Genomic DNA, 52,279 nt, shown 5'->3' with positions numbered 1-52,279 from the left:
GCGCTGCTGCCCACGACGAACAACCACGATCGTGCAGGCCATCCTCGCGCTGCACCACATCGAAGCCAACCCCCACGCAGGATGAAAATGGCTCAGAGTAGGAGGAGCGGCTGATTCATGCAGACCTGTCACTCTTTCGGGTTGTATGGACGGCATCCGGCCGAGTGGCTGACGGGCAGCGTCTGGGCAAGGTATGTCGGCTAGCCTGGCTGCTCGTTGATGAGGGTGCGCCGGGGCGGCGCAGCGTGACAACATAGCTCTCGTTCTGTGCGCCCACGCGTACCTCGCCGTCACCGCCGCCCACGCCAAAAAGGGGGCACCGAATCCGATGACGGCCTCATCCCACTTGCCCTCGGCGAGGTCCGCCGTCTGCTGGCACACCTGACCACCACGATCCGACCGTTCGACTACATACATCGATGGTCACGATGGCGACGCCGACACCAGTGCCGCGCCAGGACCGCCCACTACCAGCGAGGACTCCGACTTCATCAGGTGCGGCTGGAGTACTAGGCCCGAAGCTATGGAATCTCGGTGATGCCGTAGAGGAAACGTAGGCGATGTCCAGTGGTGTCGCTGTAGTGCCATGGCAGGTTGGCCCGTGATGGATTGTCTAGGGCTGCACTGCAACCAGGAGCACGGCTCATAGGTGTCAATCTCATTATCTGATCGAGGCATTGCAGGCTCGCCGGAAACACCCTGTTCACGAAATCACGAACGTCGACGACCAGCTGCCCGTCAAGCGGATCTGCGAGCTTGGGTGCGTTGGCGTTGCGGACGGTATAGCTGGCGCGGCCCGTGCCCTCTAGCCACTTCCCAGCAGTTGCGCCGCCCGGCGGTTGCACCCGTATTCCGAGATCCGCAACCGTCCATCTCGTGTGTCTCGCATGCAGGAACTCTCGCAACGCATCCTGTGTGTGCGCGTCCAGCGTGACATAGAACTGTCGGTTGTCCCTGGTGAGGTTGAGTGCCTCGTTGTGGACGCTGTTGCGTAGCCAGCGCAGAACCTGAAACACGTGCTGCATCTCGGTTCCAGGGGCGGTGTAGTCATAAAGATCCTTCGCAACCGGCTCCAACTTTTTTTGCCACTCCTTGTTGCCAGTCTTCTGCCAGCCGATGCGTTGCGGCTTGCTGCCCAAGCCGAGCACAAGGTCAGCAATGATGGCAGCGATATCGAACGCGCCCACGAGCGAGAACAACAACGAATCCAGATCGCATAGCATCTCCTCCGGCTCGGCATCGACCATGCTTGCCGATAGGGCGAAGACGCTGTCGCGAAACTGAAAGGCGCGCGAGATTCGGGTCAGCATCGTCTGGTTGAGCCGCTCCAAGGACAGGTCACGGCCAGGCGTGTTGTCATGCCAGGCCCGGCCCGCCTGATTCCAGCGCTCGAAGGCCGGCATCGCTGTGAAGGCAATGCTGCGACGCATTGACGTGGGATCCCACCGAATTTCGGAGCCACCAATGATGACTGGGTGGCGGTGCCAGCGCAGAAATAGCCCGATAAGCGCAAGCGCCTCATCCGGTGAAAACAGGTTGGCGAGGTGCTTGCCGTAAGGTCGGCTGCGCTCCGAAAGGAGCCACCGCCGGTCGGTTACGGTCACATCGGCCTCAAGTTCGTTGCCGAGGCGATAGAGCACAGCGCCATCGTGAGAATCGGCAGCGTCGATGCCATATCTGGTTGTGAGTTCGACTGCCTCCGCCTGGGCCCCGCTGTAGCAGTCGACCCCGCTGTAGTAGCCCCCGTCTGCGGTCTTCCGCTCGAAGGCCAACGTGTCATACATGCCGGGCTCACCGAAAACCACGTCCCCGACTTCGCGAAGCTCGTCGGATACCCTCAGGATCTCCAGCGCGGGGTGAACCAGGTAGCTGCGGAGCACCACCAACGCATCCGGAAAGCCCGTGCTGCCACCGCCGATAAACGGATAGCCGTGGTAATCGCCTTGGCCATCGACCGGCCCGCTGACGAGCGGTTGGTCGACAAGGACGCGGAGGCGCGGTGACAGCGTCTGGGCGAACGGGTTCGGCCCGTCGGCCCTGCGCAAGTACGGGAACACGTACCGGGGAATCGGCATAGGTCAACTAGACATCAGACTTCGGATGGGAGCGATCAGGAGACTGGCTGAAGGGGTGCACCGATCATCGCGCCACATGTGCGGCGCTGGCCACCCTGTCCCCGGTCAAGGAGCTGATCCTCGGCCGTCGCAGCGCACTCGCCGAAGCACTGATGCAGGGGGCACGGCAGACTACGGAGCGTGATGGACAACTGCAGGTGAGCAATCAGCGGCAGATGAGGGCGCTCAGGGGCTCGAATTCGGTCGGTGCCGGCAGAACAAATCACTGCCCCCTACGCCCGTCAATGCACTCCCGAAGAAGGTCCGCGTGGCCAAGGTGACGTGCATACTCTTCGATCATGTGGACCATGACTTCACGAAGCTCCACATCATTGTCTCCGCGGACGTCCAGCTCCGTTCGCGTGACGTAGTCGTCGGCGGAATCACATTGCCGTTGCCAATCCTCGAATGCCGTCTTGACCTCGGAGTCGGTGGGCGTCGGGAAGGTGAACTCCTCGCTGTGCAAGCCGTTGGGGCGAAACGGTCGAGGACCCCTGTTACCTTGCATCACGCGCTGAAACCATCCGTGCTCGACTGCAGCCATGTGTCGGACCAGCCCTAGAAGCGTCAGCTCCGACGGAGGAACAGCTCGTTTTGCGAGTTGCTCCGGCGTCAAACCGGCGCATTTGAGCTGCAGCGTTTGCCGCTGTATGCGCAGGTAATCGATCAACACGTCTCGCTCACCGTGGACGGCACCTTGGTCCCGCGGGTCCTCCGCTGGCGGGACGAACATGTTCTGCCAGCCGAAGCCTTTGCCAGCCCATTGATCAGTCATGGTTGGATCTTGCCCGCGACCTAGGAGGCGACGCAACGCGAAATGTCAAGGTCAAAGCCGTCGTTCGAGACGATCAAATGCACTCAACTCGGCAAATGCGCGCGTCGAGGAACGACCGGGCTTAGTAACAGCATCACGCAACGTCACCGGATCGGATCGCAGTCAGGCCAGACGGCGAACCGCCGGACGTAGACCGAACTCTTCGCCGGTGTGCACTCGAAGCGTACCTACCTCTGCACTCGGACCTGTACGTCGACAGGCCCTGACCCCGGAAGCGGGCAGGACCGCATGTGTCAGTCCTGCATCGCTGCGACGAGCCGGCGGAGGCCGGCGCGTTCTCGGCGGTTTTCGTGGGTGATCCACTCTTTGCCTTCGGCGGCGATGCCTTCCAGTACATGCAGGGTGCGATCGAGGCCCGAGGCGTCGAGGGAGACCTGGGAGGCGATGCGGTCGTCGTCGCCGAGTTCCGGCATGCCTGGCCACTCGCCGGTGATCGTCAGCTCGTCCCGGGGGTTGTTCGTCAGGGTTAGGGAGAGTTTCTTCTCGCCGTTGCGGGCATCGACGACGTGCGCCGCCACGACTGAGTTGTACTGGTAGGTGAGGCGCTGCTGGTCGCCGAATTCCGTGGTCTCGAAGTCGAGGGTGACCGTGACCTGCCGGACGCCGTCCTTGGTGAGCAGGAAGAGGAGAAGTTTGTATCGCGAGTAGCGCCAGGGTCCTTTGCTGACTCGGGCACGCTTGCACCCGGGCACGGGCGCCTCGATGAAGGCGTGCGCTATCACGTCCTGCGCGGTCACGCGGTAGTGCCGCAGTGTGTCCTGGACGAGGATCTTGCGATCGCAGTCGAGCCAGTGCGCCATCTCTGCGTCGTTCGGCTTCGATTCCAACTTGCGCACCCACCTGTCGTACGCCGCGCGCCGGTCCTCATAGTCGTGCCGGACCCGGACCAAGTCGTCTCGGTAGCGGTGGCCCTCGAGAAGGATCGCATACCAGCCCTGGATGGCGAGCCGAGCCCCGGCCACGACGCCGGCCGTCGCGATCGCCGTCGTGAACGGTGCTTCGACGAGGGCCTGCCACAGGAGTAGCGGCCCGGCCATCACCAGGGCGAACACGGCGGCGCCGAAGGCGGTCCGCGTCGAGGATGGCACTCGGGAGTTCTCGGGGTCCGCCGTGAGCTCACCGCTGAGCCACAGCCGCTTGACGTCGCTGGCGAGGAATCTCACTAGCCAGGCGACCCGCTTGGCGTCGACCGCTTGCTCCCGGTACAGCTCGACCAGCTCGTTGCGGAGGGACTGCCGGATGCCCGCCGTCTCCGCCAGCCACGTCTCGCGGGCCATGCCCTGCGGCAGGTAACGTCCGAAGTAGCGGTCGAACAGGGAGTCCATCGCTGAGGCGAACCGGTCAGACTGTGCGGGAACACGCTGAGGTGTGAAGGTGAGACGTTGGCGGGCCATCCGCCGTCGATGCTGAGCCAGCCTGATCGTGAATCCCGCCCGGATCGCCACGACGGCGGCTCCAAGAGCCACCATCAGGTAGCCGGCCGAGCGAAGCCACGAGTGCGCCCAAGCGTAGTTGACCACCAGTAGGCCCGTGATGAGGAGCAGCGCCGAGCCGCCTGAGGCACGCAGGTAGTCCGCCGCGTCGGTGCGGATCGGGGGCGGCGGAACCTGCCGGGGAGGTATCGGCTTGGACTGGAAGAACTTCCAGACGCGCTCTGCCCGGTCGTTGGCCGTCCTGTCCCGCCGGGCGGCCGCGAACGTCTTCTGCCAGGTCCAGTCCTGGTGCGGGCCGGCCAGGAAGACCTCGAGGTGGTTGAGGATGCTTTCCTGTAGGGGCGGGTTGAGCGATTCGAACTCCTTGACCACCGCACCGATCGCGGCCGGGTCGGGAGTCTCCGCCGTAGTCTGCGGCAGCGAGTCCAGCAGCGAGCCGACGACATTGATGCCCCGGGCCCAGGGATCTTCGGAGCGTTGCGTCGCCCAGCGGCGCACATGTGCCAACTGCGCGAGTTCCTGGTCCGTCAGGCTCTGCACGGTACGGCCGCTCAACAGTGCGAGCGCCAGATAGAAGTAGGCGCGGGAGTTCGTGTAGCCCCGGGCGACCGCTTTCATGATTAGCTCCCTCGCCTCGGAGGGGGCGCTGATCTCCAGGTAGCGGAGGCCGACCTCGAACTGCCGCTCAGGTGGGTCGTCCTCGCTGACGTGGTATCCGCCTTCGATATGGACCTCCTGGGCCTGGAAACCCACCCAGGCATCGCCGTCCGCAACGTTGGTGAACGATCTCTCCTGCGGTCCGGCACTCATGACAAAGCCCGCAGAGCCGCCATCAGCCCCGCGACCCGCGTGGCGAGGTCCGTCCAGTCCAGCAGCAGACCGCGCAACTTCCGCAGGGCCGTGGTCGCACGACTCCGTGCCTCGTCGTCGGCCGGAGGCACGTCGGCGGCGGCGGCATCCATCTCCTGCTCCGCCGCGCGGTACGTAACCGTGTCCACCTCACCCGCCTCATGGCATTTGCGGAGCGAGGCGCGCAAGTCTGCCAGCTGGTCCTGGAATGTCTCCCGGCCGGGACCGCCCGGCGCGCCGTAGACGGTCGCGTGGTGAACGGTATGTGCCTGAAATCCGACGTGCGCGTTGCCCTTGGCGACGTTTCTGACAGAGCCGGACATCAACGCATCACCTGCTTCTTTCCGAGGACGGCGAGGGGAGGAGGCATACTGCGCCCCGAGCTCCTGAGCGAGCGCGAGGGCGAAGGCCGCGGCGTTGGCGGCGGCACGCGGCTGCCAGTTCTCGCCGTCAGTGTGGACCTTGGTCCCGTCGGCACGGTCGCTGATGCCGCGGACGACGACGGCCGGCAGAGAGCGGTTCAGGTGGGCGGCCTGGGCCACCCCGGCCGACTCCATCTCCACCGCTAACGCGTCGTTGTAGTGATCACGAATGCGCGTCGCCTCGGGCGAGGACGCCGAGTCGAGGACGACCTCCCCAGCGGCGATTGGGCCGAACCGCACCTGGGGCACTACTCCGGCGAGGCCCCGCGCCCAGCCCCGCTCCCGCTCAAGATGCCGGGCGAGCTGATCACAGGCATGGGGGATCTCCCACACGCGAGGTCGGGTGCGGAACGCGTCGCTCTCGCTAGTGCCGCCGTGATAGGCGTACACGTGGGTGGCCACGACGACGTCGCCAAGGCCGACGGAGGGCCAGAGCGCCCCGGCCACGCCAGCGAAGATGACCGCTTCCGGATCGAACTCGGTCATGGCGCGCTCGGCGATGACGGCGGAGGGGTGGTTGCCCTTGCCGACAAGGCCGAGAATGATCTCACAGGAGCCTCCGGTCACGGTGCCACGCTCGAAGCGCGTGCCCATCGGATGTAGGTGCGGTTCGACTTTCGTGAGACGTTCGCGGACTGCGCTGTACTCGAGGTCCAGTGCGGTGAGCACGACCACAGGTCTGGTCATCTCTCGTCTCCTCCGGCTGCGACGGCCGAAGCCGTGCGGATCATGGGCGGGTAGAGGTTCCGGCACGGACCGGCGCGGTAGACGCGGGCCGGGCGGCCGGTGCCCGTGGCCCGGGGCGGGCCGGCGGGGACCACGAAGCCCTTCGTGCCCTGGACCTTGCGGTAGAAGTTGCGGGGGTCGAGCGGCGTGCCCCAGACGGCCTCGTAGACCTGCTGCAGCTCTGTGAGAGTGAAGACCTCGGGGCAGAAAGCGGTCGCGAGCCCCGTGTGCTCCAACTTGGAACGGGCACGCTCCACCCCGTCGACGACGATGCGTAGGTGGTCGAAGGCGAGCGGTACCCGCGCGTCGAGTACATCGTCGGCCGGCGTCCACTCGGCGGCTGCGGCGTCGGTTCCGGCGATGGGCTCGGGAAGGCGCGGCACGACGGCGAGGTGAGCGACGGAGACTACGCGTCCACGAGGGTCACGGTCAGGGTCGCCGTATGTACCGAGCTGCTCCAGGTGCGGGATGTCGGTGAGCCCCGCCTCCTCCCGCAGCTCCCGGCGGGCGGCGCTGAGGATGTCCTCGCGCTCATCGGCGAGGAACCCACCAGGCAGCGCCGCACGCCCAGCGAATGGCTCGACGCCGCGCCGCACGAGAAGCAGGTGCAGACGGCCACCGCGCAGGGTGAGGATCACGAGATCGACGGTGAGCAGGATCCGGGGTGGTTCCCAAGTGTCATCGGGCACCGCTCGACCATAGCTTTTTGTCGAGCTGACAAGAAGCCGTCCGAGCTGTCATGTCGCCGACACTTGAAGTAGCGTCCAGATCACCAAGAGTGAGTTCGGCGGTGACGTGGTCTCGCGGGGTGGTAGCGCGCATACGCCGCCGGGTGACGCTCTGGCCTCGGGCGTCCTTCGACGAGCCAGAGGGGGCCCGCGATGGGATCAGGCGGCGGGACCAGCGCCGGCACGGAGAATCGCAGCCATCATCACTTCGGTACGGAGCGTCGCCGAGTACGCCCCGTGGGGCACCAGCTCCGAGGTCAACGCTCTCGATGGCCCTCGGGCCTGGGTATGAACACAGGGGAGCGTCGAACTTCGCTGCGTACCGTCATTGACCCGGCTGGTTGCCGCCACCTACCCTCCGACGCATGCATACCTGTTTCCAGCAGGTATGCGGGATGTACGTGTCCGAGTCCCCCCTCGGACACAAAAACGCGGCGTTTGCGCCCAGTTCTACGTGCTGGTGGTCAAGCATGCTTGACCACGCGAATCTTCTCTTCTTCACGGTCGCTACTCGGTTGTTTCCGGGTGGTGGTGGCCGTGGTTGACACCTCGACAGGCCCGGTGATTCCACCGGCGGTCCTGTCTGACCTGGGGCCGGCGGCCGAGCGCTCGATGAGCGGTGGGTTGCGTCGTGGTCCGTTGCCGATGTCGTTGCTGCCGGAGCCGCGTACGAGTGCCCGCGTCTACGGTGTGGCCGCGTTGGAGGGCAGTGGCCGGCTGCGGGACCGGTTCGTGGTGGGTGCCCTGGGGTGGCGGCCGGGTACCCGGTTGGACATTCGGGAGCGCGCTGGGATCGTCGTGGTGCGTGGTGATGATCAGGGTGTGTTCCGGCTGACCGGTCAGGGGCATGTGCGTCTTCCCGCGGCGGTGCGGCATTGGTGCGCTCTACGGTCGGGCGATCGGCTCCTTCTGGTGGCGGATCCAGCGGTGGGGCTGCTGCTGGTGTGTCCGATGGCGACGCTGGACGAGATCGTCACTCAGGCCCATGCCGGTGTGTTGGCTGGTGGTGTGTCGTGAGTGGTGCGAGTCGAGCTGAGTTGGACGCGGCGCGGTTGTTGTTGGCGCGGATGGGCATCTCGGCGGCGGACCTGGTGGAAGCACCGGCGGACCGTCCATTGGTGCCGACGTTCGCGGAGTATGTGCCGGTGGTGTCGGCGGCGGTCAGTGTGGGGATGCGGCGGGCGCATGGCTCGTACTGGAAGCGGGTGGTGCAGCAGTGGGGGCAGCGTCGGCTTGATGAGCCGACGCCGTCGGAGATCGAGCAGCTCGGCGAGTACGTCAAGGCGCACGTGGTGGCTCGCCGTAATGCGCGGGGTGGGCGTAGTGCGGTGGAGCATCTGATCGCGGCGTTGCGGTGCCTGTACAAGCGGGCGGTGGCCGACGGCTACATCGCGGCGGGGGATGATCCGGCGGCGAAGGTGGCCAAGCCGCGTCGGTTGCCGAGTACGCGGCGGGCGGTGGCGGACAGCCGGTTGGCGGAGATCAACGAGGTCGCGGCCAGTACCGGGGATGATCCGGTGTTGGACAGTCTGCTGTTGCGGTTGCATACGGAGACGGCGTGTCGGCGGGGTGGGGCGTTGGCGTTGCGGCCGGTGGACCTGGATCCGGAGCAGTGCCTGATCCTGCTGCGGGAGAAAGGCGACACGGCGCGGTGGCAGCCGGTGTCGCCGACGCTGATGCGTCACCTGCAACGGCACGTCACCGACCGACACGCCCCGCCTGCGGGGCAGTTGTTGCGGTACCGCGACGGGCGACCGATCACCCGACGGCGTTACGACCATCTGTGGGTGCGGATCGGTGAGCACCTGCCGTGGGTGTATGTGCAGCAGATCAGCACCCACTGGCTGCGCCACACCACGTTGACGTGGGTAGAGCGGAACTTCGGCTACGCGGTAGCCCGCGAGTACGCCGGCCACTCCGACAGCGGCAGCAGCGCCGGTACGACGGCCACCTACGTGCGGGCAACGCTGCACGAGGTGGCGCGCGCCCTGGCGGCGTTGACCAACGAGCCACACCCTCTCGCCTGACCGATCAGACGAACGAAGGATGGTCACGCTGCTGGCGGCAGAGATTGCTGGTTAGAGCTGTGCCGCTAGCAGGGCCAGCCGAATTTAGGATGAGGTTGCCGAACGTTGCGGTCGGGGGCGGTAGTGGATCAGGGTGCCATCCCGTCGGCCTCCGACCCAGGCAAGCCGAGCGGGCCAGGGTCAGGGTGACGAGGCGGAGCGCCTAAGGGCGGTAAGCCGGCGGTACCTTGGAGTTGGCGATCGGTTGAAGAGGCGGAGAAGATCATGGTGAAGGAAGTGAACGAAACCGGCGTTGATGATCTCTAGCGGCCCAGGTCAGCTAGTCTGCTCCCCGCGCACGCGGGGGTGATCCCAACGTGGTGGTGGTCGACGTCCCGCCCGGTCACTGCTCCCCGCGCACGCGGGGGTGATCCATGGGTAAGCGCCGGTTTCGTCAAGGGCTCATGCGCCGCGGCGAGGCTGGCACGGCCGCAGGCCCGCTCGGAAGCAGATCCGGCCGTCCAGATCCGCCGCTGGTGGGGCAGGCCGTCACACCACCTGGGCAACACCTCCGCAGGCGGTAACTGCCCGGACATCTGGCAGTTGAGCAACGGGGACATGACGATGATCGAAGCGGATCTCAACGCCACCTGTCTCGGTCGACTGCCCGAAGAAGGGCTCTGTCGACCCGGGTGGGCGGCATATCATCATCCCCCGATCGACATGATCGCGGCGAAGGTGGACATCTCTGATGCGTGAACTCCTCGTGGGAGACCCAGGTGAGTTGCTGGACCTCGACGACCACAGCAATGTCCCGTCATGCGCTTCTCGGATAAGCCATCCGCAGGCATCGATGGTCTCGACAGGTGTGCTGCTCGCTGGAACGGTTCGTGGGGTGGTGCCATCGCGGCCGTGATCGAGAGAATCGAGCCCTTCGTCCGTCGGTGAGCGTGACGACCGAACCTGGACTGCTCGGACCCCAGATGATCCTCTCCATGCTCGTCTTTGAGTCTGGGGATCAGGGATCCAGGTGATCTAGGAACCCCCAGTGGGCACGGAAACCCCAGGGGGTTCCGAACCGCAAAATGCGAGCTAGATCGGCAAAACGGACAGTGAGTTGGGTGACAAGCATCAACGCATCACTATCTTCCCTGTTCGGGAACCGCTGCGCCCGGCCACTGCGCCGGGCGAGGATCGCAACGACTGGGGGGCGCGCGGGCGAGCGCGAACCGGCGCCGGGGCTGCGCCCGGCCACTGCGCCGGGCGAGGATCGCAACCATGCGGGCAAGACGCAAATGCACGCGGCCGTGTTGCAGCTGCGCCCGGCCACTGCGCCGGGCGAGGATCGCAACTCGTGCTGTGTCCGATCGCCACGGCGAACGTCTCCCTGGCTGCGCCCGGCCACTGCGCCGGGCGAGGATCGCAACATCGGCCGGCACGATCAACGTGCTGGACGCCTGCGCGCGCAGCGCTGCGCCCGGCCACTGCGCCGGGCGAGGATCGCAACATCGGCCGGTCCGCTGGGTCGCGTCGGTGGCGAGGAGCTGCGCCCGGCCACTGCGCCGGGCGAGGATCGCAACTGCACTCGGCAATGGCGGACTTCGCTCCCGCCGACGTGGCTGCGCCCGGCCGCTGCGCCGGGCGAGGATCGCAACCGCACCGGGTGCGCAACGTGGTGCACCCCGCCTCACCGGGTGCTGCGCCCGACCACTGCGCCGGGCGAGGATCGCAACACCGATGCCTCGCTGACCGGCGGCGGCGCGGTCGTGCTGCGCCCGGCCACTGCGCCGGGCGAGGATCGCAACACGAATCGCGGGTCATGGGTGACGCGGTCCTGGTCGAGCTGCGCCCGGCCGCTGCGCCGGGCGAGGATCGCAACTCCACCGCGAGGACGGCCTGCTGCCGCAGGGCGAGGTCGGCGCTGCGCCCGGCCGCTGCGCCGGGCGAGGATCGCAACGGCATCTGCACGCCGACGTTGAGCTGCCCGCCAACCTGCCGCGTCCAGCGAGTGGCTGTGTCTCGTTGCCATTCTCTGCTTGTCGCATCCGGTCCCACTCCGCTCCTGGTCGAGGTAGTAGACGTCGTGCCACTCAGCGTGAGCTGGCCTCGCTTGGAACACGCTCACCGTGAAACGTCTGCGACGGTCGCTGGGCAGCCTGAGCTAGGGGTTGCCCCCGAAGGAGACGCCGCCATGGATGTCGCGCGCCTGCACTGTCGAGCCGCTGACGTCGCCGGAGACGGTGTTCGTGACATCGCCCGGACCGGCGGCGATGACAGCCTGGGTGTGGGCGAAGCGAGTTCGGAACTGATCGTTAAATGTGGGATCCTGCCGGGCTGCGTGCGCGAGTAATGCGGCGAGGTGCCGGGCCGTGTGCAGGTCAGGGCGCCTCACGGCGACCTCGAGCGTCTCGCGGGAGGCGCGGTCGTGGCGAAATCGGTGCCGTAGGAACTCGGTGAGGTCGACGACGGCCGTTCGGGCGCTCTCGGCAAGGTTGGTGGTGGTCCAGGCGACCAGTGTGGTCGCTGCTGTCAGCATGAACGGGTCGTCCATCAGCACTCCCTGATCGCTGCACCGTCCGCTACAGGTTGGTCGAGCCACACTGTCATTCAATCCCCTGAATGTTACTATGAGTATTCAGCTCCGCACGCCTTCGGGGAGGTTGGTGTGACCGCACACCGCTGGGAAGCAGACCCGTCCGCCCAGCTCCACCGCCGGTGGGGCAAGTCGTCTCACGAGCTGGGTAACACCTCCGGCGACGGTAGCTGCCCGGACGTCTGGGAACTGAGCAACGGGGACGTGGCAGTGATCGGATACGACCTCACTGACAGCTACCTCGATCGACTGCCCGAAGGGGTCTCCGTCGACCCGGGAGAGCGGCTTATCATCATCCCCCGGTCGACCATGCTTGCGGCGAAGGTGGACATCCCTGATGCGTGAACTCCTCGGCGGAGACCCCGGCGAGTTGCTGGACCTCGACGACTACTGGGCCGACTTCGACCAGCGGTTCTGGAAGACCGGTCCGCCGGGCTTCTGGAAACTCGAGCGACAGCAGTCGTTCAAGGAGCCCCACGACGAGAGCTGGCAGGCATTCACCCAAGGCCGGTGGGAGGAATCGCTGAGGATCCTGAACGCCCGGCGCCCCGAATTCGAGGATTACTACCGGCGCATCACCGGCAGCGAATTCGCCACCCGCCGGGTGCGGGTGGTCCAGGAACCACTGACGCCGTACCTGCAATGGGAACTACACGTGCTGCGTCTCCGCCACGAGTACGGCGGCCTGACCCGGGTCATCGACAGCGCCCGGGCCACCGACGTGGAGACCGACGGACCGCTGCCGGAGATCTACACCCTCGGCACGGACGTCATGTATGAAGCCGTCTACGACGCCGACGGAGTCTTGGAAGCAGCCCGACGCTGGCGCAACCCCGCCATTGTGACGCGGTGCCAGCAACTCATCGAATCGCTCTACCACGACGGCGAGCCGCTGGACGACTACTTCACGCGGGCCGTGGCGCCGTTGGAACCCCCGCGCTTGGACTGAACCATGGCCGGCACAGGCGCGGATGGGCGACACCCCGAACACGTTAACCAGTCCGCGCTGTCCGGGCCCGCCGACCTCGTGCAGGCCCGCGACGTGTACGGCGGGGTGCATTTCCACTCCGGTGACCCGCAAGCTGTGCACCCGACTCCCCGCCAATTGCCCGGCGACGTTCGCGGCTTCGTCAACCGCGTCGAGGAACTGGGCTCACTGAACCGGATGCTCACCGACGACGCCGTCACCACCACCCTCGTCGTCCTCTGCGGCACCGCCGGCGTGGGCAAGACCGCCCTGGCCCTGCGCTGGGCACACGAGGTGCAGCACCGCTTTCCCGACGGCCAGCTCTACGCCAACCTCCGGGGACACGATCCCGGCGAACCGAGCCGACCCGACCAGGTGCTCGACCGTTTCCTCCGGGCGCTGGGCGTGCCACCGTCAGCCGTACCGACCGACGCGGAGGACCGCGAGGCGTTGTACCGCTCCCAACTCGCCGACCGACGCATGCTGATCCTGCTGGACAATGCCGCCACCGTGCGGCAGATACGCCCGCTGCTGCCCGGCACCAGCGGCTGCCTGGTGATCGTCACGAGCCGCACCATGCTCTCCGGCCTCGTCAGCCGTGACGGAGGCCGACGCTTGAGTCTGCGCATCCTGTCCGAGGACGACGCGGTGACGCTACTGCAGGACGTGACCGCCGGATACCGCGCCGACGACGACCCCGGGGAGATGGCCGAACTCGCCCGGCTGTGCGCCAGGTTGCCACTGGCGCTGCGCATCGCCGCCGAACGGGCAGCGAGCAGGCCCCACATGCCCCTCGCCGAACTCATCCAGGACCTCCGCGACGAATCAGCACTGTGGGACGCCCTCACCGCGGAAGAAGGCGACGAAGCCGACGCCGTCCGCTGCGTCTTCGCCTGGTCCTACCGGGCACTCGACACATCAGCAGCGCGACTGTTTCGCCTGATCGGCCTCCACCCCGGCACGGACTTCGGTGTACCGGCCGCCGCCGCGCTCGCCGACATGCCCCTGCCGCAGGTCCGCCAGCCACTCGACGCGCTCGTCGGCGCCCACCTGCTCGAACAGAGCGCACCCGGCCGCTACCAACTACACGACCTCCTGCGTGCCTACGCCGTCGACCAGGTCAAACACCTCGAAAGCCAGGAGAGTCGCCACGCGGCACTCATCCGCATCCTCACCTGGTACCTCCACACGGCCGACGCCGCACTGGCCCGCTCACTCCCGTTCTACCGGACGGTACCGCTGGAACCACCGACCGACGTCACACCGCTGCACTTCACCACACCCGACCAGGCCGACGCGTGGTTCACCGCCGAGCAGGACAACCTCGTCGCCGCCACCCGCACCGCCGCCGAAGCCGGCCAACCACAGATCGCCTGGCACCTGTCCATCCTGCTCCGCAGCATCTTCATGCACCGCAACGCCTTCGATGCCTGGTTCACCACTGCGCACACCGGCCTGGCAGCGGCCCGGTCGATGGCCGACCGCCGCGCCGAAGCGGACGCGCAGGAAAGCCTGGGAAAGGCACACTTCCAGGCCCGCCACCTGACCGAGGCAGCCGAGCACCACCAGGCGGCGCTGGCGATCCGCCGGGACATCGGCGACGAACACGGCATCGCCGTATCGATTAACGCACTGGGCCTGCTGGCGCTGCGGCATCGCCGCCTCGACGAGGCACTGGCCCACTTCGGAGAAAGCCTCGACATCGTCACCCGACGCGATGACCGGCGATGGCAGGCCCTCATGCTCAGCAACCTCGCCGAGACCCGATACGAACTCGGTGACCTCACCGAGGCCATGCACCTGCTGGAACAAGCACTCACCGTGCAACGGGACATCGACGACCGAGGCCAGGAAGGCAACTCGCTGTTCTTCCTCAGCATGACGTTGCGGGAACTCGGCCGCACCGACGAAGCCCTCACCGCCATCACCGCAGCGCTCGCCATCGCCGAACGCGGCACCACCCTCTGGCTGGCACACTGGCTGGTCGAATACGCCCGCGTCCGGCGGGCCACCGACCAACCCGCCCAAGCGCTGGAAGCAGCACACCGCGCCGCCACAATCCAACGTCAACTCGGTGACCTCAGCCGAGAGGCAATGGCGCTCGACGGCGCCGGCGAGGCGTACCGCGACATGGGGCAGCCGGAGCAGGCCGTCGCCTTCCACCGTCGTGTGGCAGCCGTGCACCGCCGGCTCGGCGACCACTGGCAACTCGCCCAGACATTGGACCATCTCGCGGCGGCACTGACCGACGCCGGAAATCCCGAGGAAGCACACCGGTGGCGACGGGAGACAGTCGCACTGCTCGAAGGCTTCCCAGACCTCCGAGCGACACGACTACGGCGCCGAATCGAGGCAGAACTGCGAGGCCTTGGTAGGTGAGAAGCCTCGCGGCGGAACCTGAATCAACGCCCGCTAGAGGCGGCCCCACCTTCTTCACCTACTCCCTACCCGACGACAGCGGTCGCAGTGAACTTGATCCGGTGGTCACTGCATCTACCGTGCACGTGACGGGCTGCCGGTAGTCGGCCAGTTAAAGGGCGCGCTAGGGCCTCGCCACCCGGATACCGTGATCAGTCCCGACACCGCGCCGAGGATGCTGGAGCGACTGTGGGTCGGGAAAGGGGCCAAGCTACTGTCGAAGCTGGGGCCGCCATGGTCATGTTCCTCTTCGTTGGTCGGGCGGGGTTGATCTAGGATCCCCCAGTAAACACGGAAACCCCAGGGGGTTCCGAGCCGCAAAATACGAGCTAGATCGGCAAAACGGACAGCGGGCAGGGCCAGCAAGCATCAATGCATCGCTATTTTTCCTGCTCGCGAACCGCTGCGCCCGGCCACTGCGCCGGGCGAGGATCGCAACTCGTACAGGGCGCGCCGCGCCACCAGCGAGAAGATGCGCTGCGCCCGGCCACTGCGCCGGGCGAGGATCGCAACATTGCGAGTGCCGCTCAGCTTCTCCCAGTGCGCCAGGTCGCTGCGCCCGGCCACTGCGCCGGGCGAGGATCGCAACGTGCCCGGTTGTGGGCGGGTGGTGCGCCGGGATGTCGAGCTGCGCCCGGCCACTGCGCCGGGCGAGGATCGCAACTCAGTCCATCCGTTCCCACAGCGGAAATCCGCCGGTCGCTGCGCCCGGCCACTGCGCCGGGCGAGGATCGCAACTCTGCCTCCTTGTCGCAACTCGGGCAGGAGTCGGTGAGCTGCGCCCGGCCACTGCGCCGGGCGAGGATCGCAACGCCACCTCGCCGGAGCAGAGGCCGACCTCGTCGACCCGGCTGCGCCCGGCCACTGCGCCGGGCGAGGATCGCAACTCAGACGAACCGGATCCGGCCGGCCACGTCGGCGCGCCGCTGCGCCCGGCCACTGCGCCGGGCGAGGATCGCAACCCGGCCATGGACCATGCCTGGCAGGGCGGGGAGGCGATGGCTGCGCCCGGCCACTGCGCCGGGCGAGGATCGCAACATCTCTGGGGTGTCTCCTTTGCTCCGGTGTCCCAGTGCTGCTGCGCCCGGCCACTGCGCCGGGCGAGGATCGCAACTGGACGTTCAACGAGTAAGCCGCGATGGTCCCTGCGGCTGCGCCCGGCCACCGCGCTAGGCGAGGATCGCAACGAGTCGAAGTTTGGCCGAGCCCCGAACGAGCTGGAGGTGCTGCGCCCGGCCACTGCGCCGGGCGAGGATCGCAACGCGTACGCGGGGATCGAGCTGGCGCGCGTCGACATTGCTTCGCCCCGGGGCAAAACGCGCTGGGCGGAGATCGGAACGAGACTTCGGCGTGGCAAATGCAGCGTTGCCGGGTATGGCTACCTTGCCGGGTGGAGATCGCATCGACAATCGAGTTACCTGTGCCAGCAGCTGTGCGACAGCCGGCAAAGGGTGGCGGCTGCGTCACGTCTACCTGCGACACGCCGAAGGGTAGCGTCCGTCGATTATGTAGGAACCCGGTGTTCAATACCTGACTCGTTGGCGTGTATCGGTTGAGGTGGGGCGCTTATGGTGGAATCGAACGACCTCTGGGCACATAGTCCTGCTCCAGGCAGCAGTCAGTGGCATTCTCTTGCTGATCATCTTCGGGGTACCGGTGAGTTGGCGCGACGGTTTGCGGCGCCGTTCGGTGGGGGTGAGGTGGCGTACTGGCTTGGTGCGCTGCATGACGTGGGTAAAGCCGCGTGCGCGTGGCAGGACAAGCTTGCTGTTGCCGCGTCTACCGGCGGGCCCGTCGGTATCGACCACAAGGCGTTGGGTACCCGGATCGCGTTCGACCGAGGGCTGGGCTCGTTCGCTGGTGCGATCTACGGTCATCACAACGGATTGGTCGATGCGCCGAGTCTACGGCGAGCGTTTGAGAGCAGGCTTAGCGGTGCGCCGGCCCACGTCGCGTCTGCTGAGCGTGAACTGCCGGGTTTGCTGCCGGATCTGCCGGAACGGCTGGATCATGCCGTGCCCCTGGAATGGCGGGCAGATCCGTTGGTGGGTGAGATGGCGCAGCGGTTGTGCTACAGCGCGCTGGTGGACGCGGACAGCTTGGATACCGGTGCGCATTTCCAGGGACTGGCCAGCCCGAGGGTGCGTGCGGACGCGGACTTCGGTCACCTGTTCAAGGTGTTCGAGCAGCGGCGGCGTGTCGAGATCGGCGGGCGTGGTGGTACGGAGATCGGTGTTTTGCGGGAGCGGGTGTACGGGGACTGTCTGGCGGCGGCTGAGGCTGATCGTGGTGTGTTCCGCCTGGGTGCGCCGACCGGCGCGGGTAAGACCTTCGCGAGCGGCGGCTTTGCGCTACGGCATGCGGAGAAGCACGGCTTGCGGCGGGTGATCGTGGCGGTACCGTTTCTCACGATCACCGAGCAGAACGCGGCCGCCTACGGCCGGCTTCTGAATGAGGATGGTGCGGAGCCGGTCGTCCTCGAGCATCACAGCCAGGCGGATTTTGATGACCCGGCGGCGGGGCGGTGGGCGCGGCTGGCGGCCGAGAACTGGGACGCCCCGTTTGTCGTCACCACCTTCGTGCGGCTGTTCGAGTCCCTGTACGCGCGGAAACCGTCGGCGATGCGTCGGGTGCACCGGCTGGCGAACTCGGTGATCGTGCTGGACGAGGTGCAGGCGTTGCCGCACGCGATGCTCGCGCCGATCCTCGACGGCATCCGACTGCTGGTGCGGCATTTCGGTGCGACCGTGTTGCTGTCCTCGGCGACCCAACCGAGCTTCTGGGCACTGGACGAGATCAAGGACGTGCCCTGCACCGACCTGATCCAGGACACACCGAAGCTGGTCAGCGATCTGCGGAGAGTGCGGTACGAGTGGCAACTCGACCCGAAGCCGACCTTGGCCGACATCGCTGATGAGGCTGCGTCGGTGCCTGCGGCACTGGTGGTCGTCAACACGACCGCCGACGCGAAGGCGGTGTTCGACCGGTGGCGTGCCCAGTCGATCGGTACGGCGTGGCACCTGTCCACCCGGATGTGCCCGGCGCACCGGAAGTGGGTGCTGGAAGAGGTGCGGGCGCGGCTCCACCGAGAAGAGCGGGTCCTGCTCGTGGCGACCCAGCTCATCGAAGCTGGTGTGGACGTCGACTTCCCGGTGGTGTTCCGCGCGATGGCCCCGGCCGACTCGCTGCTGCAAGCCGCCGGGCGCGCCAACCGCGAAGGGCGGATGTCCGATGGCGGTCGCGTGATCGTGTTCGCGCCCGAGGACGGCGGGCAGCCGCCCACCTACAAGACTCTGGTCGGCTGCACCGCACGTCAGTTCGGACCGGAGACCGCCGACCCGGACGACCTCGCCGCGCTCGAACGGTACTACCGCAACGTTTATGACCTGCTCAACCTGGCGGACAGCCAACACGTCGGGCAACGTATTCAGCAGGCCCGTCGTCGCTGGGAGTTCGAGGCCGTGACCGACGGCCCCATGGACGCGGGTACCCGACGACGGGACCGGAAGCTGGCGTTCCGTATGATCGACGACGATGGCATCAGCGTCGTGACACCGCAAGCAGGCAAAGCGACTGGACTGCAGTCCCACCTGGAGAGCCTGATAGAGGACCTACGCCAAGCGCCGGTTCCGGACCTGACCGCACTTCGCGAGCTCCAGGCATACACGACAAACCTGCACCCCAGCGTCCTACGCCAGCCCGGGGTGATGGCGCTTCTGCGGCCGATCCTCGGCAGTGAGGTGCGGCGGGGCGCGCTGGTCGAATGGGTCGGCGAGTACGACGACGACACCGGTATTAATCTTGACCCATGTTTAGAACGGTTTCTTTTGTAACGTGAGTGCGGGCTTGCCGAGCGAGCGCGCTTGCTATTGCGCTCGCTCGGCATCCCCTTCACCTCAAGATTTTATGCAAGCCGCCAGCCGTGACCACGCCAGCGAGCACGCCAGCCGGAATACCTTCGGCCGCGCCGACTAGGATGCCAACGGCAGCGCTCAAACCTATGATGACTGCCCAGCGAAGCGGCAGGGGGGCGGGGCGCGGAGGCTCTCGGCCGGGGCTGGGTAGCCCGAGACCACGTGTTTGCCTTACTGTCATCTAGTTCCCTTCCGATACTTGCACATCGCTGGGGGATCTTGACGGTCCGCTGTTCCCGCAGCGGGCCGTCCCTTTTGGGGTGGTTGCCCGACTCGGAGCCCTGGCTCGGTCCGGCCGAGTCAGTCTTAGTCCACAATGGCTCGTTGTCAAGTCCCATTCGTACTCCTTCGGTTTCAACATCCAAGGAAGCTGTATCGGGCACCGTCCACTCAACAGCCAAGGAAGTCAGCTACACTGGGGTAGCTCTGGAACTGGAGAGCTGTCTGCAGCGCCGCATGGCGCTGAGGGTCGCAACCTTGGCTGTTGGTCGGAGGGCGTTCGGCATGTCCGGCGTGGACCAAGCGTTATCGGTTCCACGCCGGGCAAGCTCCCGGATGACGGTAAGCGCGCATTTGGCTGATTGATCAATCACTTTGTCATACGGCTCGTGGATGCTCGCACCTGTTGTGCGACGGCCTTGCCGATCGCATGGTTCAGTGGCGTCTCGATCGTGTGTTCGATTGCCTGTGGGAGGGGTTTGTGCGGTGACGACGGATGTGGTCAACGGCCTGACTCTGCGGCGGAGCGCAGAGGGTGATCTTCCGGTTGTGGTGCAGGTCAGTGGTGAGGCGGCGTTGTTCTCGCGGCCGGAGTTGAAAGTGGAGCGGGTCAGTTATCCGGTGATGACGCCGTCGGCGGCGGTGGGGGTTCTTGAGTCGATCTTCTGGAAGCCGGAGATGCGGTACCAGGTGGTCGCGATCGAGGTGCTCAAGCCGGTGCGGCAGTTCACGGTGCGGCGCAACGAGACGTCGGATGTGGCACCGCTGGCGGAAGCCATCAAGGGCAGCCGTCGGGTCGACACTGCCGCGCACCGGGATCAGCGCAACGCGGTGTGTCTGCGGGACGTGGCGTACCGGATCCACGCGCACATCGAGTTGACGGCGCGGGCGGACAAACCGGTGGCGGCGTATCGGGACCAGTTGCGGCGGAGGGTCCGTAAGGGTGCCTGTTTCCAGCAGCCGTACCTGGGCACCCGCGAGTTCACTGCCACGTTCGGTTGGCCGGATGACACTGCCCGGGCGGACGTCAACGAGGAGATCGGCATCATGCTGCACTCCATCCACCGGGACGGGAAGCCGGGGCAGCCGCGGATGGAGTGGTTCGCGGCCCGGGTGACCGCCGGGGTGCTGGCCGTGCCGGAGCGGGGGATCGAGCTGGCCCTGCCGGAAGGCGTGGTGGTCTAGTGCTGCTGCAGAGGCTGGTGGAGTTCGCCGACACCAGCGAAGACGTCGTCCCTGCGTTCTACGCCCGTAAACCGGTGCGGTGGAGCCTGGAGATCGACGGTAACGGCGTACCCCGAGGCGAGCTCGTCAGTACCGCGGACAGTGCCGACCCGACACGGCGGTTCGGCGCGACGCGCCTGGTGCCGGCGGTGACCCGCACCGTCGGGATCTCGCCCGCTCTCGCGGTCGACAACGGCGAGTACGTCTTCGGGTGGCTGTCCGACGGAGCCAAGCCGGAGCGGGTCGCGAAGCAGTACGACGCCTTCCGCACGCTGATCGCCGACTGGGCGGTCGCCGAACCCGACGGGCCGGCATCTGCCATCGTGGCCTTCTACCGCGATGGTCACGCCGACGCGCTGCGACCGCCAGCGGATTGGGGCAGGGGCGACCTAATCGGCTTCTGGGTCGACGGGGTCTACGCAGCCGACACCGGCCCGGCGCGACGGTTCTGGGCGGCCGTGGCCGGTGACCGCAAGGGTTCGGGACGATCCGGGTTGTGTCTGGTCTGCGGGCGGGTTCAGCCGCTGCTGAAGACGGTGCCGCAGCAGATTCCTCGACGTTGGGTGCCCGGCGCTACCCAGAGCGCGTCGTTGGTGAGCATGAACGAGGCGGTGCACGGCTACGAGCTGCAGAAGTTCCTCACCAACACGCCGATCTGCGCCGACTGCGGCCTCAAGTTCATGACGGCGCTGACCGACCTGCTCTCGAACCCGGCCCACAGCACCGCCCTGTCCGGGCAGAACGCCCGACTCGCCTGGTGGGTGCTGGGCGGCTCCACGTTCGACCCGTGGGCGACCGTCGAGCAACTGGACCCGACCCAGATACACAGCCTGATCGCCGGCCCCGCCAGCGGCAGCGAAGCAACGGCCGATGACCTGTCCCGGTACTGCTCGGTGACCGTGGGCGGCAACGTCGCCCGAGTGGTCGTACGGGACTGGGTCGAGCAGCCGATCCCGCAGGTGAAGGACAACATCCGGGCCTGGTTCGACGACCACCGGATCGTCGACGCCTGGACCGGCGAGTTGGCGCAGATCAAAGTCTCCCAGCTCGCCCGAGCAGCGGGACGGTTCGAAGCCGGACGCAACGGCGGTCCAGGGACCTGGACCAAATTCGGCGCGTCCGGCGAACACCGCCCACCCGACCTGTTCCATCGGCTGCTCGGCTCCGCGCTACTCACACGGCCGCTGCCGCCGAAGCTGCTCCACCACGTCGTCAACCGGATCCGCATCGACGGCCGACTCGACGCGGCCCGCGCCGCACTGATCCGGCTCGCCCTGCGCCGCCACCCCACCCTGCCCGCACATGAACGAGAGAGGCTGACGCCGACCTTGAACACGGAGCACAAGCAGCCGGCCTACGTGTCCGGCCGCATCTTCGCCGTCATGGACGACCTGCAACGAACCGTGTTCCGGGTCGCCGACCAGAAGCTGAACACCACCTTCGCCGAACGCTACTTCGGCCGCGCCATCGACAACCCCCAGGTCGTCATCGTCTCCGGCCGCCGCAACGTGCAGGCCTGGCTCAAGCGGCTACGCGGACCACTGCACCGCCCCAACTGGTCCGAGGCATACGAACGGCGGCTCGACGACCTGTTCGTCCAACTCGACGCGATCCCCACCGGCGCGGTGCTGACCGACAAGGCCCAGTTCATCCTCGGCTACCACCAACAGCGGGCCGAGATGCGTACCGAACGACTCGCGGCAGCCGCGAACAAGAAGAAGACCGACCTGCCCCCGCAGCCCGACGACGTGGCCCCCCGCACCGACGACGAAGGAGACGACGCATGACCGCCGCGCACCTGGACCCGACCCGCCGCCACGACGCCGTTCTGCTGTTCGACGTCATCGACGGCAACCCCAACGGCGACCCGGACGCCGGCAACCAGCCGCGAACCGACGACGAGAGCGGCCAGGGCCTGGTCACCGACGTGGCGATCAAGCGCAAGATCCGCGACACCGTCTCGCTGCTGCGCGGCGACGACCCCCGCTACGGCATCTTCGTCGAAGCCGGCCACGCCCTGAACACCCGCATCGAAGCCGCGCTGAAAGCCAACCCCGGCAAGGCCGACGAGGCACAGAAGTGGATGTGCGAACACTACTTCGACATCCGCATGTTCGGCGGCGTCCTCTCCACCGGCAAGGGCGGCGGCGCCGGCCAGGTCCGCGGCCCGCTGCAACTCACCTTCGCCCGCAGCATCGACGCCATCCTGCCCACCGACCACACCATCACCCGGGTCACCCAGACCCGGCAGGAGGACATCGACAAGGGAGAGCGCACCGAGATCGGCTCCAAGTGGACCGTCCCATACGGCCTCTACCGCGCGCACCTGTTCTACTCCGCACCCCGCGCCACGAAGACCGGCGTGACCAGCGACGACCTGGCCGCACTCTGGCAGGCCATCACCGTCATGTTCGACCACGACCGCGCCGCCACCCGCGGCGAGATGAAACTGTGCGGCCTCTACGTGTTCAGCCACCCCGACGCCCTCGGAGTGGCCCCCGCCGCCGCCCTCACCCAACGCATCACGCTCGACCGCGACAACCGGGACAAGGCACCACGCGCCCACACCGACTACACCCGCACCATCAACGACACGGACCTACCGGACGGAGTCGAACTGACCAAGCTGGTCGACCTCTGGCTGTGACCCACGAACACCCGACGGACAGCGGCACCGACCTACGGGAGGTGCCGCTGTCCGCGTTGGAGCACTACGCCTACTGCCACCGTCAGACCGCCCTGATCCACGTCGAAGGCGTCTGGACGGAAAACGTCGAAACGGTACGCGGCGACCTCAGCCACACCACCGTCGACCTCCCCGGCATCCACCGCCGCCGCGGCCTCACCGTGATCCGATCCCTGCCCGTATGGAGCCACACCCACGGACTACGCGGCATCTGCGACATCGTCGAGTTCGAGAACCAGACGGCCACCCCGGTCGAGTACAAGGTCGGACGCTACACACCCGGCGGACCCGCCGAACTACAACTCGGCGGACAAGCACTCTGCCTCATCGAAGCAGGCTTCACCGTGCCCACCGGCTACATCTACTCCGTCGCCGAACGACGCCGACACCCCGTACCCATCGACACCGACCTCCTCGACCGCGTCATCACCGCCACCACAGCCGTACGCCGACTACTCGACACCCCAGCACTGCCACCCGCACGCAACGACACCAGATGCCGACGATGCTCCCTACGCGAAGACTGCCTACCCGAACTGACCGACGGCCGCCCGCACCGCACCCCGAACCTGTTGACCCCACGACCATTGGGACAGTGGCGTGACTGAACTACTCAACACCCTCTACGTACAAACCCCCGGCACCAGCCTGCACCTCGACGGCGACACCGTCCGCATCCACCATGCCGACCACCCCGGACGCCGCCTTCTCCCACTCGTACGCCTCGACCACCTCGTCCTGTTCGCCGGCGTGACACCCACCGACGACCTCCTACTGCGATGCGCCGACGACGGACGCTCCGTCAGCTGGCTCACCGGAAACGGACGCTTCCGCGCCGGCCTGATCGGCCCCACCCACGGCAACCCACTCCTGCGCCAAGCCCAACACCGCGCCGCCGACGCACCGCAACGGCAACTACCCATCGCCACCGCCATCGTCGCCGGCAAAATCCACAACGCCCGACAAGTACTCCTGCGCACCGCCCGAGACACCAGCGGACACCGACAAACCGCCCTACGGGCCAGCGCCGAACTCCTCGCCGCCCGGCTCGAACTCCTCGCCACCGCCGCCACCACCAACGAGGTACTCGGCGTCGAAGGCATCGCCGCCCGCGACTACTTCGCCGCCATGCCCTACCTCCTCGGCGACAACAAGGACTGGAAGGCATCCGGCCGCAACAAACGACCCCCCACCGACCCGCTGAACTGCCTCCTCTCCTTCCTCTACGGCATGCTGCGCGTCGCCGTACACGGCGCTCTCGACCACGTCGGACTCGACCCCTACATCGGCTACCTACACGCCGTCCGACCAGGTAAACCCGCACTCGCCCTCGACCTCATGGAAGAATTCCGCCCCCTCCTGGCCGACAGGCTCGCACTCACCCTGCTCAACAGACGCGAACTCACCCCCACCGACTTCGAGGAACTACCGAACGGGGCATACCGCCTCACCGACAACGGACGCAGAACCGTCCTCGCAGCCTGGCAGCACAGCAGGCAACGCGAATGGCCACACGCCTACCTCAGCCGACAAGTACCCGCCGCCCTACTACCCCTCGTCCAAGCCCGACTCCTCGCACGCCACCTCCGCGGCGACCTCACCGCCTACCAGCCATGGACGGTGAACTGAACCATGGACCTCCTCGTCACCTACGACGTCGAAACCGTCACCCCCGAAGGACAACGCCGACTCCGCAAAGTCGCCAAAATCTGCGAGGCATACGGCCACCGCGTCCAAAAGTCAGTCTTCGAAGTCGTCTGCCGCGAAACAGACAAAGTCCGCTTCGTCGCCGCGCTCCACGACGTCATCGACCCCACCCACGACACCATCCGCATATACCGCCTACCCGCCAACGCCCTCGACGACGTCGAACACCTCGGCAAACCCCGACCAATCGACCCGCGAGGCGCACTGGTGATCTAGGAACCCCCAGTGAACACGGAAACCCCAGGAGGTTCCGAACCACAAAATGCCCACTAGACCGGCAAAACGGACTGCGAGGCAGGCGGACAAGCATCAACGCCTGACTATTTTCCCTGCTCGCGAACCGCTGCGCCCGGCCACCGCGCCGGGCGAGGATCGCAACTCCTGGCACACGAAGACGACCGTCGGGTTCGGGTGCACGCTGCGCCCGGCCACCGCGCCGGGCGAGGATCGCAACCTCCAGATCGGCGAGGTCGTCCTGGGCGCGGGTCACGCTGCGCCCGGCCACCGCGCCGGGCGAGGATCGCAACACGCTCTGCTAAGTCAGGTTGACGCCCTGGCGTCGGCAGCTGCGCCCGGCCACCGCGCCGGGCGAGGATCGCAACGGCGAGACGGCGGCGGAGAACATGGACGCCGTCCAGGCGCTGCGCCCGGCCACCGCGCCGGGCGAGGATCGCAACCAGATGCGCGCCAACAGGAGGAGCCCGTGATCACCGGCTGCGCCCGGCCACCGCGCCGGGCGAGGATCGCAACCGGCACAGGGCCAGGAGTCCCGGCAGCGGGTCACCGCGCTGCGCCCGGCCACCGCGCCGGGCGAGGATCGCAACTCCCGTGGGCTGGTGGTTGTCGGCCGGTGTGTTGTTCGGGCTGCGCCCGGCCACCGCGCCGGGCGAGGATCGCAACTACGTGTGGAAGGCGGGTCTGACCGACCAGCCGGACGCTGCGCCCGGCCACCGCGCCGGGCGAGGATCGCAACTTCGGTGGTGAGGCGTTTGGCGAGGTTGTCGATCATGCTGCGCCCGGCCACCGCGCCGGGCGAGGATCGCAACCGGTCTCCGCCGACGGGGACGCGCTGGTCGGCCGGTGGGCTGCGCCCGGCCACCGCGCCGGGCGAGGATCGCAACCTCACCGGTGAGCCGCTGAACTTCCACCGTGACCCGGTGGCTGCGCCCGGCCACCGCGCCGGGCGAGGATCGCAACTCGGTGAGGCCGAGCTCGATCAGGCGCCGCTTGACGGCTGCGCCCGGCCACCGCGCCGGGCGAGGATCGCAACCCTCAGCGGGACGGCAGTCTTTCTTGATCGTCACGTCGGCGGCTGCGCCCGGCCACCGCGCCGGGCGAGGATCGCAACGATCTCGTCGGCCATCGGCCCCACCATGGCGGCCATGTGCTGCGCCCGGCCACCGCGCCGGGCGAGGATCGCAACACCCCGTGACCCCCGCAGACTGGACCACCGTCGCACTGCTGCGCCCGGCCACCGCGCCGGGCGAGGATCGCAACTTCTGGAAGGCGACCACCGCGCGCCGGGTGGCCGGACCGCTGCGCCCGGCCACCGCGCCGGGCGAGGATCGCAACCCGTACATCCGGGCCAGCTCGGCACCCTTGATCGGGGCGGCTGCGCCCGGCCACCGCGCCGGGCGAGGATCGCAACCGCAAGATCGTAGACGCGGCGCTGCGCGGGGTGGGCGCGCTGCGCCCGGCCACCGCGCCGGGCGAGGATCGCAACACGGCGGTCGGTCCGGTCACCTCGAAACTGGCGTAGCGCTGCGCCCGGCCACCGCGCCGGGCGAGGATCGCAACGTCCAGTGGTCCGGCATCCGGGTGTACGTCAACGGCGAGCTGCGCCCGGCCACCGCGCCGGGCGAGGATCGCAACACGCATATAGCGGCGTGAAGGCTCCACTAAGCCATTAGCTGCGCCCGGCCACCGCGCCGGGCGAGGATCGCAACCGGTGGTGACATCTCCGGCCTGGTGGCGGTCACCGCTGGCTGCGCCCTGCCACCGCGCCGGGCGAGGATCGCAACAACGGCGGCCCGCAACGCGGCGGCGTCGGCGATCGCGGGCTGCGCCCGGCCACCGCGCCGGGCGAGGATCGCAACATGGCCCTCTTGAGCGCCTCGGCGGTGATGCCGGAAGCTGCGCCCGGCCACCGCGCCGGGCGAGGATCGCAACCCCATGTCTCTCCCTTCGGTTGCCGACCTGGTCTGGTCGCTGCGCCCGGCCACCGCGCCGGGCGAGGATCGCAACCCGTTGGTGCCTGCACTCCAGGCGGACAGGAAGACCCCGCTGCGCCCGGCCACCGCGCCGGGCGAGGATCGCAACAACTGGTTCCCGACGCTCGGCGTCCACCTGGCCGCAGGCTGCGCCCGGCCACCGCGCCGGGCGAGGATCGCAACACCTGGCGCGTGCTGCGCGCCCGTGACGAGGTGCTCCAGGCTGCGCCCGGCCACCGCGCCGGGCGAGGATCGCAACCACGCCTTCGAGAACCAGTCTGTCTTCGTTGCGATCAGGCTGCGCCCGGCCACCGCGCCGGGCGAGGATCGCAACGCCACGGTCGCCAGAGCGAACGCACAGAGCCAGTGCGGCTGCGCCCGGCCACCGCGCCGGGCGAGGATCGCAACGCCAGGTCCATCGGCGCGCGGGCACGCTGCCACCACGGGCTGCGCCCGGCCACCGCGCCGGGCGAGGATCGCAACTCGCGTACGTCCTCTACACCCGGCACACCGGGGGAGGGGCTGCGCCCGGCCACCGCGCCGGGCGAGGATCGCAACTCCACGTCGACGAGGTGTACGCGCTCGCCCGCCCCTACGCTGCGCCCGGCCACCGCGCCGGGCGAGGATCGCAACGCCGTGTCCCACGACGACGGGGGCGCCAACCACCACCAGCTGCGCCCGGCCACCGCGCCGGGCGAGGATCGCAACTCAGTGTCAAGCAGAGCAACGACGCAGCCAACCGTGGACGCTGCGCCCGGCCACCGCGCCGGGCGAGGATCGCAACGACCCATACCCGAACATCTCGTCCGGTGACGTCATCGGCTGCGCCCGGCCACCGCGCCGGGCGAGGATCGTAACTGTCGTCGCGCAGGTCGGCGTGAGCGTGCCGAGCGCGGGCTGCGCCCGGCCACCGCGCCGGGCGAGGATCGCAACGGCGCAGATGGCCCGCCATGCGACCTCGGCCGCCTCGGGCTGCGCCCGGCCACCGCGCCGGGCGAGGATCGCAACGTTGCACCACCCCCGACGCTTACCCTCATCGAGGGCAACGCTGCGCCCGGCCACCGCGCCGGGCGAGGATCGCAACATCGAAATGCAGATCATCGCCGCGTTCCGTCGCACCGCTGCGCCCGGCCACCGCGCCGGGCGAGGATCGCAACTCACACAGCACCGGCACGCCCATGGTCAGGAGATGCTGGCTGCGCCCGGCCACCGCGCCGGGCGAGGATCGCAACCGGACGAGGACAGCGCGGGCCAGTTCGTCTTCGGCGGCGCTGCGCCCGGCCACCGCGCCGGGCGAGGATCGCAACACAATCCGGTAGTCGTCGTGGGCTCCCGGACGGTGGGGCTGCGCCCGGCCACCGCGCCGGGCGAGGATCGCAACGCGACGGACGCACCACCAGTGATGCCGTGGCTGCCCGAGCTGCGCCCGGCCACCGCGCCGGGCGAGGATCGCAACACTTGCCCTCCAGGGCCTCGAAGATCGGCCGCCACCGGCGCTGCGCCCGGCCACCGCGCCGGGCGAGGATCGCAACGCCTACACCGTCGGCCAGCCGGAGGTGCGGCTGCTGTCGCTGCGCCCGGCCACCGCGCCGGGCGAGGATCGCAACGCGGCGCCGGTGAGGGCTGCGGCGAACGCTGTCCATGGCTGCGCCCGGCCGCCGCGCCGGGCGAGGATCGCAACGTGCGTAACTGCGCGGCGATGACCGTCAGTTCGCCGGCTGCGCCCGGCCACCGCGCCGGGCGAGGATCGCAACGCGGATTTCGTCGGGATGCCCCACGACGACGACTACGAGCTGCGCCCGGCCACCGCGCCGGGCGAGGATCGCAACGGAATGCCGAACAGCTTGTTGGCCAGCGCCTGCGCCGCTGCGCCCGGCCACCGCGCCGGGCGAGGATCGCAACGGGCAGAACCGGGACCCGTTCGACGCCCTGCGTAACGGGCTGCGCCCGGCCACCGCGCCGGGCGAGGATCGCAACTGAATCTCAGACTGCTTCAACCACCCCGACTGACCGGTGCTGCGCCCGGCCGCCGCGCCGGGCGAGGATCGCAACAATGGCGGCCCGGTCGGCTGCGGCGGATGCGATCGCGGGGCTGCGCCCGGCCACCGCGCCGGGCGAGGATCGCAACTCCCTCACTGGTCGAGTCACAGGCCGATGCCGGACGCTGCTGCGCCCGGCCACCGCGCCGGGCGAGGATCGCAACGCCGCCTACATGACGGCCGTCGACCGCGACCATCTGCTGCGCCCGGCCACCGCGCCGGGCGAGGATCGCAACGTGAAGTGGCACGCGTGGACCGAGCCGACCCGGAAGCTGCGCCCGGCCACCGCGCCGGGCGAGGATCGCAACCACGGGCAGCCGCAGATCGGGGACCAGTCGCGGCGGGCGCTGCGCCCGGCCACCGCGCCGGGCGAGGATCGCAACGGTAACGGCTACCGGCCGGGTGATCCGCTGTGGCACGGGGCTGCGCCCGGCCACCGCGCCGGGCGAGGATCGCAACAAGGTCGGCGCGCAAACGGTCGATGACGAACCGTGGGAGCGCTGCGCCCGGCTACCGCGTCGGGCGAGGATCGCAACGGCTCGCCCATCGGCTGCCCGAAAGTGCGGCCCGGCAGGCTGCGTCCGGCCACCGCGCCGGGCGAGGATCGCAACGCGGCGATGGAGACGACACTCGTCACCCTCGGGTTGGCTGCGCCCGGCCACCGCGCCGGGCGAGGCGCAACTGCCTGGTCAGAGCGGCCACGGGGGGAGCCGCTCTGACCAGCAATTCCCGTACGGTACGTGCCGCTGTGGCTACTGGTAACGGGTCAGGGGTGTTCGGATCCTGAGGTCGGTGGGTGTTGGGTCTGTCCCGAGCGGGCGGCTTCTTCGACGCGTAGGAGGTTGTCGATGATTTCGGCGAGTCCTGCGCGTGAGGCGGGGGAGAGTCGGGTGATGGAGCGGGTCATGACCCGTACGTCGCGGCTCTGCTCGTTGGCGTCGTCTTGGTCGCCGAGGAGGTATCCGGCGGGTACGCCGAAGAACTTCGCGAGGGCTTGGAGGGTCTTGGCCTTCGGGTTGGGGTTTGGTGAGCGGAGAAGGCTCTTGATGCCTTCGGCGGTGATGCGGTCGCCTGCGGCGGTGAGGGCTTTGGCTACCTCGGTTTCGGTGTAGGGGCCTCGTCCTTCGGGTGCGTTGTTGAAGAGTTCGCGCAGCCTGGTGTGGAGCAGGTTGGGGCTGGCTGTCGCGGGTGGAGTGTCGTGTGGTGACGTCATGGCATCCCCCAAGTGCAACTACAGTTGGCTAGGTATCGATCTGTAGTTGACGCCTGTCGCTGAGTCGTGCTTAGCTCTCCGTGTTCCAGCAACTGCGGTTGCGAGTGACCGTAACTGCGGTTGGTTGGAGCGTAGCGGATCGGGCTGTCGCTATCCAGATGGGCTTTGATCTGCTGCGGCAGCGGTCGCCGGGCTGGGGTGCCGCTACCGCGAGGGCCTGCTGGTGATGCACAGCGAACAGGTCGTGACAGTGACGGGGGACTGACCGGGTCGACGGGATGTCGGCGCGGTGGGTGCTGTGCGACTCGCTTCGGGGAGGCGACATGCTGATCGCATCGGCTGGCGGGCCCGGCCGCCTCGCGGATCGGGGACTGCCGACAGCGGCGTTCCGGGTCCGCGAGGCGGGACACCCGCGACTGGCTGACGTCGCCATTGTGCGGGCGCCGTCTGCCATCGAGGAGCGGCCGGTGCCGCTACCGACTCAAAGTCTCTGGTGGAAGGGGCACCGGTCGGAGGCGCCTCAGATTCCTCGTGAGTTCGGAACTGGTTCCACGGTGGAGTCCCTGTGGACGCGTGCCGCCGGGCTGCGGCCGGGCTGTCCGCTGGTCAGTGTGTCGTCCGCTGATGGTGGGGTGGGGCGCTCGTCGTTGGTTGCCGCGCTGGGGGGTGTCCTGGCCTTGGCGGTTCCGGGTCCGGTGATCGGGGTCGACGCGAATCTGCGCGCCTGGGGTGGCTTGGAGCATCGGGTGGCCCGGCGTAGCGCGGCGACGGTCTGGGATGCCGTGTGTGCTGGTGATGCGCTGGCCAGGCCGCCGGTGGTGGAGCGGCTGACGCAGCGCGGGCCCACGGGTCTGCGGGTGCTGGTGGGTGAGAGCGCGATGTCGACGCAGCGGCGTCCGCCGTCGTGGCCGGAGTTGTTCGGTGTCATCGGGCACCTGCGGTCGGTCTATTCGCTGGCGGTGCTCGATCTTGCGCCGGCGGCGGTGGCGCCGGTGTGGCGGGCGTTGGCGTGGGCCACGGTGCCGGTGGTGGTGAGCAGGGCGACGGTGGATTCGTTGCAGCACACGATGCGGCTGCTGGCGCACATGAAGGCGGTGGGTCTGCACGAGACCGTGGACCGGACGGTGGTGGTCGTGATGGCGACGGCGCCGTCGGTGGCACGTGAGATTCGTGCGGTGCAGCAGTTGGCGGCGAAGGCGGCGGCGCATCTGGTGCGCGTGCCGTTCGACCCGGTGTTGGCCCGGCCGCAGGCGCTGGATCCCCGGTCGATGAGTAAGGCGACGCGGTCGGCGTTGGTCGAGGCAGCGGCGGCGGTCGTGGACCGCTGCCCCGTCGACCTCGCTGAGCAGGGCGCCACCGGCGAGGCGGCAACCGACGGGGGGAGCAAGCCGTGATCCTGCAATGGATGGCAGCGGTGCTGACGGTGCGGGCACCGGCGGTGATGGGGGAAGTGGATGTACGGGTAGTAGACAGCCAGCTGAGGTAGACGCATTCCGGATGCCGCCACGATACCTCCACGAAGACCCCGCCTGAACAACTTCCTGCCACGATGCTCGGTAGTGTCTCCAAAGGATGCACCCTGACTCTATCGGGCGCGGGCCGGGCTGGCGTTGTTGCTCGCCGACGATCCGGGCGGCTCCCTGCCGGCGGTGCTACCGATGTCGTTTCGCCTGCGACTCGAATGTGCCCGCCCGGTCCCGCGGCACGTCGATCTGCACCGGCCCCGACGCGTCGGTCAGCACCTTCTTCGACCGGCTGCCGTTACGCACGTTGCCCGAGCCCACACCGTCGGACTCGTGTTTGGCATAGCCGAGGTGATCGGTCATCTCCTCGTTAAGCGCGGTCTCCAGGACCGTCTTCGTCAACTGCCTGAGCAGCCCGTCCGGGCCAGTCAACGACAGCCCTTGTCCGCGACGTACTGCTACTTCGCACCGTGGCGCGATGATGGCACTGACCAGGCGATTCATAATCTGCTGCGCTGTCAGGCGCGGGAGAAGGCCGGCCGGGCGGAGGACCCGACCGCGGTGGTCCTGGACACCCAGTCGATCCGGGCAGCCAACCACGTCCCCGCCGCGACGACCGGCAAGGACGTCAGCAATAAGGTATCCGGCCGCAAGCGGGACCTGGCCATGACCGCCGACCAGCCGGATCATCATCAGGTACACCAGTCGCACCAACATACCGTCGATCGTTATCGTGGACCGGGAAATCCCAGCTCACCGCATGTGCGACAAGTTCTGACACGGTACAGGCTTCAGGTGGGTTAAGAACCGCGCCGCTCATTGCGTACTTCCAATCTCGGAGGCCGGACCGACCGCTGTCGCCAGCTGTGCTGTTCGCTTCTCGACCCGCCCGGCCCAGCGTACGGTAGTGCAGGTGAGCAGCGCCGCTAGAACGAAGCATGCGGCGATCACGAACCAGCCCCAGCCTCCGGTGGACAGTGCGAGGGCGATGAATCCCGCGGGGGCGACGATGTCCCGGATCTGGTTGGTGAACTTGAACGTAGCGACGTAATCGCCGCGTTGGTCCGGAGGTGCGAGAGCTGCCACGATGCCCCACGCGCCGGCCGATTGCCGTAGCTCCGCCATGGTGAGGACGATTGCGCCCGCCACGAGAGTAGCGATGGTCGCGATCCCGGTCGTCAGGGCGGCCGTAGCGAACACGACGCAGGCCGCTGCGGCGAGGACTCCGCTCTGCCTGAGTGCTCGCGCCGATCCTTCCGCGGTCTCCGCCCCGGCACTCGCTCTGACCTGCAGCAGAACGACGAGGGCGGTGTTGATGGTGAAAAGCGCGGCGGCGACGGGCGGCCCGGCGTCAGTTTGGTTGATCGTCCACAGCGGAAGAACAACGAGGAGCACGGTCTGGTTCGCTTGTAGGATCCCCGTGAGCGCGGCGGTGGCGACTACGGACGGCTTCCGGATAGCGCCGAACAGCGGGCGGCGTTCGCTCACTGCGACCGTCGTTGCCAGTTGGGGCAGGCGGGCTACCATCAGGGTCGCGATCGCTAGTACTGCAGCGATCGACCAGACCATCAGGAGATAGGCGGACGAGCTATCCACGGCGAGCACCACGCCCGCAGTGACCCCGCCGCCGGTCATGCCGAGATTCAGCGCAGCCCGCTGATACGCCAGTCCCCGTACCCGCTCGTTTTCGGGCAGCGCGCCGATGCTGTAGACCTGGACCGCGATGCTGGTGGTCGCCTGGGCCGCCGACATGAGGACGATGACGCCCAGGAAGACCGCGAACCCCGGCACCATCGGATAGAGGGTGTACAGCAGTACCTCCACCACGCCGCCGGCCAGCCACACCGGCTTTGCACCGACTCGGTCCATCAGCGTGCCGAGCGGTAGCGAGGCCATGGTGGAGATCGCCGCCGCGACACCTAGGCCCAGTCCCACCTGGACTGGGCTCAGCCCGAGGTAACGGTTGAAGAAGATGGTGCCGCCGGCCATGAAAATGCCGGCGCCCAGGGCGAAGACCAGGGACTGGATGGCGAGCGTGCGACTCAGGCCGGCCGGCGGTATCCAGTGGGTCAGACGTGAGCGGATTTCGATCATGTGGCTGTCTGCCTTCCAGCGGAACACCGACGGCGAACGTCGCGTGCGTTCAGCCTTCCCTGCGAGCGCCTGCGTGCCATGTCCCCGATTTTGGTGACATAGAAGCCGTCAGGCGTTGGCGGGTCGCCACAGCCAGCGGAGCGCGTCGGGGAGCACGACCCCGCCGTGGTTGGCGTTGTGGCCGCCGTCGCCTAGGACGATGCGGAAGTCGTAGCCGGTTTCGGCCAGCGCGGCAGCCGTCCGCAGATTCTCGGCCAGCCAGTTCATCTCGGGGTCGCTCCAGCCCAGATCACGGTGGCCGACCTGCATGAAGATTCGGAGCGGCTTACGGTCCTCGCGGTGCAGGAGGGCGGGATAGGGGTTGCCGCCCGGCATTTGTGCGAAGCTGGCGAGGCAGCAGATGACGCGGCGAAACTTGTCCGGGCGTAGCCACGCAGCGGTGACCGCACAGTTGCCGCCGCTGCTACCACCGCAGATAATCCAGCGGTCCGGATCTTCGCTAATCGAGTAGCGCGCGGCAACCTTGGGAATAATCTCGTCAAGTAGGAACGTGACGTAACGATCGTCGAAGGCGTCGTATTCGAAGTTGCGGTTCTTGCGGTTCTCGAGGTTGTCGCTGTCAAAGACGCCCGGATCGACGAATACGCCGATGGTAACTGGAATGTCACCCCGGTTAATCAGATTATCCAGGACGATCGCACCGCGGACCTCACCGTCCGGATCGAGGTACCAGGCGCCGTCCTGGAAGACCACCAAGGACGCGGGTTCGGACGCGTCGTACTGCGCGGGCACATGGATCCAGACCTTGCGTGACGTACCCGGGTAGACGGCACTGTTGGCCCAGGTAAACTCGACGGTCTTGCCCACCGGCACCCCAGGCTGTCGGGTCGAGTCGGGGCCGTGAATGTAGCGGACGTCGGTCTGGTCCACAGGGAGTGCTTGGTAAGGCATCAAGATGGTCATCGCGACAAGTTTATTCGCTGCGGATGGCACCTCATCGGCGCACCAGGGCATGGAGAAGCGGCCGTTCCTCGCAACCACGGAGCCGCTTGGCCGGCAACGCCTCGACACCGAAGTAGATCCAGCTGAGCCCCTGCCGGGCGCAGTACTCGATCGGCTCATAGTACATGACGTTGAAGTGCGCGAACGCCTCCGTCGGCCGGGCGCCATAGTCGGTTGCGGTAGCCCTTATGTACAACCCGTTCCGCCACGCGAAGCCCAGGGCGGCGGATACTAGGGCGCCGCCGGGGTCACGACAGGTGAAGACGCGCGCGTGCTCGGTGTCCGATGCGAATGTCGCCTCCAGGTAGCGGCGCAGACCGTCGACGGTGGCCCGGCGGCCGTACTTGTTCTCCACCTGCGCCATGAGGCTGGCGAACTCGTCGATGGGCCTGGCGCGCTCCACCGCGAATTCCATGCCCATCTCTCGCGGTCGGTCCCGTTCGTGGAGAATGCTCCAGCGCCGCTTCCTGCTGCGGGCGGTTAGGTACTGCGCAAAGCTGCCGGGGACGGCCAGGACGCCCTCGGTGTCGACCTGTTCTACCCGCTCAACGTGCTTGCTGCTGGCGAGCGGCTCCAGGTCCGGCTCCGAGAGGTATGGGACGACGACGGCATCGCACCCCCACTGCTCCGCCACCTCGAGCGCTGTTCTCACTAGAAGGGAGACGGCTTCGGCCGCCCGGCCGTGGTCGATCCCTGGACGGAGCAGCCACGGGTTGCGGTAGGCGCGACGGGCACCAAGGACCGAGTACGTGGCGTCGGTGCCGAAGATTTGGCCGAAGGCGTCCTGTGAGTAGTGCTCGGCCGGTTCCCGCCGGGCGTATCCCACCGGGGCGACGGCTACAAGCCCGGCGCCGTCAGTGACGCGGAGGTATGCCGCCTTGCGGGGGTAAAGGGCCTCGTGGCTGCTGAGCCATGCGTGGGTCGAGTAGTAGCCGCCGGAAGGCACAAGTGCGTCCCACGACGAGTCGTCGAACTCGGCGAGGTCGGTGAGGACGTCGACGTCCATCGCTAACGGGAGCCGTTCGTGCGCAGCCAGTCGACCAGGTCGGCGACGCCATCCTCCGGCGCGCGGATCGGTTTCCAGTCCAGCACCTCGATCGCTTTGCGGATGTCGCTGATCCAGACTTTCTGGTCGCCGGGGCGCTCCGGAGCGTACGAGACATCGGCCCGGATGCCGCTGAGTTCCTGGAGCAGAGGTCCGAACTGCGACCAGATCGCCAGGGCGAAGTCGGCGCCGCCGCCCATGTTGAAGATCTCGTCCGCCCCGGCCCGGCGGGTGAGGACGGCGGTGGCGGCGGCGACGAGGTCGTCGATGTGCAGGAGGTCGCGGACCTGGCGGCCGTCGCCGTAGATGGTGATCGGCTTGCGGTGCAGGACGGCCTGGGCGAACCAGGCGACCCAGCCCTGGTCGGTGGTGCCGTTCTGGTGCGGCCCGTACACGCAGGAGGCCCGGAACACCGTCGAGGCGACGCCGTAGATCTCCCCGTAGTCGCGCACGTACGCGTCGGCGGCGTACTTGGAGCAGCCGTACGGTGTGGTCGGGGCGACCGGCAACTCCTCGGGCACGCCGTGCGGGTAGCCGTCCAGCGTGTACGCACAGCCGTTGTCGGTGACGGCATATCCGGCGAGCGATCCGTAGACCTTGTTGGTCGACATGAACAGCACGTTGGCCTCGGGTGCCCGCAGCCGGACGGCTTCGAGCACGTTGAGCGTGCCGCCCGCGTTGATCTCGAAATCCGTGCGCGGGTCCGTGAGCGAGGTGGTAACGGCGGTCTGTGCCGCGAGGTGGGCGATCGAGTCCGTCGGCGCCTCGCCGACCACGTCGGCGACGGCGGCGGCGTTCCGGACGTCGACGTCGGCGAAGGTGATTCGCTCCCGGACGTCGTCGGTGCCGAGCAGCCAGCGTAGGTTTTCCTCGCTCCCGGCCCGGGACAGGTTGTCCAGGACCACCACGTCGTGGCCCTCGCGGGCGAGGTGGGCGGCCAGGTTGCAGCCGACGAAACCGGCGCCGCCGGTGATCAGAATCCTCATCGTCTCTCCCAGAGCGGTCGGTCGGTACGGTCCGGTGTCAGGCCGCTGAGGGCAGGACGTCGTACGGCGGTAGTGCGGTGATGCCGTGTTTGCGGCACAGGTAACGTGCGTTGTTCTGCCACCGGGCGGCGACCTGCGCGGCGTGGTCGATCCCGCGGCCGTGGTCGTTGCGGTCGTTGTGGTTCTGGTGGAAGACGCCAACCGCCGGGTCATAGACAATCTCGGCGCCGCACAGCTGGGCGCGCGCCCCGAACTCGACCTCGTGCAGGCCGTAGCCGGTCATCCCGGCGTCGAAGGGCCGCTGGATGTCGGAGGTGCTCAGCATCTCGACCAGGGTGGCCGGATAGCTGAAGCTCGCTGCCCACGCCGCCGTCCAGGGGACGCCGGTCCGGGCGACGCCGTCCGGCGCAGCCAGCCGGGCCCGGCGGCAGGAGCTGAGGCTCCAGGTCTCCTCGTCGCCCTCGAACTTGGCGCCGGTCACCAACCGCAGCCGGCTGCCGGTGTGCCACGCGACATGCCGCTCCACAAAATCAGGGCGTACGCGCACGTCGTCGACCTGGATCCAAATCTGAGTGTCCGGGTCGCCGGCCGCGATGCACTCGTTCCAGCGTTGAGCCGTCAGATAGTGCGCCTCGTGTTCCCGGCGCAGGGGAAGGAGCCGGTAGGGCAGATCGGGGGCGATCTCCCGCAGCACGTCGCCGGTGCCGTCGGTGCCGCCGTCGTCCAGGACGACGACTGTCAGGCGGCTCGCCGGGTACGTCTGATCCGCCAGGTCCCGCAGCAGCGCCAGCACCTTGTCGCGCTGGTTGTAGGTCATCGTGAAGAGCGTCACCTGCGGTGATGCCGCTTCCGTTTCGGGCATTGCTCGACTTCCTCTCAGCTCAGACGGGGGACCTTGCGGGGTCCGCGGTGTTCAGCGCGGTGGCCAGGCTCCAGAGTTGGTAGCGCTCCACGCCGCGGAACCGGTCGGGGGAGAAGCCCAACAGGTCAGTGACCCGCTTGCGGTCCAGTACCGCCCAGGCCGGATGGTGCGGGTCGGCGGCGGCTGTCCGGGCGGCTTCGAGGATCGCGCCGATGGGTTCCACCGGGATGGCATGCGACAGCCGTGTTTCGGTGGTGAGTGTCCGGCCGATCGCGTTGTCGTAGAGCCAGGTCGCCTGCCCGGACTCGTACGGGATCTCGGCGAGGTCCGGGCCGAGCAGGGTGAGCAGTTCCCGCTGGAACTCGCCGGCGCGCTCGCCGCCGTTGCCGTTGCCGACCATGTGCGGCCACAGCATCGGCGAGAGGTACATCGAGAAGGCGTCCTCGCGGTGCCACCGGTTCGCCAGGTTCGGCCCGTGCCAGTGGATCTGCCGTTCCAGGTGCAGCACTTCGGGAATGTCACGCAGCGGCACACCGCTGTCGAGCAGGTCCCCGACGTGCTCCCGCAGCCAGTCGCGGACCAAGGCGAGCCCGTCCGCGGACACCAGCGGCAGAGGGGAGCGAGGCACGATCTTGGTCAGGGTCGCGTCGGTGATGGCGTCGGCGGTGTCCCCGGTGGGGTAGTCGCCGCCGAGGTAGGCCGCCCAGGCGCCGCGCCCGATCTCTCCACCCACCCCGTCGAGCAGAATGCGTGGCGGCCCGGGCCACGGTTCGAGCACGGTCACGTCCTGGAAGTCGGCGAGTGACGTCGTCTGCGGCGAGGTCAGCGCGAGGATCCGCATGACCGCCGGCAGGTTGGTGTAGACGGGGGCGGTCTCGCTGATCAAGTCGACCTGGTGGGCCCAGCCCAGCGTCGCGGCCAGCTGCCGGGCGATCCTGACGTCGCCGGTCTCCGGATAGTTCACCTGACCGGAGTAGGCCATCGTGTACGTTGCCGGGCCCAGCCCGGCGGCGCGCAGCGCGGCCGCCATCAGCCGGGAGTCGCGTCCGCCGGTCAGGCCGAACTGCAGCGGCCGTCCGAGCCAGTCGGCGTACGCGGCGGCCAGCGAGACGAACATCCGCGCGGCTTCCTTGTAGTCCGGCTCCGTGGTCAGGATGTCCGCCCACGATGGCTGCTGCGGCGTGACCTCGACCGAGGCGTCCCGCTCGTAGGTGTGCAGGCTGCCGACGGCGAGCCGGTCGACTCCGGCACGCAGCGGCTCGCCGGTGATGCCGTAACCGCAGGCCAGCAGCGCCGCGAGCGCCCGGGGACGGGCCTGGGCACCGGGCGCGGTGACGAGGGCCGGCATGTTGCTGATCGAGACGGTGTCGTTCTGCCGGGACGAGTAGACCGGCAGCCCGGCATCGGTTCGGATATGCACGAGCCGGTCGTCGGCACGGATCACGCAGTAGCGGCCGTCGAGCTGGGCCGACCAGTCGGCCGGGTCGCTCAGGTAGCCGCCGGCGTCAAGGGCCGCCCGGCCGTCGGCCTCGCCGCCGATCCACCGCACCGGCCGGCCGCAGATGAGCGCGAACCCTCCGCGCCGTTCGGCGGAGGGGGACACGCCGCCCAGGTCGGCGGGGCCGTGGCCGGCCCAACGGATCGACACCCTTCCGTCGGCTGAAACCCACTGGTGGATGGTCCGGTCGGTTAGCATGCCGTGCTGCTCGAGCCAGTGGCCGAGCCGGGAGCGGGCGGCGTCGCCGGAGGCTGCAGCGGCGTGGCCGATGCTGATCAGAAAGGCGATCATGGACCGCTCATCCTCTCCGCTCGGCGGGGACCGGATCGAGGTCGGCGATGACGTTCCACAGAGCACGGGGGGTCGCGAAGGTCTCCGCGCCGAGCTTGCTGTCCGGGATCTTCACCCCGAACTCGTCCTCGACCTCGACCAGCAGGCTGATCATGGCCAGCGAGTCCAGTCCGGCCGCGGTGAGGTCGAGGTCGTCGGAGATGGTGACGTCTTGGCCCAGCAGCGGCAGATTGCGGCGGACGGCCTCGGTCAGGGCAGGGGGCAGCGTCGTTTCTGACATGTGATCGCTCCTTCGGCGGAGGGCGGGGGTCAGGCTGCGCGGGCGGTCGCCGCGTGCGGTTCCTGGTGGAAGAGCCCGGGGAGGGCGACGTGGCTGGCCAGCCGGGGGAGAAGTTCCTCGGCGTCGCGAGCGACGATCAGGTTGTCGAGGTAGCGGCCTTGCACGAAGCCCTCGTCAACGGCGGTGCGCAAGAAATGCAGCAATGGTGTGTAGAAGCCGTCGGTGTCGAGCATGGCGCAGGGCTTGGTGTGCAGGCCGAGCTGGGACCAGGTGAGCGCTTCGAAGAATTCATCGGCGGTGCCGAAGCCGCCGGGCAGGGCGACGAAGGCGTCGCCCAGGTCCGCCATCATCGCCTTGCGCTCGTGCATCGACTCGACGATGTGCAACTCGGTGAGGCCGCGGTGCGCGACCTCGTGTCGGACGAGAGACTGCGGAATGATCCCGATGACCGGGGCGCCCGCGGCGAGGGCGGTGTCGGCGATGGCGCCCATCAGTCCGGTCGAGGCGCCTCCGTAGACCAGGCCCAGCCCGGCTCGGGCAAGGGTCGTGGCGAAGGCGGTCGCCGCCTCCAGGTGGACGCGCCGCCAGCCAGTCGAGGCTCCGCAAAAGACGGTTATGTAGTGCATGTATCAACTCCGTTGCTCGTGAGCCGGACAGACCGGAATTGCGGGCCTGAGCCCCGGACGGCTGTCAGACGGGGACGAACAGGTCGACCTCGGTGCCGGCGTCGCGGGCGCTGACGATGCGGACGTCACCGCCGACCTCGGCCAGGCGGCTCTGCATGGACTCGGTGATACCGAAGCCGCGATGGCCCCGGGCCGGGTCGAAGCCGACTCCGCCATCGCGGACGAACACGTGCAGCCCGGTCGGTTCCGGTCGGGCGATGACCCAGGCGCGGTCGGTCCGGGCGTGCTTGCGGATGTTGACCAGGGCTTCGCGGGTCGCGTCGCAGAGCGCGGTGACCGTCCGGGCCGGAAGCTGCGGCCAGGACCAGCTCGGCTGGTCCGCTTGCAGTGTCACCTGGAGCCCGCGTTGGTCACAATCGGTGACGGTGCGGACGAGCGCGGCGCGTACGGGCTGCGGCTGGTCCGCACCGGTGCCATCGAGCAGCGCCCGCAGCCAGGCGGTATCCCGGGTGAGGTGGGTGCGCATCGGGCCGTCAAGCACGGACTCCGGACGGGCTAGCATCTCCATCGTCTGCAGGACTCGGTCGTGCAGGATCCGGGAGTAGCGTGCCTGCTCACGGCTACGGGCCAGGGCAGCGGCGGCCTCGACCAGCGCTGCCGGGTCGGGGGTGGACCGACGGGCGCTGACCCGGTCCCATAGCCCGGTCATTCGCCGGCGCCGCTGTCGCGGCGTGCCGGCGACGCAGTCGGCCAGCTTGCCCAGGTCGTGGTGATGACTGGCGGCGCCCATCGCGAGCACGAACCGCTCGTCCACCCTGGAGGCGCTCGGCAATAGCACGTTCGTGGGTAGCTCCGCGACCAGGTCTGCGAGCAGGCATAGGTCACCGGGACGAGCGGCGAGGTCGAGGACCGCGACGGCCAGATCGGCCCGGCGGCGTGCCCGCGATCGCAGGGTCACCCGGACGCCGGGAAGGCGTTCCAGGGCCGCTGCCGCGGCTTGCAGTCGTGGTCCCGGGGCGCCGGCGACGCTGACCCGTAACCGCGCGGTCACGCGGCTGCCTCGTTGCCGGTCAGCCGGGTGGCCAGGCGGGCCAGCTCGGCCTTGTTGCCGATGCCGCACTTGGCACGCACCCGTTTGACATAGCAGTCCACAGTGTGTCGGCTCAGGCCCATGCGCCGGGCGGTCTGCTCGTGCGTGAGGCCACTACCGATCATCGTGATGACCTGAGATTCGCGCGGCGACAGCCCGCAGGTGTCGGCCGTTCCGTCGGCGCCGCGCAGGTTTTTCGGGTGTACCACCAGGCCGGCGGCGACGTTCCGTACGGTGGCGGCGAGCTCCTCGCGGGGCGCGCTCTTGTGGACGAAGCCGACGGCTCCGGCCTGCAGACCGGCTTCGATGTCGGTGGTGTCGCGGGTGGCCGACATCAGCAGAATCTTGGTGGTCAGGCTGAACCGCGCCACCAGCGGTGTCGACGGCAGGTCACCGTCCAGATAGAGGTCCAGCAGCAGCACGTCGAGGTCGGTCACGTCGAGGTCGCCGGGTCCCGTGCCGCTCGCAGTGACCTGGATGCCGCTGTAGCCGTCGAGTGCCTGGCGCATGCCCCACGTGACAACCGGATGGTCGTCCAGAACGCCAATTTTGATCATTGTGTTTCCCCCGTGGCGAGTGATCCGTGATCCGCGTCTGATAACTGTGGAAGGACTCTGGTGTCAAGGGCTTGGGTCAATGCCGCCGGGTAATGCGGCCACGGAGGGCGACAAGACGACGGCCGACCAGGGTTTCGAGCTTGCCCGGCCTCGGAACGAGTGTCGGATGCTCACCATCCTGACTCGCCGGAGCTTGCATCAGTCAGTACGGTTTGTCAACGACGACCGTCCATCTCCTCTCGTACGGCAAACGCGGTGCGACGGCGACGCTCGATCCAGCTTGGCCGCGCCGTCGACGGGCGCCATGCCCCTTCTTTGGGTGACATGGCGAATCTGATTGCGGTGTCCAGACTCGACATCAGCGGCGCTCGCCGCGGAACTCTCACGCAAGTCCGCAACCCACGGGAGATGGTCATGCCCGAGCAACAGCAGATTCGTGTGGGCGTCGTCGGTCTCGGTCGCTCCGGCTATGGTCTGCACCTTGCCACCGTCCGGAAGCTGCCGGAGCTCTTCCGGGTCGTAGCGGTCACCGACCAGGATCCGGTGCGCGGCAAGGAGACCGCGGCGGAACTCGGCTGTGCCAACGCCGACAGCCACGCCGACCTGATTGCCTGCGACGATGTTGATCTCGTGATCGTGGCCAGTCCGAGCGCCCTGCACGTCGAGCACGCCTGCGGGGCTCTCGACGCCGGCCGGCACGTGCTGATCGAGAAGCCCGTCGCCCTGTCGGTGGCCGGTGTCGACGAGATCCGCGCGGCGGCTGAGCGCTCCGGACGGCAGGTCATCGCGGCGCAGAATCTGCGCTTCACCGCCGACTTCCTCAAGGTTCGCGAGGTGCTCGACTCCGGTCAGCTCGGCACCGTGTTCCAGATCAGCGTCCGCCGCCAGGCTTTCCGCCGCCGCTGGGACTGGCAGACCGTGGCCCGGCTGGGCGGCGGCATCCTCAACAACGACGCGAGTCACGTCGTCGACCAGATACTCGCGCTGATCGGGGAGTCCGCTGCGGACGTCGTCTGTACCCGGGTCCGCACGCCGCTGTCGATCGGCGCCGCCGATGACCACGTGAAGATCCTGCTCACCGGCGCCGGCCGCCCGCTGGTCGACATCGAGCTCAGCTCGGCGTGCGCCTACCCGCAGGACCAGTGGCAGATCCTCGGCACCGCCGGTTCATTGACTGGCACCGCGTCCGGTTTGCACTGGCGCTACGTCGAACCGCGGCTGCTCGAGCAGCGGACCGTGGCTGAGGAATCGACGCCGGACCGCAGCTACAACGCCGAGACGCTGCCGTGGATCGAGCAGGAGGCGTCCTTCCCGCACGAGACCTATCCGACGAGCCACCGGCGCCTCTACCGGCACGTGTACGACGTACTGCGGTTCGGCGCCCCGCTCGCGGTGCCGTTCGCCGACGTCCGGCGCCAGCTCACGGTGCTCGACGCCTGTCGTGCCACCGACCTGATCGACCTGGAGGTCGCCCGATGAAACTGGCATTCAGCACCCTGTCCTGCCCGGCCTGGTCCCGCGACGACGTGATCGAGCAGGCCGGCCGGCTCGGATTCGACGGCATCGAATGGCGCCTGCTGGATGGGAAGATCATCGGCCCGGAGCTGCCCGACGACACCGCCGACGAGCTCGGCCGTCGCACCGCCGTGGCCGGCCTCGCCGTTCCGGCGCTGGACACGAGCATCGATCTGGCAGTCCCCCCGGGCGCCGAGCGGACGGCCGTGCTTGCCGAGACCGAGCGGATGCTGTCATTGGCGCGCCGGTTCGGCGCCGAATACCTGCGGGTCTTTCCCGGCGCACACCCGCCGGCGGCCGACTCCTCCGGCTGGCTGCGCGACGCCGTCGAGGCGTTGACCCCCGCCGTCCGTGCGACCGGTGTCACTCTGGCCCTGGAGTTGCACGATTCGCGCGACCAGCCCGGCATCCGTGGCCGCTCGTGCAGCGCCTTCCTGGCCGAGGCGCTCGACGGCGTCGACTCCGCCATCGCCGGCGTGCAGTGGGACCTCGGCAATCCGTACCTCGAAGGCGAAGAAGTGGATGCTACCTGGGCCAACGTCGCCGGGAAGCTGCTCTACGTCCAGTTCAAGGACATGGCCCGTACCGCGACCGGCTGGGAGTACGTCCTCACCGGCGAGGGTGACCTGCCCCTGCACGACATCCTCGCCCGGCTGCGAACGGACGGCTTCGACGGCTGGATCTCACTCGAGTGGGAGAAGTTCTGGAACCCGCAGATCGCCGAGCCGGAACTCGCCCTGCCGGGATTCGTCGACTTCATGAAGGATTACCGATGAGCACCGGGCACGCCGTCATCGGCTGCGGCAGAGTCGCCCCGAACCACGCTGACGGCGTCCGCGCCGCGAACGGCACCCTGCTGTGGGCCTGCGACAGCGACCCACTGGCCGCGAAGTCCTTCGCCGCCGACCACGACATCCCCCGATGGAGCGCCGACGCCGCGGAGGTCCTGGCCGAGCCGCAGGTCACCACGGTGTCGATCGCCGTGGACCACGCGCAGCACGCCCGGCTCGCCGAGGCGGCACTGCGCGCGGGCAAACATGTCCTCGTAGAGAAGCCACTCGCGCTGTCGGTGGCCCAGGCCACCGACCTGGCCGAGCTGGCCGACCGGACGGGTCTGGTGCTCTCGGTCGTCTCCCAGCACCGCTACGACCCCCTGGTCGTGGCCGTACGGCGATGGCAGGACGATGGCCTGTTCGGTGAACTCGTCTCGGCCCGCGTCGCGCTCGAGGCGAACCGCGAACCGGCCTACTACGCCGACAGCTACTGGCGGGGAACACTCGCCGGTGAAGGCGGCTCCGCGCTGATCAACCAGGGCTACCACTGCCTCGACGTGACCAGGATGCTGGTGGGCGACCTCAGGGTGCGCGCGGCGGCCACGTCCTCGGCGGTGCTCGGCACGGTGATCGAAACCGAGGACACGCTCAGCGCCCTGCTGCTCGCCGGTTCGGTGCCCGTCTCGTTTCACGTCACAGTCGCTGCCGCGACGCTCTGGCGTACCCGAATCGATCTGGTGGGCACCGCGGGCGCGGTGACGTTCGACCTGGACCACCCGGGGACCCTGCACCGGGCTACCGGCCGCGTCCTCGAAAAGGCCGCCGCCGCGCTACCCGGGACGGACACGGCGCAACCCGTGGCGGGCAAGAGCTACTACGGCATGTCGCACCGTCGCCAGATCGCCGACTTCCTGGCCGCAGCCGAAGGTGGCAGCCCGATGCGGACCGGCCCGCAGGACGGCGTGGCAATGGTGTCGCTGCTGCGCGCCCTCTACGCCAGTGCGAACGGGGGAGCGGAGCGGGGGGTGACGGCATGACGGCCGCACTGCTGCACGAGACCCTCGACGGCATCCCGCTGGGAGCGGCCATGGCCGTGGTGGACGACAGCGGTGCGTGGTCATACGCCGACCTGCGCGACGCCTCCCGCGCCGCCGCCGCGTGGCTGCTTCGGAGCGGCGTCCGGCGCGGTGACCGCGTCCTGGTCGGCGCGCAAGCCGACCGGCGTTTCACGGCCATGCTGTACGGATGCTCGCGGATCGGCGCGATCGTGGTGCCGGTGGCGCCGGCGCTCACTCCCTTCCAACTCGCGCAGATCGCCGAGGACGCCGAACCGGCGCTGGCGGTGGGACTCCCCGACCTGGACAGCCGGTGGGCGGAGCTGGACGCGTTGTGGTCCGAGATCGCTGGCACCGAGCCGATCGCGGCGGATGAGCCCGGGCCCGACGCCAACGACCCGGCCGTACTCTTCTACACGTCAGGTAGCACCGCTGCGCCCAAGGCAGTGATCGCTCCGCACCGGCAAATCGCCTTCGCTGCGGCGGCGATCGACGAGCGACTGCGGTACCGCGCGAACGATGTCGTCTTCAACCGCCTACCGCTGAACTTCGACTACGGCCTCTATCAGTTGTTCCTTACGGTCCGGGCCGGCGCCTGCGTCGTGCTGGCCGGAACCGGCGCCGACTCGCGTCTTGTCGCCGACATCACCGGCCACCGGGCAACGGTCATACCGGTCGTGCCCGCGCTCGCCGCCATGCTCTACCGGCTCACCACCCGGACCGGGCCGGTCGACACCGTACGGCTGATCACCAACACCGGCGAAAACCTGCCGCCCGTCCAGATTGCGCAGCTCGAGCAGGCGTTCCCGAGCGCCGCCGTTGCCCTGATGTTCGGTCTCACCGAGTGCAAGCGGGTCTCCATCCTGGAGCCCGGCGGACACACGCTTCGGCCGGGCTCGGTCGGCCGCCCGCTGGAAGGAACCTCGGTGCGCATCGTCGGACCGGACGGCGTTGACCTTCCGCCGGGGTCTGTGGGTGAGATCGTGGTGCTCGGCCCGCACGTGTCGGACGGATACTGGCGTGCACCCGAGCAGACCGCCCGGCGGTTCTACCACGATTCCGCCACCGGTGAACGCGCCCTGTGTACGGGCGACCTGGGTTCCGTCGACCGGGACGGCTACCTCTACTTCCGCGGCCGCCGGGACCAGATCTTCAAGCACCGCGGCGTACGGACCAGCGTGGTCGAGATCGAGGCGGCCCTCGCCGCCATCCCGGGCGTACGGCAGGCCGTGGTGGTCCCGCCGCGCGACGGCGGGCCGGTCCTGCTCTACGCGGTGTCGACACTGACCGCCGCCGAAGTGCTCAGCGAGCTCGCCGAACTGATCGGCCGGCAGAAGCTGCCCGACCAATGCCATCTCGTCGACGAACTACCGCAGGGACCCAACGGCAAGGTGGACCGCGCCGCCCTGGGCCGGCTCACTGCAGTGGGAGGCACGACATGACTAGCACCGCTACCAGCGCACTGACCTGGGGACAGACCGAGATCGTCGACTGGCTGGCGATCAATGGCTACGACCTGTCGCGGATCATCGCCATCCGCGATATCACCCCGCCGGACGGCGTGGCCTGCGCCGCGGACGCCGAGGCGGCCCTGCACGGCATCGCCGACCGGCACGCCGCGCTGCGGGCCAAAGTCCGGGTGCCGCGCCTGAAACCGGCGTACCGGCTGGACGCCACGGACCGGCCCACCCAGTTCGTTGACGACGAGGACGGTTTCGTCGTCCGGCGCTACGAGGACGACGCGGTGACCGCGACCCAGATCATGAAGCTGGTCTGCGACGGATTCGACAGCGGCGATACCCGGCTCGATCCGGGCCGTGACCCTTCGCAGGCGGTCGTGTACCGCAGGCCCGACGACCGCTGGGGGTGCCTGTTGCTTACCTCGCGGGTGTTTACCGACGGCCCGGGCGGTCGGCGCCTCGGCGCGGAGTTCGCGTCCCTCGTGTCCGGCACGAAAGTCGCGGACCTGCCCGCCAGCGTCGACGCCGACACGGTGGTGGCCCACGAGGAGTCCGCCGCGCGGCGCGACGTCAGCCGGCGCAACATCGCCGGGATGCGCGACATACTGCGGCAGGCACCGACCGAAGCGCTTGTCCGGCCGCTCGGCACCGCCGCATCCGCCACGGTCATCCGCTCGCCGGCGTTCACCGCCCAGGTCGACACGATCTCCCAACGTTACGGCGTACCCCGCGGCGGCGTCATCACCGCCCTCGTCAGCCTGGGGCAGTGGGCGGAATACGGATACGACACCGTGCTGCTGAGGGCCCTAACCCAGTTGCCACCTCCGGTGCGCGGCGCGTCGTACGTAGGCCCCAACGCGCTACCGGCACTGTCCGCCGTGCCGGTCCGAGCGGACTGGACGATCAAGGACTATTTCGCCCGTGCCTGGGCGGCGACCATCGGCTCGTACCGGACCTGCAACTACGACCCAGCCGACTTCGACCACATGCAGCACCAGATGGCGGCGGAACACGGCCGGGAGCTGCTGGACGGGATCACCTACCTTAACTACCACTCGATGCAGGAGATCTTCGACGACGAAGCCGGATCGGACGCCGACGACCAGACGGTCGTCAGTCACGTGACGCTCGACCGGCACGACCGCGTCTTCCGGACGCTGATCGACATCAGGGACCTAGGCTCGTCGATGACGCTGCACGTGGAGGGGTCCCACACGCCGTCTTCCGGCGACACCCTGCGCCAGGCCCAGACCTTCCTCGCCATGACCGCGGCCGTCGCCGCAGCGACCGACGACACCACCCGGATCGGCACCACCGTGCGGTGAACCCCAACAGCGTCGACGACCTGCCACGGCTCTATCGACGACCTTTCGAGGATTGGAGAACACCATGCGTCCCCAGCTGATCGAAGCGGCGGCCGACACGTCGATCGAGGCCTGCGCGGCCGAGCTGCGCGCCGTCCTGGCCGACCGGAACAGCCTGGCCGAAGCGCCTCGGCTGTTCCGGGGCTTCGCCCTTGGCGAACCGGGCGACCTCTCGAGCCTGCTGAAACTGATGGTCGTGCTGGCCGCCCCGTACATCGGCGGGAACTCGCCGCGCACGCAGCTCGGCGAGAACGTCTACACGTCCACGGAGTACTCCGCACTCTCCGACATCACCCAGCACCATGAGCTGTCGTACGAGCTCCGGATTCCCGACGTCCTCTTCTTCCTCTGCGGGAGGCCGTCGGATACCGGGGGCGCCACGCCGCTGACCGATGCGGCCGCGGTGCTCCACAAGCTCGACCCGGAGCTGGTTGCCGAATTCCAGGCCCGTGGCCTGCGGTACGTACAGCGACTACCCGCCGCCGGAGGCGTCGGCAAATCGTGGCCGGAGGCCTTCGAGACCTCAGACAGGGCTGCCTGCGAACGCCTGCTGGCGGGCCTCGACCTGACGTACACGTGGGACGACGGCGACACGCTCGTGTTGGTCCGCGACCGGCCGGCGCTGCGCCGGCATTCCCGTACCGGCACCCAGCTCTGGTTCAACCAGGCGGACCAGTGGCACCCGTCATCGCTGGGCCCGGCTCGCAAGCGGGAGGCCCTGCAGCGGATGTACGGCGACCGGCTCCCGCACGACGTGGTCTTCGGCGACGGCAGACCCATCTCGGACGACGCAATCGCCGAGATCTCCAAGGTCACCCGGGCGACCGCCTGGGCCGCGCCGTGGAAGGCCGGCGACCTGGTGGTCATCGACAATCAGGCAACGATGCACGGCCGTGACCGCTACACCGGCGCACGCTCGGTCTTCGTCGCGATGGCGACGTTGGGCGACTGAGCCGTCCGCGACCACTTCACGGGAGGAACCACATCATGACCAAGGTTCTTGCTTCGGCCGAGGCATTCGGATTTGGCCCGGCGTCGAAACTCATCACCGTCAGCGCGGAGCTGCGCCGCCGGGGCATTCACATCGACGTGGCGGCCGCCGACGCGGCACTGACGTTCGCGCGGGCCAACGCCGGCCTCTTCGACGAGATTATCGCCGTCAACGGTGCCGACGAACTCGCGAAGATCGACGCCGCGGGCTACGACGGGGCGGTCAGCGTGATGGACCCGTTTCTGACCATCTGGGCGCGATCGAACGGGCTCCCGTGCACGTATGTGGACAGCCTGTTCTGGTTCTGGAACTGGGGCACGGGCCGCGAGGACCAGTTGCAGCAGACAGCAGCCGAGGTGACCGCGCAGCCGAGCGCGCTCGACGCGATCCGGGCGCTCGAACGGGTGCCCATGCACGACAGCCAGTACATCGCGCACCACCTCAGCGCTGTCAGTTGCGTGCAGGGTGCCACCCGGGTCGACGGGCGCTGCCGGGAGATCCGAGGGCTAGGCCGCGTCGACGTGGTCAATGCTGTGATCGACCTGACCTACCAGCGGGAGAGCAGCCCGGCGACCTGGCTAGCGACGACCAGCGGGGTGGTGAACCCGTTGCTGCCCAAGGACTGCGCCATCGCGTGGATCCGGACCGTGGCCCGCCTGCTCGAAGAGGCCGCCGACCGCAGCGGCAGCACCGCGCCGATCACGCTGGCCGGCAACGGCGAGCTGTTGGCGGTCGCCCCCGACATCGCCTCGGCACGGATCAAGCCTGAGCCGATGAGCCACGATCAGATCCTGATCGCCATGAACGGTGCCATTGGTTGCCTAACCCCACCCGGCCTCACCACCATGATGGAGTGCGCGGCGTACGGTGTGCCGTTCATTCTGCTGCCGGAGCAACACTACGGGCACATCTCTAACTTTGGCGCGGTCACCGGGTGCGGCACCCCGGAGATCTTTCCGCATGGGCTGGTCGACCCGGACGGGAGCGCGCGGGAGCCGGCCGACGTGCTCAGCGAGACGTTGCAGGTCGCGGAGAACCTGCGCCGGCACTTCGAGAACAAGACCGAGGTCTGGACCCGCATGGTCGAAGGTATCGCCGACGGCATGCGCGCCGCGCGCGCTGGCCGGGAACGGCTGCGAGCTGCCCAAGAAGCGGCAATGCGCGAGTTCGTCGGCGCCTTCACCGGCGCCGGACAGGTCGCGGACGTCATCGAATCACTCCTTCCGGAGCACGCCGACCCGGCACGTCACTGACTACTTGTGAGCGAGAGGCAGCACACCCATGTTGATCGGCAATGCCGTCCCCGTCCGCGATCACGACGGCGCCATCCTCGAGTACCACTGGACCGGTGGGCTCGCGACCCGGATCCTCGACATCGAACGGGAGCTGACCGCGGTCATCACCGGTGACCTCGACGCCCAGGAGTTCACCTGCGCCACGCTGCTGCACGACGAGCCGCTGCGCCGATCGGGCTACCTCGACAGCCTGCCGTGCGTCCCGTTCTACGCCGTGCCGCACGGCACCCCGGCGCGCGCGGGCAACGAACAGAGTCACTGGATGTTGAGCACCGCGGCGTGCTTCCACGTTCTCGCGGCGGTCAGCGGCGCGGCGTCCGTCACACCCGGGATGACGACGTACACGTGTGGAGCGGTCTGCCATCGCTCGGAGGCCGGCACCGACGACGCCGTCCTGCGGCTCTCCTCCTTCCGCATGCGTGAGCTGGTCCTCGTCGGCCGGGAGGCCGAGGTCCTCGAGCATGCCGAGTCGGCCTTCATGCGCCTCTACCGGCACCTGGGAACCGTGCTGACCCGGCTGCGGCTGGACGATGCGACTGACGTGTTCTACGGCGCCCGGGCGGAGGCCCTGCGCCGGATCCAGAGCGTGAAGCAGGTCAAGAAGGAAATCGTAACGTCGTGGTCGGACACCGACGACTATGCCGTCGCCTCGTGGAACAAGCACGGCAACCGCCTGACCGCCGCCTTCGCAGGTGAGGACGCGACCCCGGACACCCCGCACTCAGCCTGCGTGGCATTCGGCGTCGAGCGTCTCGCCGTTGCGGTGCTCGCCGCTGAGGCGGGACTGCTCCCGCAGAAGTTTCTCGCCGGCGCACGAGCCAGCTGACGTGGGGCACCTCGCTTGTGGAATCGCGGGTGGCTTGGCCATATCAGCCCGGTGCCCTGAGCGTCGCTGTCAGCGTGGCACTGGCTTCCAGCGTGGGTTCCCAGCCACTCGACGACATTGAGGCGCTGGTCAACCGGGCCGGTGTCGAGCTGATTGACCAGGCACTCCCAGTCAGGCTTGCTGACACAGCGCGGGCGCCCGGTGCGCCGAGGGTCTTCCTGAGCTACCGGGCAGGCGACGATGCCGCGGCCTCCGCTGCAGAGCTGATGGACGAAGCCATGGCCGCTCGCTAACACGGACGGCGCGGAGCGTCAGGACCACACCAGGCTGGGATCAGGCCCGCTCGCAGCAACGACGACTTGCCAGATCCAGAGGGTCCCACGACCATCACGGGCGCGCCATGCCGCTGCCGGCGCTGCACCATAGCCAGCAGCTCTGAAACCAAGACCTCCCGTCCACGAAAGAACTGGGCGTGCTCGACCTCGTATGGGGCAAGTCCGCGGATCGGCGACGGAGCCTCGGCGGGCCGCGGTCCTAGCTGTGCCCGCACCCGATCGAGTGTCGCCAGCCACTAGGCGAGCCGGGTCTCGTCCTTCTCGCCAAGCACGCTGAGTAAACAAAGAAACACGGTCAGGGGTCTGTCAAGCGAACGGTGTAACTCGGGTTGTTGAGGGTTACTTTCGGCCTGCGGTCAGGCGGCCTTCGAAGGCCATTTCGAAGGCGTTCAGGGCGGGTTTCCAGCGCATGGTCCATCGCCGGCGGCCCTGTCCGGTCGGGTCCAGGCTCATCACGGCGAGGTAGACGCATGTGAGGGCGGCGCCCTCGTTGGGGAAGTGGCCGCGGGCTCGAACGGCTCGGCGGATGCGGGCGTTGACCGACTCGATGGCGTTGGTGGAGCAGATC

The 52,279-nt window shown here is 68.4% G+C and carries 42 protein-coding genes, 3 pseudogenes and 3 CRISPR repeat arrays; of the genes and pseudogenes, 25 read left to right on the top strand and 20 right to left on the bottom strand.

The annotated features are described in order from the left end of the window. Positions 1 to 85 (top strand): annotated as a pseudogene (locus ACIBMZ_RS29365) (IS5/IS1182 family transposase); the annotation flags it as partial. 436 nt (positions 86 to 521) lie between these two features. Here the strand turns inward: ACIBMZ_RS29365 and ACIBMZ_RS29360 are convergent. The 5 genes from ACIBMZ_RS29360 to ACIBMZ_RS29340 form a co-directional block, all read right to left on the bottom strand. Further along, on the bottom strand, positions 522 to 2,075 hold the full coding sequence (locus tag ACIBMZ_RS29360) for a hypothetical protein (protein WP_396699366.1): 1,554 nt from the start codon (positions 2,073 to 2,075) through the stop codon (positions 522 to 524). A 262-nt stretch (positions 2,076 to 2,337) separates the two neighbouring features. Further along, positions 2,338 to 2,889, bottom strand: a complete 552-nt coding sequence (locus tag ACIBMZ_RS29355) for a DinB family protein (protein ID WP_396699364.1) — start codon at positions 2,887 to 2,889, stop codon at positions 2,338 to 2,340. Between the two features lie 293 nt (positions 2,890 to 3,182). Then, positions 3,183 to 5,192 (bottom strand): hypothetical protein, encoded by a 2,010-nt coding sequence (locus ACIBMZ_RS29350; RefSeq protein ID WP_396699362.1) that lies wholly within the window; start codon positions 5,190 to 5,192, stop codon positions 3,183 to 3,185. Beyond that, positions 5,189 to 6,340, bottom strand: a complete 1,152-nt coding sequence (locus ACIBMZ_RS29345) for a purine phosphorylase (RefSeq protein WP_396699360.1) — start codon at positions 6,338 to 6,340, stop codon at positions 5,189 to 5,191. Before ACIBMZ_RS29345 ends, ACIBMZ_RS29350 begins: the two co-directional genes overlap by 4 nt. Then, on the bottom strand, positions 6,337 to 7,068 hold the full coding sequence (locus ACIBMZ_RS29340) for an NUDIX domain-containing protein (protein ID WP_396699358.1): 732 nt from the start codon (positions 7,066 to 7,068) through the stop codon (positions 6,337 to 6,339). The genes ACIBMZ_RS29345 and ACIBMZ_RS29340 overlap by 4 nt, the downstream gene beginning before the upstream one ends. A 576-nt stretch (positions 7,069 to 7,644) precedes the next feature. Between ACIBMZ_RS29340 and ACIBMZ_RS29335 the strand changes: the two genes are divergently transcribed. The 3 genes from ACIBMZ_RS29335 to ACIBMZ_RS29325 all read left to right on the top strand — a co-directional run bounded on the left by ACIBMZ_RS29335 (position 7,645) and on the right by ACIBMZ_RS29325 (position 9,872). Then, the gene (locus ACIBMZ_RS29335; protein ID WP_396699356.1) at positions 7,645 to 8,124 is read left to right on the top strand and encodes a hypothetical protein; all 480 of its coding nucleotides are present in this window, start codon (positions 7,645 to 7,647) and stop codon (positions 8,122 to 8,124) included. Continuing rightward, complete coding sequence (locus ACIBMZ_RS29330; protein WP_396699354.1) at positions 8,121 to 9,134, top strand: tyrosine-type recombinase/integrase; 1,014 nt, start codon at positions 8,121 to 8,123, stop codon at positions 9,132 to 9,134. The genes ACIBMZ_RS29335 and ACIBMZ_RS29330 overlap by 4 nt, the downstream gene beginning before the upstream one ends. A gap of 597 nt (positions 9,135 to 9,731) precedes the next feature. Then, a complete protein-coding gene (locus ACIBMZ_RS29325) occupies positions 9,732 to 9,872 on the top strand; it encodes a hypothetical protein (RefSeq protein ID WP_396699353.1) in 141 nt (46 codons plus the stop codon). Between the two features lie 405 nt (positions 9,873 to 10,277). Continuing rightward, a CRISPR array of direct repeats spans positions 10,278 to 11,070; the repeat unit is 37 nt; unit sequence GCTGCGCCCGGCCACTGCGCCGGGCGAGGATCGCAAC. 204 nt (positions 11,071 to 11,274) lie between these two features. On the opposite strand, the gene ACIBMZ_RS29320 is transcribed toward ACIBMZ_RS29325, so the two are convergent. After that, entirely contained in the window at positions 11,275 to 11,664 is a 390-nt protein-coding gene (locus tag ACIBMZ_RS29320; protein ID WP_396699350.1) for a hypothetical protein, read from the bottom strand. A gap of 114 nt (positions 11,665 to 11,778) precedes the next feature. Here ACIBMZ_RS29320 and ACIBMZ_RS29315 point away from each other — a divergent pair, with 114 nt between their 5' ends. The 10 genes from ACIBMZ_RS29315 (at position 11,779) to cas2 (ending at position 25,057) form a co-directional block, all read left to right on the top strand. Beyond that, on the top strand, positions 11,779 to 12,051 hold the full coding sequence (locus tag ACIBMZ_RS29315; protein WP_396699348.1) for a hypothetical protein: 273 nt from the start codon (positions 11,779 to 11,781) through the stop codon (positions 12,049 to 12,051). Continuing rightward, positions 12,044 to 12,655, top strand: a complete 612-nt coding sequence (locus ACIBMZ_RS29310; RefSeq protein ID WP_396699346.1) for a DUF6879 family protein — start codon at positions 12,044 to 12,046, stop codon at positions 12,653 to 12,655. Before ACIBMZ_RS29315 ends, ACIBMZ_RS29310 begins: the two co-directional genes overlap by 8 nt. A 3-nt stretch (positions 12,656 to 12,658) precedes the next feature. Next, positions 12,659 to 15,052: an ATP-binding protein gene (locus ACIBMZ_RS29305; RefSeq protein WP_396699344.1), complete on the top strand. Its 2,394-nt coding sequence runs from the start codon at positions 12,659 to 12,661 to the stop codon at positions 15,050 to 15,052. 441 nt (positions 15,053 to 15,493) lie between these two features. Beyond that, positions 15,494 to 16,353: a CRISPR direct-repeat array (repeat unit 37 nt; unit sequence GCTGCGCCCGGCCACTGCGCCGGGCGAGGATCGCAAC). 306 nt (positions 16,354 to 16,659) lie between these two features. Next, positions 16,660 to 18,924, top strand: a complete 2,265-nt coding sequence (gene cas3, locus ACIBMZ_RS29300) for a CRISPR-associated helicase Cas3' (RefSeq protein WP_396699342.1) — start codon at positions 16,660 to 16,662, stop codon at positions 18,922 to 18,924. A gap of 798 nt (positions 18,925 to 19,722) precedes the next feature. After that, the gene (gene cas5c, locus ACIBMZ_RS29295; RefSeq protein ID WP_396699368.1) at positions 19,723 to 20,409 is read left to right on the top strand and encodes a type I-C CRISPR-associated protein Cas5c; all 687 of its coding nucleotides are present in this window, start codon (positions 19,723 to 19,725) and stop codon (positions 20,407 to 20,409) included. Continuing rightward, the gene (gene cas8c, locus ACIBMZ_RS29290; protein ID WP_396699340.1) at positions 20,409 to 22,235 is read left to right on the top strand and encodes a type I-C CRISPR-associated protein Cas8c/Csd1; all 1,827 of its coding nucleotides are present in this window, start codon (positions 20,409 to 20,411) and stop codon (positions 22,233 to 22,235) included. Before cas5c ends, cas8c begins: the two co-directional genes overlap by 1 nt. Then, positions 22,232 to 23,095: a type I-C CRISPR-associated protein Cas7/Csd2 gene (gene cas7c, locus ACIBMZ_RS29285; protein WP_396699338.1), complete on the top strand. Its 864-nt coding sequence runs from the start codon at positions 22,232 to 22,234 to the stop codon at positions 23,093 to 23,095. Before cas8c ends, cas7c begins: the two co-directional genes overlap by 4 nt. Further along, complete coding sequence (cas4, locus tag ACIBMZ_RS29280; protein ID WP_396699337.1) at positions 23,092 to 23,742, top strand: CRISPR-associated protein Cas4; 651 nt, start codon at positions 23,092 to 23,094, stop codon at positions 23,740 to 23,742. Before cas7c ends, cas4 begins: the two co-directional genes overlap by 4 nt. Beyond that, positions 23,735 to 24,763: a type I-C CRISPR-associated endonuclease Cas1c gene (cas1c, locus tag ACIBMZ_RS29275; RefSeq protein WP_396699335.1), complete on the top strand. Its 1,029-nt coding sequence runs from the start codon at positions 23,735 to 23,737 to the stop codon at positions 24,761 to 24,763. Before cas4 ends, cas1c begins: the two co-directional genes overlap by 8 nt. 3 nt (positions 24,764 to 24,766) lie before the next feature. Continuing rightward, entirely contained in the window at positions 24,767 to 25,057 is a 291-nt protein-coding gene (cas2, locus tag ACIBMZ_RS29270; protein WP_396699333.1) for a CRISPR-associated endonuclease Cas2, read from the top strand. 126 nt (positions 25,058 to 25,183) lie between these two features. Further along, positions 25,184 to 29,774: direct repeats of the CRISPR family, unit length 37 nt; unit sequence GCTGCGCCCGGCCACCGCGCCGGGCGAGGATCGCAAC. A gap of 82 nt (positions 29,775 to 29,856) precedes the next feature. Here cas2 and ACIBMZ_RS29265 read toward each other — a convergent pair. After that, positions 29,857 to 30,303, bottom strand: coding sequence for a hypothetical protein (locus ACIBMZ_RS29265; RefSeq protein WP_387262407.1), 447 nt, complete (start codon positions 30,301 to 30,303; stop codon positions 29,857 to 29,859). Between the two features lie 677 nt (positions 30,304 to 30,980). Here ACIBMZ_RS29265 and ACIBMZ_RS29260 point away from each other — a divergent pair. Further along, positions 30,981 to 31,697, top strand: a complete 717-nt coding sequence (locus ACIBMZ_RS29260) for a MinD/ParA family protein (protein ID WP_396699331.1) — start codon at positions 30,981 to 30,983, stop codon at positions 31,695 to 31,697. Between the two features lie 282 nt (positions 31,698 to 31,979). Here ACIBMZ_RS29260 and ACIBMZ_RS29255 read toward each other — a convergent pair. Continuing rightward, positions 31,980 to 32,270: pseudogene (locus ACIBMZ_RS29255) on the bottom strand (transposase); the annotation flags it as partial. Here ACIBMZ_RS29255 and ACIBMZ_RS29250 point away from each other — a divergent pair. Next, positions 32,205 to 32,441 (top strand): annotated as a pseudogene (locus ACIBMZ_RS29250) (IS5/IS1182 family transposase); the annotation flags it as partial. The pseudogenes ACIBMZ_RS29255 and ACIBMZ_RS29250 overlap by 66 nt on opposite strands. A 141-nt stretch (positions 32,442 to 32,582) precedes the next feature. Here the strand turns inward: ACIBMZ_RS29250 and ACIBMZ_RS29245 are convergent. The 10 genes from ACIBMZ_RS29245 to ACIBMZ_RS29200 form a co-directional block, all read right to left on the bottom strand. Continuing rightward, positions 32,583 to 33,887, bottom strand: coding sequence for an MFS transporter (locus tag ACIBMZ_RS29245; protein ID WP_396699330.1), 1,305 nt, complete (start codon positions 33,885 to 33,887; stop codon positions 32,583 to 32,585). 81 nt (positions 33,888 to 33,968) lie between these two features. Next, on the bottom strand, positions 33,969 to 34,823 hold the full coding sequence (locus ACIBMZ_RS29240) for an alpha/beta hydrolase (RefSeq protein ID WP_396699328.1): 855 nt from the start codon (positions 34,821 to 34,823) through the stop codon (positions 33,969 to 33,971). A 31-nt stretch (positions 34,824 to 34,854) separates the two neighbouring features. Next, positions 34,855 to 35,868 (bottom strand): GNAT family N-acetyltransferase, encoded by a 1,014-nt coding sequence (locus tag ACIBMZ_RS29235; protein ID WP_396699326.1) that lies wholly within the window; start codon positions 35,866 to 35,868, stop codon positions 34,855 to 34,857. Between the two features lie 2 nt (positions 35,869 to 35,870). Beyond that, the gene (locus ACIBMZ_RS29230) at positions 35,871 to 36,893 is read right to left on the bottom strand and encodes an NAD-dependent epimerase/dehydratase family protein (protein WP_396699325.1); all 1,023 of its coding nucleotides are present in this window, start codon (positions 36,891 to 36,893) and stop codon (positions 35,871 to 35,873) included. Between the two features lie 37 nt (positions 36,894 to 36,930). Then, positions 36,931 to 37,755, bottom strand: coding sequence for a glycosyltransferase family 2 protein (locus ACIBMZ_RS29225; protein ID WP_396699323.1), 825 nt, complete (start codon positions 37,753 to 37,755; stop codon positions 36,931 to 36,933). Between the two features lie 19 nt (positions 37,756 to 37,774). Further along, positions 37,775 to 39,544, bottom strand: coding sequence for a hypothetical protein (locus ACIBMZ_RS29220; RefSeq protein ID WP_396699321.1), 1,770 nt, complete (start codon positions 39,542 to 39,544; stop codon positions 37,775 to 37,777). Between the two features lie 7 nt (positions 39,545 to 39,551). Continuing rightward, a complete protein-coding gene (locus tag ACIBMZ_RS29215; protein ID WP_396699319.1) occupies positions 39,552 to 39,824 on the bottom strand; it encodes a phosphopantetheine-binding protein in 273 nt (90 codons plus the stop codon). A 29-nt stretch (positions 39,825 to 39,853) separates the two neighbouring features. Beyond that, positions 39,854 to 40,450 carry a TIGR00730 family Rossman fold protein gene (locus ACIBMZ_RS29210; RefSeq protein ID WP_396699318.1) on the bottom strand — a complete coding sequence of 199 codons (597 nt, stop codon included), beginning with the start codon at positions 40,448 to 40,450 and terminating at the stop codon, positions 39,854 to 39,856. Positions 40,451 to 40,514: 64 nt separating this feature from the next. Then, positions 40,515 to 41,501, bottom strand: coding sequence for a sensor histidine kinase (locus tag ACIBMZ_RS29205; RefSeq protein ID WP_396699316.1), 987 nt, complete (start codon positions 41,499 to 41,501; stop codon positions 40,515 to 40,517). Further along, complete coding sequence (locus tag ACIBMZ_RS29200; protein WP_396699314.1) at positions 41,498 to 42,097, bottom strand: response regulator transcription factor; 600 nt, start codon at positions 42,095 to 42,097, stop codon at positions 41,498 to 41,500. Before ACIBMZ_RS29200 ends, ACIBMZ_RS29205 begins: the two co-directional genes overlap by 4 nt. A gap of 255 nt (positions 42,098 to 42,352) precedes the next feature. On the opposite strand from ACIBMZ_RS29200, the gene ACIBMZ_RS29195 reads away from it, so the two are divergent. The 9 genes from ACIBMZ_RS29195 (at position 42,353) to ACIBMZ_RS29155 (ending at position 51,669) form a co-directional block, all read left to right on the top strand. Continuing rightward, the gene (locus tag ACIBMZ_RS29195; RefSeq protein WP_396699312.1) at positions 42,353 to 43,576 is read left to right on the top strand and encodes a Gfo/Idh/MocA family protein; all 1,224 of its coding nucleotides are present in this window, start codon (positions 42,353 to 42,355) and stop codon (positions 43,574 to 43,576) included. Positions 43,577 to 43,623: 47 nt separating this feature from the next. After that, the gene (locus ACIBMZ_RS29190; RefSeq protein WP_396699310.1) at positions 43,624 to 44,388 is read left to right on the top strand and encodes a sugar phosphate isomerase/epimerase family protein; all 765 of its coding nucleotides are present in this window, start codon (positions 43,624 to 43,626) and stop codon (positions 44,386 to 44,388) included. Continuing rightward, the gene (locus ACIBMZ_RS29185; RefSeq protein WP_396699308.1) at positions 44,385 to 45,422 is read left to right on the top strand and encodes a Gfo/Idh/MocA family protein; all 1,038 of its coding nucleotides are present in this window, start codon (positions 44,385 to 44,387) and stop codon (positions 45,420 to 45,422) included. Before ACIBMZ_RS29190 ends, ACIBMZ_RS29185 begins: the two co-directional genes overlap by 4 nt. After that, complete coding sequence (locus ACIBMZ_RS29180; RefSeq protein WP_396699306.1) at positions 45,419 to 46,882, top strand: class I adenylate-forming enzyme family protein; 1,464 nt, start codon at positions 45,419 to 45,421, stop codon at positions 46,880 to 46,882. Before ACIBMZ_RS29185 ends, ACIBMZ_RS29180 begins: the two co-directional genes overlap by 4 nt. Next, positions 46,879 to 48,225: a hypothetical protein gene (locus tag ACIBMZ_RS29175; RefSeq protein ID WP_396699304.1), complete on the top strand. Its 1,347-nt coding sequence runs from the start codon at positions 46,879 to 46,881 to the stop codon at positions 48,223 to 48,225. The genes ACIBMZ_RS29180 and ACIBMZ_RS29175 overlap by 4 nt, the downstream gene beginning before the upstream one ends. A gap of 64 nt (positions 48,226 to 48,289) precedes the next feature. Then, positions 48,290 to 49,216 carry a TauD/TfdA family dioxygenase gene (locus ACIBMZ_RS29170; protein ID WP_396699302.1) on the top strand — a complete coding sequence of 309 codons (927 nt, stop codon included), beginning with the start codon at positions 48,290 to 48,292 and terminating at the stop codon, positions 49,214 to 49,216. A 35-nt stretch (positions 49,217 to 49,251) separates the two neighbouring features. Then, positions 49,252 to 50,508 carry a hypothetical protein gene (locus ACIBMZ_RS29165; protein ID WP_396699300.1) on the top strand — a complete coding sequence of 419 codons (1,257 nt, stop codon included), beginning with the start codon at positions 49,252 to 49,254 and terminating at the stop codon, positions 50,506 to 50,508. 31 nt (positions 50,509 to 50,539) lie between these two features. Continuing rightward, positions 50,540 to 51,376, top strand: a complete 837-nt coding sequence (locus tag ACIBMZ_RS29160; RefSeq protein ID WP_396699298.1) for a hypothetical protein — start codon at positions 50,540 to 50,542, stop codon at positions 51,374 to 51,376. A 74-nt stretch (positions 51,377 to 51,450) separates the two neighbouring features. Further along, complete coding sequence (locus ACIBMZ_RS29155; protein WP_396699296.1) at positions 51,451 to 51,669, top strand: hypothetical protein; 219 nt, start codon at positions 51,451 to 51,453, stop codon at positions 51,667 to 51,669. Here ACIBMZ_RS29155 and ACIBMZ_RS29150 read toward each other — a convergent pair. Continuing rightward, positions 51,666 to 51,926, bottom strand: coding sequence for a hypothetical protein (locus tag ACIBMZ_RS29150; RefSeq protein WP_396699294.1), 261 nt, complete (start codon positions 51,924 to 51,926; stop codon positions 51,666 to 51,668). The genes ACIBMZ_RS29155 and ACIBMZ_RS29150 overlap by 4 nt on opposite strands. Positions 51,927 to 52,050: 124 nt before the next feature. Further along, positions 52,051 to 52,279 (bottom strand): transposase (locus tag ACIBMZ_RS29145; RefSeq protein ID WP_396699292.1); only part of this gene is annotated, 229 nt, incomplete at its 5' end.

This window comes from Micromonospora sp. NPDC049900 (assembly GCF_044461025.1).
GTDB lineage: Bacteria > Actinomycetota > Actinomycetes > Mycobacteriales > Micromonosporaceae > Micromonospora.
Note: the sequence above shows the minus strand (reverse complement) of the source record. Positions and strands in the feature narration are given on the sequence as shown.

Excerpts from the sequence above, each read along its gene's own strand:
- ACIBMZ_RS29360 (WP_396699366.1), bottom strand. The coding sequence starts at position 2,075 with ATGCCGATTCCCCGGTACGTGTTCCCGTACTTGCGCAGGGCCGACGGG.
- ACIBMZ_RS29355 (WP_396699364.1), bottom strand. The coding sequence starts at position 2,889 with ATGACTGATCAATGGGCTGGCAAAGGCTTCGGCTGGCAGAACATGTTC.
- ACIBMZ_RS29350 (WP_396699362.1), bottom strand. The coding sequence starts at position 5,192 with ATGAGTGCCGGACCGCAGGAGAGATCGTTCACCAACGTTGCGGACGGC.
- ACIBMZ_RS29345 (WP_396699360.1), bottom strand. The coding sequence starts at position 6,340 with ATGACCAGACCTGTGGTCGTGCTCACCGCACTGGACCTCGAGTACAGC.
- ACIBMZ_RS29325 (WP_396699353.1), top strand. The coding sequence starts at position 9,732 with ATGACGATGATCGAAGCGGATCTCAACGCCACCTGTCTCGGTCGACTG.
- ACIBMZ_RS29320 (WP_396699350.1), bottom strand. The coding sequence starts at position 11,664 with ATGGACGACCCGTTCATGCTGACAGCAGCGACCACACTGGTCGCCTGG.
- ACIBMZ_RS29310 (WP_396699346.1), top strand. The coding sequence starts at position 12,044 with ATGCGTGAACTCCTCGGCGGAGACCCCGGCGAGTTGCTGGACCTCGAC.
- ACIBMZ_RS29305 (WP_396699344.1), top strand. The coding sequence starts at position 12,659 with ATGGCCGGCACAGGCGCGGATGGGCGACACCCCGAACACGTTAACCAG.
- cas3 (WP_396699342.1), top strand. The coding sequence starts at position 16,660 with ATGGTGGAATCGAACGACCTCTGGGCACATAGTCCTGCTCCAGGCAGC.
- cas7c (WP_396699338.1), top strand. The coding sequence starts at position 22,232 with ATGACCGCCGCGCACCTGGACCCGACCCGCCGCCACGACGCCGTTCTG.
- cas2 (WP_396699333.1), top strand. The coding sequence starts at position 24,767 with ATGGACCTCCTCGTCACCTACGACGTCGAAACCGTCACCCCCGAAGGA.
- ACIBMZ_RS29265 (WP_387262407.1), bottom strand. The coding sequence starts at position 30,303 with ATGACGTCACCACACGACACTCCACCCGCGACAGCCAGCCCCAACCTG.
- ACIBMZ_RS29240 (WP_396699328.1), bottom strand. The coding sequence starts at position 34,823 with ATGACCATCTTGATGCCTTACCAAGCACTCCCTGTGGACCAGACCGAC.
- ACIBMZ_RS29235 (WP_396699326.1), bottom strand. The coding sequence starts at position 35,868 with ATGGACGTCGACGTCCTCACCGACCTCGCCGAGTTCGACGACTCGTCG.
- ACIBMZ_RS29230 (WP_396699325.1), bottom strand. The coding sequence starts at position 36,893 with ATGAGGATTCTGATCACCGGCGGCGCCGGTTTCGTCGGCTGCAACCTG.
- ACIBMZ_RS29225 (WP_396699323.1), bottom strand. The coding sequence starts at position 37,755 with ATGCCCGAAACGGAAGCGGCATCACCGCAGGTGACGCTCTTCACGATG.
- ACIBMZ_RS29220 (WP_396699321.1), bottom strand. The coding sequence starts at position 39,544 with ATGATCGCCTTTCTGATCAGCATCGGCCACGCCGCTGCAGCCTCCGGC.
- ACIBMZ_RS29215 (WP_396699319.1), bottom strand. The coding sequence starts at position 39,824 with ATGTCAGAAACGACGCTGCCCCCTGCCCTGACCGAGGCCGTCCGCCGC.
- ACIBMZ_RS29210 (WP_396699318.1), bottom strand. The coding sequence starts at position 40,450 with ATGCACTACATAACCGTCTTTTGCGGAGCCTCGACTGGCTGGCGGCGC.
- ACIBMZ_RS29200 (WP_396699314.1), bottom strand. The coding sequence starts at position 42,097 with ATGATCAAAATTGGCGTTCTGGACGACCATCCGGTTGTCACGTGGGGC.
- ACIBMZ_RS29185 (WP_396699308.1), top strand. The coding sequence starts at position 44,385 with ATGAGCACCGGGCACGCCGTCATCGGCTGCGGCAGAGTCGCCCCGAAC.
- ACIBMZ_RS29180 (WP_396699306.1), top strand. The coding sequence starts at position 45,419 with ATGACGGCCGCACTGCTGCACGAGACCCTCGACGGCATCCCGCTGGGA.
- ACIBMZ_RS29175 (WP_396699304.1), top strand. The coding sequence starts at position 46,879 with ATGACTAGCACCGCTACCAGCGCACTGACCTGGGGACAGACCGAGATC.
- ACIBMZ_RS29170 (WP_396699302.1), top strand. The coding sequence starts at position 48,290 with ATGCGTCCCCAGCTGATCGAAGCGGCGGCCGACACGTCGATCGAGGCC.
- ACIBMZ_RS29165 (WP_396699300.1), top strand. The coding sequence starts at position 49,252 with ATGACCAAGGTTCTTGCTTCGGCCGAGGCATTCGGATTTGGCCCGGCG.